The following is a 54,947-nucleotide window of genomic DNA, read 5'->3' as shown; positions in this document are numbered from 1 at the left end:
AGCAGCCTTCTTCTTCGGTGCGGCTTCTTCGCCTTCACCGGTGTCCGCTGCTTCGGCCTTGGCGGCAGCCTTCTTCTTCGGCGCGGCCTTCTTGGTCTCGGCCTTCGCTTCGCCTTCTTCCTCGGCGAGCAGCTCTTCCTTCGTCACCTTCTTGTCGGTGACATCGATTTCGGTCAGCAGGTGATCGATGACCTTCTCTTCGAAGATCGGTGCGCGGATCGAAGCGGCGGCACCCGGCTGGCTGCGGAAGAATTCGAGGATCTGCTTTTCCTGGCCCGGATACTGGCGCAGCTGATCGTAGATGGCGCGCTGCATTTCGTCTTCGCTGACTTCGACGCCGGCCTTTTCGCCGATTTCGGAGAGAACGAGGCCGAGGCGAACACGGCGCTCGGCGAGCGTCTTGTATTCCTCGCGAGCCTTCTCTTCGGTCGTGTCTTCGTCCTCGAAGGTCTTGCCGGACTGGGCGAGGTCGTTGTTCACCTGACTCCAGATGCCGTTATATTCGGCGTCGACGAGCGAGTTCGGGGTTTCGAACTTGTACATCTCGTCCAGCTGGTCGAGGATCTGGCGCTTCAGCTTCTGGCGGGTCAGCGAGCCGTACTGCGATTCGATCTGGCCACGGACGATTTCCTTCAGGCGATCGGCGGATTCGATGCCGAGCTTGGAAGCGAGTTCGTCGTTGATCTCGACATCGGCAGGTGCGGCGACTTCCTTGACTGTCACGTCGAAGGTCGCTTCCTTGCCGGCGAGGTTCTTGGCCGGATAGTCGGCCGGGAAGGTCACGGTGATGGTCTTCTCGTCGCCGGCCTTGGCGCCGACGAGCTGGTCTTCGAAGCCCGGAATGAAGCGGCCGGAGCCGAGCACCAGTTCGGCGCCCTGATCGGTGCCGCCTTCGAAGGCTTCGCCGTCGACCTTGCCGACATAATCCATGGTGATGCGGTCGCCATTCGCGGCCTTGCCGGTCTTGGTCTCGTAGGCGCGAGCGCTTTCGGCGACCTTCAGGACCTGCTCGTTGACTTCGTCGTCCGAGATGTCGATCACTTCGCGCGTGACCTTGATGCCCTTGACCGACTTCAGTTCGATCGGCGGCAGCACTTCATAGGAAAGCGTGAATTCGAAATCCTGCTCGGCAGCGAGGATCTTGTCGGCTTCGTCCTTGTCTTCCGTCATGGCGATTTCCGGCTGCGTGGCCGACTTCTCACCGCGGCTGGACAGGATGGCGGCCGGCTGCTCGCGGACGATCTCGTTGACGAGATCGGCCATGATCGACTTGCCGTAGACCTTCTTCAGGTGAGCGGCAGGGACCTTGCCCGGACGGAAGCCGTTGATGCGAACCTTGTCCTTCACATCGGCAAGACGCTCATTCATCTTGTCTTGCATGTCCTTGGCCGGGATAACGACCTTGATTTCGCGCTTCAGCCCTTCAGCGAGCGTTTCGATAACCTGCATGTCTTCCTACCTTCATTTCGTGGCGGCCGTGCCCAGACGCCGTTCGTTTCGATGAGCACGACGCCGGCGATCCTGCCGCGCGTGGCTTTTCCCAATTCCTGTATCATTCCGCCCAAAGGGGAACGGCACTCGCGGGCTATTCGGGACAACTCTCGGCTGCCCTAAGCCAACCGATTTCAGTCTCCCGCCTGCAAACAGCTTGGTGCGGGTAGAGAGACTTGAACTCCCACGCCTTGCGGCACCAGAACCTAAATCTGGCGTGTCTACCAATTTCACCATACCCGCGTTCACAAAACCGCATGCCTATGCCTGCGCATGAGGCCTTCCGGAGCGCGGCGTCTCTATATCACCCGATTTGGTCGAGGCAAAGGAAAAATGAACGGTAAATGACAGGGGATTTGCGGCCCTGGAGCCGCCCTGCCCCGAAGTGCGACGAGATCAGTAAAGCGGCTCGTCGTAAACCGGCTTGCCGTCAACGAGAAGGCTGCGAATCTGTGCGCTTCCATCAGGCGAGACACGCACTGCGATGGCGACGTTGCCGTCATTGCGGGCCTCCTCGATCGGCTTGCCCTCGCCTTCTGGAACGTAGTAGCGCTCGATGCCGTATTCGACACGCATGCTGTCGCCGGCGGCAAGTCCGCCACTATAAAATGGCTGGCTGCGCAGGATCACGGTCTCCGGCTGCGGAGGCAGTTCGTGAAAGGACGATTCGATCACCGTCCAGAAACCGTCTTCCTGCTTCTTCAACCGGACCCATAGCACGCGTTCGCCTGGCTCTGCCGGAATGCCGCCGGAGACCGTCTGCACCGGCACAGAGGAAATGTCGTAGTTCAAGACGACATAATCGCCGCGCAGGAAATCACGCGGATCGACGGGCGCCGTCTTCAGCAGCACTTCAGCGCCATCGCTGAGGATCGACGCCCGGCTCTGGATGATCGTGCCGAGGATCAGGGTCTGCAGACCGGCGACGATGATCGCCGAAAGCAGATAGCCCTTGCCGGATTGCAGCCTTGCCATGAACGAGTTCATGCGCCCTCCCCCTGTGCATTCGCCGAAAAACGCCGCTCGAGACGGATGACGATCCAGGCGACAAGTGCCACCACGAGACCGGAGAAAAGGAAGAGGCTCGACGTGCCGAGGATCGAGCCGACGGTGACGGAGGCAAGATAGAGCATCTCCGCGGCAAAAATCGTATAAGCGAGATAACGCACCGCGCCATTATCCCTGCCATGCAGGGCAATCGCCAGCACCGAAGCGGCAAGTGTCGCCACTCCGAGCACCACCAGCCGCCAGCCGTCCTCGATCTCGATATGCAGCAGCAGCAAGCCGATCCCGGCGACAAGGAAGCTGTAGAAGGCCGGGGCCGCGCCGGCGCTCCTGACCAGGGAGGCAATAGGCCGGAGCGGCAACGCCGTCAGCACGAAGGCCGCCATGCCGCCGATCGCGAAGGCAAGCGCCACGGCGATCTCCTCATAAAGAGTGTAGAGCCAGGCGAGCCAGCCGATCAGCAGCAGATAGGCGAGATGGCGGGCCCGCTCGGCGCCGGTATAACGCACCAACCCGATGACGATTGCCGCCATGAGAGGCGCCATCCAGGGATCGAACCCTATCCAATGCGTGTCGTGGTTCTCAAGATAGACGGCAAACGACGCCCAGGAGAGGAAGCCCGCGACGACGGCCACTGCGCCCGAACGGAACAGGATCGCCGAGATCGTCGCGATGGCGAACCAGAGATACATCACCGTCTGTTCATCGCCGGAGAGATGATACATCTGCCCGACCAGCGAGATGGCGCCGCCGAAGCTCATCGCGCCGATGACCAGCAACCCTCCTGCCGTCGCCGTCGCACCGCGGGCGAGCAGCCGGGCAGCGGCGATGTGCACGACCCAGATCAGGGCAAGGATGGCGCCGACGCGGACGAGGCGCGGGATGGCCTCCCAATTGGAGGCGACGACCAACAGAATGGCAGCGGCAAGCAGCACCGCCGCCAGCGCCATCAGCACCCGGCCGAGGCTGAAGCTTGCCGGGCGGCTGTCATATTCGGCGAGAAGCGCGCCCGCCGTTTCCTGCCTGAGCAGGCCTTTGCCTACCCAGAGCGAGAGATCCCGCTCCAATCTGCCGCGATACATGCCCTACCCCTTATTTCTGCAACGCCGACTGCGCCTGCGGCTCACGCCGTTATAGACGCAGGACCGGTGTCCGCAAACGCTCTGCAACAAACATACAAGTTCCTCACTGGTCTAAATAGTACCGAGTGTTAACCAGCCGCTAACGCCAGACGCGCTAATATAAGCTTATGGACGGAGAGATATGCGTATTTCGCATATCCGGCATGAATGTATTGCACTGCACAATATTCATTAGTCATACTATTGATCAACACATCAAAGCACGGGGATGGCGCCCCGGCCCGGCATCAGCCCGGACGCCCGCGGATGCATTGTCCGTGACGAGATTCGCAGCCGCGCACTCCTCCTCCCAGCGCGCTGCGATAGACTGGCAACACTCCTCCTCCCAGTTGTCAGTCACCATAACACGCCCGCCGGATCCTCCCCCGGCGGGCGTTTTTGTATAGCCAAAGCTTCATTAAGGCCTTGGCGGTGAGAGGATTTTCGTCGCAGGGCGCCGTCATGCCACATTGTCGTCACGCCGCACCACCAACCCCGCGAAGGGGTGGGCGACTTCCAATCCGAAGCGGAACGCCTCTTTGCAGCGGATGGACGAGCGGAATCACCGGAGGAAGCAGCGTTTTCTGCTATGGCACTTCATTCGCCTCTCCAAATCGAACTGCTTTCTCAAAAGTCATTCTGCCTATTCGTTGGCCAAAAAATGGTAAGTCTGCGTCAAATACCCTTTGAGCATTGCATATCTCGCATAGGTGATCTGAAAACTTGGCTGTTTTAGTCTTTCGCATCGCAACATATATTCCAGTCATCAAATAGAGGTCAGCGCCGATCGGTGGCTGCTGGCGAATGAAACCCTCGGAAAGGGGCTTAACATGAACTTCTCTCGCTCTTTCAATAACTGGCGCAAGTATCGTCAGACCGTCACGGAACTCGGCCGCATGACCAACCGCGAATTGCACGATCTCGGCATCGACCGTTCGGACATCCATCGCGTTGCCCGTGAGGCTTCTCACCGCTAATTCCAGGCGATCCGCTGCTCCTCCCAAGCAGGATTGTTCTCGATTGAAACGCCCGCTGTATCCGCAGCGGGCGTTTCTTTTGTCTGCACGTGGTGGCCGCGGTGGTTGCATGTTTTTCCGCTTGTTTAGCCCGCTCAAAAAATATCCTCTGCTTAATTGAAGAGCATCATAGTGCACAATTGCATGGCAGACGCCTTTTATTTGCACTGCACAATCGGACGGTTCTCGCCTATATAAACATCAACCGCAGAGAGACAGGCGATCCCGCCGTCCCGCGGACATAGGAAGAAGACAATGAACCCGATCCGCATTGCAAGAAGCTGGCTCAGCTACCGTCGCACGCTCAATGAACTCGGCGGCCTTTCGAACCAGACCCTGTCCGATATCGGCGTTAGCCGCTACGACATCCGGAATATCGCATCCCGCTCGTTCCGCTAATAGCGAGTACGATGCTTCCAAGACGGCGCCCAGGGCGCCGTTTTTGATTTCGGGGTGTTGGATCGCACCGGCCGACATGATATCAGCCCGGAATGAACACGATCTCCTATTCCCCTATCCACGTCGTCGGCGGTGGGCTTGCAGGTTCGGAAGCCGCCTGGCAGATCGCCAATTCCGGCGTTCCGGTCATCCTGCATGAAATGCGCGGGGTGCGCGGCACGGATGCGCACAAGACCGATGGTCTTGCCGAACTTGTCTGCTCCAATTCTTTCCGGTCCGATGATGCGACCAGCAATGCCGTCGGCGTCATCCATGCTGAGATGCGCATGGCGGGCTCGCTGATCATGGCCGCTGCCGATCGATGCCAGGTACCGGCCGGTGGTGCGCTCGCCGTCGATCGCGACGGTTTCTCCGAGGCAGTGACCAAAGCGGTCCATGACCACCCGCTGATCACCGTCGTGCGTGAAGAGGTCACCGGCCTGCCGCCGAAGGATTGGGATCTTGCCATCGTCGCCACCGGACCGTTGACGGCGCCGTCGCTCGCGAGTGCCATCCAGGCGGAAACCGGCGAGGATTCGCTCGCCTTTTTCGACGCCATCGCGCCGATCGTCTACCGCGAGAGCATCGACATGGATATCTGCTGGTATCAGTCGCGCTACGACAAGGTCGGGCCCGGCGGCACCGGCAAGGATTACATCAACTGCCCGATGGACGAGGCGCAGTACAATGCCTTCGTTGACGCGCTGATATCAGGCGACACGGTCGGCTTCAAGGAATGGGAGGGTACGCCTTATTTCGACGGCTGCCTGCCGATCGAGGTGATGGCCGAACGCGGCCGCGAGACACTGCGCCACGGACCGATGAAGCCGATGGGGCTGACGAACGCGCATAATCCGACGGTCAAGGCCTATGCCGTCGTGCAACTGCGGCAGGACAATGCACTCGGCACGCTCTACAATATGGTTGGCTTCCAGACGAAGCTGAAATATGGCGCGCAGGCGGACATCTTCCGGATGATCCCGGGTCTGGAAAATGCGGAATTTGCCCGTCTCGGCGGGCTGCACCGCAATACCTATATCAACTCGCCTACCCTGCTCGACCCGTCGCTGACGCTGAAATCGCGGCCCGGCCTGCGTTTCGCCGGCCAGATCACCGGCTGCGAGGGTTATGTGGAAAGTGCCAGCGTCGGGCTGTTGGCCGGGCGTTTCGCCGCCGCGGAACGCAAGGGCGAGGCGATCTCGCTGCCGCCGGCAACGACGGCGCTCGGCTCGCTGCTTAGTCATATCACCGGTGGGCACTTGGTCACCGACGAGGAGCCGGGCAAACGATCGTTCCAGCCGATGAACATCAATTTCGGGCTGTTTCCGGAACTCCAGCCGGGCTCGATCGTCAAGCCCGAAGGCGTCAAGCGATTCCGCGGCAAGGACAAGACGATCATGAAGCGGCAGATGATCGCACGCCGCGCCCTTGCCGACTGCGGCACCTGGCTCGGTCAAGAACCGAAGCTTGCCGAAAGCGCCTGACCGGCGTTTTCAAGCGCGTCGCACCGAACCGGTTCATGCGACCCGCTTGAAGTCTTTGCCTTTAGCATGTCGTCCTCCCAAAACCGCTGCACATTTTTGGGCGACATGCATTACTGCTTGTTCGCCGCCGAAATATTGCCGGTCGGCAGGTCCTTTTCCGGCTCGGCGATATAATTGCCGAGCAGCCAGAGCGAAACCTCCGAGGCTTCCTTGGCTGAAGCGAATTCGAAATCAGCGTTGTGATAGGGTGCATCGAGGAAGTCGATCACCAGTCCTCGGCCCGTTTCCGAGCCGACGACGCGCACCCGCCCCGGCTCGATCAGATGGCAGGCGAAATGGCGCGACATGTTGCGCATGAAGCCCGCCTTGTTGTCATGCAGGCGCACGAAGACCGCCTGACCGTTTTCCGTCGCCTGCAACTGACGGATCGCCTCGTTCGGAAAGGCGCGACCGAATTCGATGATGGCGAGGCCCGTGTCATGCAGGCCGTCTTCCTTGTTCTGCGCGGCCATGCGCGTTGCCACAAAAGCAATGAAAATGACGATGGCGAAAAGAACGCACCAGACGATAATGCCCACGCCGAGTCTCCGTTCAAAGGGTAGCGGTGGAAGCCTTGTAACGCGCGAGACTTGCGCGAATTTGACCGATATCAGATTTTCCGGCGGGTTGCTGCCAGTCCCATTCGCAGCTGGCGGCGCCATTGCGGCGGCTGCAGCGGTCGGTCGAACAGCAACGCGCCTCGCTTCTGCGCTTTGACGAGCACCGGTTCGGCAAGCGTCGCCGGCAGGAAGGCTGGAAAGACGGCCGGCGCAATCGGCCCCGCCGCCCTCGCCTTCACCAGATGTTCGCGACCAAGACCGGCGAACGCCTCGATGGCAGCAGAGATGCGCGGCCTGTCTTTTCCAGCAAGGAAGGCATCGCGATCGAGACCGGTGGCGGAAAGGATCTGCAGCGGAATATACACCTGGCCGCGGCGGCGATGCAGCGGCATCAGCAGCAGCAATCCGGCGACCGCCTGGGCGACGCCGGCATGGCCGGCGGCGTCGGCCGATCGTGCGGCTTCCTCCGGCGACAGCACGAGACTTGCGAGCTGGATCAGGGCCGATGCCGTTTCACCGGCATAGCCTTCAAGCGAAAGGCGTGTCTCCATCGGATCGTCATAGAGATCGAAGGTGCGGGCCTCGATCATGTCGATCAGCGTCTTGCGCGGCAGGCGGTGCGTTTCGATCGCGGTCAGAAGGGCTGCTGCGACGGGATTGGCTGCCGTCGAGCCGTGTGCGCTGCCTTCCAGCAGGTCGTGCCAATATTGTAGCCGCACCTCGCCGGGCAACGGCTCGTGCACGAGATCGCGGATGCGGGCAAGCTCGGCATTGAAGGCATAAAGAGCTGCAAGCGCGCCGCGCTTTTCCTCCGGCGACAGCAGACAGGCGAGATAGCGGTCGCGATCGCTGTCACGCAGCATCGCCAGGCAGATCTCCTGGTTCGTCGCAATATGCGCTTCAGTCATCGTCAGACCGCAATCAATGCCGCGGCGACGGCGCGTTGCTCGGCGAGCATGATATTGAAGGTGCGGACTGCAGCGCCGGTGCTCATCGGATCGGAGGAGATGCCGCGCGACTTCAGCGCCAGCCTCAATTCCTCTGGCAGACGGCGAAGCTCGGTTCCGGTGCCGACGAGCAGAACCTCGATATCGGCTCCCTCATCCAGCACTCGGCGGAAATTTTCAGGCGACAGCGGTTTCGACATATCCATGTCCCAGCCATGAATGCCGGAGGGTAGACAAAGGATCGAGCCGCGATGCGACATGTCGGCAAAGCGAAAGCCGCCATTGCCGTAAGCGTCGATCGGGGCGCGCCCGGGGAAATGCGCAGCGCGGATTTCTATGCCTTTTGCCATGTTTTCAAACCACCGTGCCGGATTTTACACCAGCATCCGTCTTGTTGCTCTCTTCCCCGTCGGGAGCCTCCGGCCGCAGCCGGAAGATGATCAAGACAGGAGCGGCGATATAGATCGAAGAGAAGGTGCCGAGAGCGACGCCGAAGAGCATCGCAAAGGTGAAGGAGCGGATGACTTCGCCCCCGAAGAGAAAGAGCGCGAGCAAGGCGATCAGCGTCGTCGCCGCGGTCAGAACGGTGCGTGACAGCGTCTGATTGATCGAGGCATCGATCAGGATCGGCAGCGGCATCTTCTTGTATCGCTTGAGATTTTCGCGCATTCGGTCGTAGACCACGACCGTATCGTTCAGGGAATAACCGACGATGGTCAGCACGGCGGCGATGCTCGTCAGGTTGAACTCGATGCCGGTGAGGACGAAGAGACCGAGCATGATGATGACATCGTGCAGCGTTGCGACGATGGCGCCGACGGCGAATTGCCATTCGAAGCGGATCCAGATGTAGATCAGGATCGCCGCAAGGGCTGCAAGCACACCGAGCGTCGCCATCATCGTCAATTCGCCCGAGATGGCGGGGCCGACGACGTCGACGCGGCGAAAATCATAATCTTCCTGGAGCTCACCGCGCACCAGCGTCGCCGCCGACTGCTCGGCATTCTCGCCGCCGCCCTGGGAAGCGATGCGGATTCGCGCATTCGCCGGCCCGCCCGTGCGCTCAACGCTGACATCGCCGAGATTGAGATCATTGAGGCGCGAGTGGAGATCGGCGATGTCGGCGTTGCCCTGCTTTGCCGTCACCTCGATGAGCGAGCCGCCGGAGAAATCGATGCCGAGATGCAGGCCGACGGTGGCAAAGGCGGCCATGGCGATCAGCGAGATGACCGCCGACGCCGTAAAGACATAGCGGCGGATTCCCATGAAGCGGATATTGGCGTGCTCGAAAAGATGAGTCAGGACGCTCTTCGGCAGATGCCGGGGATGGCGCGCGCTCAGCCAGACGGCAACGATCGAGCGCGTCAGCGTGAAAGCCGTGAAAACGGTCGTCAGGATGCCGACCGCCAGCGTCACCGCGAAACCGCGGATGGATTCGCTGCCAAGGAAAAAGAGGATGATGGCGGCGATGAAGATCGTCACATTGGCGTCGACGATCGTTGCAAATGCGCGCGAGAAACCGCGGCCGACGGCCTCGGCAAAGAAATGGGTGGTTTTTTCCTCTTCGCGGATGCGCTCGTAGATCAGTACGTTCGAATCGACCGCCATGCCGACGATCAGCACGATGCCGGCAATCCCGGGCAAGGTGAGCGTCGCACCGACAAGACTGAGCACCGCGACGATGAGGATCAGGTTGAGGAAGAGCGAGACGACGGCGATGATGCCGAGAATACGATAGAGGGCGATCATCAGTGCTGCGACCAGCACGACGGCGACAAGGCCGGCAACGAGACCGTTGAAGATGGAATCGGCGCCGAAGCTCGGGCTGACGCTGCGTTCCTCAACGCTCGTCAGCGTCGCCGGCAAGGCGCCGGCGCGCAGCATGATCGCAAGGTCGCGGACGCCGTCCTCGGAGAAGTTTGCCGAAATCCGGCCCTCGCCGCCAGTGATCGCCGCATCGATGACCGGTGACGACATCACCTGGTCGTCGAAGACGATGGCAAGGTGCTTGCCGATATTCCGCTCCGTCGCCTGTGCCAGCCGCTGTGTGCCTTCCGCATCGAGACGGTAGGCAATCGAGGTCTCCTGCGTCTGCGGATCGACGATGGGCTCGATATCGACCATGTTGCTGCCGGTGACGAAAGCCGTGCGATCGACGAGATAAGGTACCGGCGGATCATCAAGCGAATAGAGCACCTGCGAAGTCGCCGGCCAGCGGCCGTTCAGCGCCTCCTGCCCCGACATGCTTTCGTCGATCAGATGAAAGGAAAGCTTGGCGGGCTGGTTCAGGATGTTCTTCAGCCGCTCGGCGTCGACCGATCCCAGCACCTGCATGACGATGCGGTCGGCGCCATCGGGGCGAACGAGGAAATTTTCATAGCCGAATCCGGCGATGCGGCGGCCAACGATATCGAGCGAGCGGCTCCGGGCGGAAGCGACATCAGCCGTAATGCCCGCGTCGGAAATCTGCAGTGAGAGTTGCCCCTCCTCGCCCTGCCGAAGCGCGACCTCAGATCCGGAATGTCCACCAACCGTCGTCAACGGCTTCAGGAGATCGACCGCCGCCTGTGTCTGGGCCGGATCGGTGATGCGGACGGTGACGGTCTGGTCATTGCCGGTCAGCCCAGTATAGCGGATGCCGGCGCCGCGCAGCGCGTTACGCACATTGGCGACCAACTCCTCCAGGCGGTCCTTGACGACATCGGAACGCTCGACCTTCAGAACGATATGCGAGCCGCCCTGCAGGTCGAGACCGAGCGTCAAGCGGTCGTGCCCCAACCAGTCCGGCAGGAAGGATCGCTGCGCCTCAGTCAGCAGATTGGGCGCAGCGACGACGATGGCCGCAAACGCGACCAGCCAAATCAGAAGTGTTTTCCAGCGGGAAAAATGCAACATTCTCTCGACGATCTTCCGATCCGGCGGTCCTGCCGTTATCGCTTGTTACGCCGCGTCGGCCTTGACCGGTTCACCCTTGACGCGAATTTCGGAGATGCCGCTGCGGACGATGCGCACACGCACGCCATCAGCGATCTCGACTTCGACTTCCTTTTCGTCAACGACCTTGGTGACCTTTCCGACGAGACCGCCGCCGGTGACGACCTGGTCGCCGCGACGGATCGCCTTCAGGGTTTCCTCACGCTTTTTTGCCTGTGCGCGCTGCGGACGGATCAGCAGGAAGTACCAGACAACCATCAGCGGCACGAACAGGATGATCATTTCGAAACCGGAGCCGCCGAATCCCGTTGCGGTATCGGTCGCACTCTGGGCGAATGCCGGGGTGATGAACATGCTAAACTCCTCAGGCTTGGGCGGCGGAACTCCGCCTCTCTTTTCAGGTTGCCGGACTATAGTTACGGCTTCGATGAATGCAACAGAAACAGCCGGAAACAGTACCGATTCCGCTGCCTCATAACCTTTCCGCCGTCAAAACGCCATGCTAAAGCGCGTCGCATCGAACTTGATCGATGCGACGCGCTTTAGCTCTTTTGTTTTCAAGCATGTCGTTATCCGGAACCGCTCCGCACTTCCGGGCGACATGCATTAGCGGCATCGAAAGATCAAAGCGGATTGCCGCAGTGAGAAATCAGGAGGCCACCGATGACCGAGGAAATCAACACAGCCCTGCTCGCCGAACTGAGACGGCTCGCTGACGCCGTCGAACGTCTTGCCGGACCGGCACCTGCCCTCAACGATTGGGACGCTGCCGACTGTTTCGTCTGGGTGCCATTGCGCCAGCATCTGCAGCCGGTCAAGAAGCCGAACCGGGTGGCGTTGACGCTCATCCGCGGCGTCGATCATGTGCGCGACATCCTGCATGAAAATACGGTGCGTTTCGCCGAGGGGTATGCCGCCAACAATGTGCTGCTCTGGGGCGCGCGCGGCATGGGCAAATCCTCGCTGGTCAAGGCCGTCCACGAGGATGTCAGGCGCGAAAGCAGCATCTTGCTGAAGCTGGTCGAAGTCCATCGCGAGGATATCGCCAGCCTTCCCCATCTGCTCGACCTCCTGAAGGACACGCCCTACCGCGTGATCGTCTTCTGCGACGATCTTTCCTTCGATCACGACGACACCGCCTACAAGTCGCTGAAGGCGGCACTCGACGGCGGCGTCGAGGGGCGGCCGGACAATGTGCTCTTCTACGCCACCTCCAACCGGCGCCACCTCCTGCCGCGCCACATGATGGAAAACGAGCAGTCGACGGCGATCAATCCATCGGAGGCGGTCGAGGAAAAGGTTTCGCTTTCCGACCGCTTCGGCCTCTGGCTCGGCTTCCACAAATGCAGCCAGGAGGATTATCTCGGCATGATCGATGGCTATGCCGATCATTTCAAGCTCGGGCTCGAACGCGACAAGATGCATGCCGAGGCGCTGGAATGGGCAACGACCCGCGGCGCCCGCTCCGGCCGTGTCGCCTGGCAGTATATCCAGGACCTGGCCGGGCGCATGCGCGTTCACATCGACAGAGCCTGAAATAACAAAAGCCCGGCTGTTGGCCGGGCTTTTGCGCTTCCTGGTACGCAGTACCTATTCCAGGAAAGTCATCGGGTTGACCGGGGACGCGTCCTTGCGCACCTCGAAATGGACCTGCGGCTGCTTGACGTCGCCGCTCATGCCGGAGACGGCGACGGTCTGGCCGCGCTGGATCTTCTGGCCGCGGGTGACGCTCAGCGTATCGGCGTTGCCGTAGACGGTGACAGTGCCGTCGTCGTGACGGACGAGAACGGTGTTGCCGAGTTCCTTCAGGCCGTTGCCGGCATAAATGACGACGCCGTTTTCAGCGGCCTTGATCGGCGTGCCCTGCGGTACCGAGATGTCGATGCCGTCATTGCGGTTGCCGTTGACGTTGGCGCCGTATGAAGCAATGACCTGGCCGCGCACCGGCCAGCGGTATTTGCCGATGCCGGTCGATTCCGGTGCGGCGGAGCTGACGTCCGACTTCTTCTCGGCATCGTCGACGGTCTGGGTAGCGGCCGGCGCCTTATAGGGCGCGGGCTGAACGGACGCCGTCTGCTGGGCAGCCGCCGGCTGGGTCTGCTTCGAATCGACCTTCCCGGCCGGGATCGAGGCGGTCTTGATATTGTCGGCGGTGCCGTTCGGGATCTTCAGGGCCTGACCGATGCGGAGCGAGTTGGCCGACAGATTATTGGCGGCCTTGAGGTCGTCGACATTGCTGCCAGTCGCCTTGGCAATCTTCGCCAGGGAATCGCCTTGCTTGACGACATAGGTGCCGGCAGGCGCCTTCGGATCCTTGCCGGTGCCGGCGGGAATTTTGCCGGTGGTATCGGCACTCGCCAGCGTCTTGTCGCGGGCGGAATTGGCGCCTGGAATGACGGCAACGTTCTGCTCAGGCGTCTTCGGCGCCTCCGGCATCTTGGCGGGCTTGGAAAGGTCAGCCGCTTGCGATGCCGCCTTGGCGGCATTGCCGCCGTTGAAGGTCGGGATCAGGATCGCCTGGCCAGGCTGGGCGGCAGATGCCGTCCTCAGAGCATTGACGCGCAGAATTTCTTTTTCTGGGACGCCGAAACGCCTGGAGAGCGTGGCGATGCTTTCACCCGGACGCAGCGTCACGGAAGGCGCGTTGGTCGCGGACCAGCCGGAAACCTTCGGCGTCGTGCCGGTCGTCAGCGTATCGGGCGTCATCTTCGGCGCAGCCGGCGCGACCAATCGGGGCTTTTCAGCCTGCGGCGCAGACGGGAAAGGTTGGGCGAGCGCGACCTCCTTTTCCCGCTGCCGGGAGGGGGCAGCACCCGTCGGCGCGGCCAGCTCGGAACGCTGCACCGACACCGGTGCCGAAGCGAGACGCGCGCTCGAGTTCGACGTGCGGGTCGGATCGTAACCCTGGCGTGCGGGATAAGGCTGGTTCAGCGCGTCATTGCCGCCGCCGTAGCCCGACTGGCTGGCAACCGCCGAACCGCCGAGATCGGCTCGCGGCACCGGATCGCCCTGAGAACCGTTCATATTCCTGCGCGGAATGGAACTTGTGGTGATCTGATCCTGCCCGGAGGAGGAAAACAAGCCGCCAAACCGTGTCACATCGGAACTGCAGCCCGTTGCGGCACTTGCCAGCAGGCCAACAACCAGAAGATTACCGGCCGACTTCCCGAACTTTGGCGAAAGACTGAGACGCATGAACTCGACCCACTGAGAACGCAACCATTTGTGAGTCTATTAAAACGCGTTAGTATTACCACGCGGTTAAGATGCTGGAATCAGTGCGATATTTTTGAGAAGTTGATAACCATAGCTTACGGGTGAAAAATCGCAGTGTGCCGAGCATGATGTCAAAAAGCCTGAGCGGCTTTCGCACCACCCCATGCTCTGGTTTTTTGATGGTCGGATTTCAGGCCGATGCGGCCTGAAATCGTCCAAATCTACAGCAGTGAGGCAAGGCGCGGAACGATCGGCAGATATGGAGCGTCGAACAGTTCCTCGCGTTCGAAACGGCTGCCGGTTTTCGTCAGCCGCACCATGCGACACTCATTTTCGGAAATCATCAGCGGCGCGATCATCGAGCCGCCGGAAACGAGCTGGTCGGTATAAAAGCGCGGCATCGCGTTGAAGGCGGCCGTCACCAGGATACGGTCGAAGGTGCCCTCACCTTGCATGCCGGCGCTGCCGTCGGCGTGGCGGATGATGACGCTGCGCAGGCCAAGCGTTTCCATGCGCCGCTGCGCTGCCGTCGTCAGCGTCTTGTAGCGGTCGATGGACAGGACACGCTCGGCCACGCGGCCCATGACGGCGGCGGTAAAGCCGCTTCCGGTGCCGATCTCCAGGACGCGTTGGCCGGGCTTGAGCTTCAGGTGATGCAGGATGCGGACGGCAAAATCGATGCCTTCGAGAAAAGAGCCGCATTCGATCGGGATCGTCCGGCTCGAATAGGCGTCGTCGGCAAATTGCGGCGGCACGAACAGGGAGCGCTGCGTCTGCTCGACCGCCGTCAGCAGATCGAGGTCGGAGATGCCTTCGGCACGCAATCTAAGGACGAGCGCAGCAAAGCCCTCCTTCTCCGCCAGTCTTGCCGTCAAACTTGTGCTCCGTATCCCAAGGCCCGCGCCACGCGGTCCGTCACGGAATAATCGGTCAGATCCAGTTTCAAAGGCGTTACCGAAATCTTATTATGCTTCAGGGCGTGAATATCGGTGCCTTCGATGAAGGCGCCGGCGCGTTCGCCAAACTTCAGCCAGTAGTAAGGAAATCCCCGGCCGTCGGAGCGGGCGTCGACCTGCAGATTGAAGGCCAGCTTGCCTTGCATGGTTACCTCGGCGCCATCGACTTCGTCGGGACGGCAGTTCGGGAAGTTGAGATTGAGGAACGTACCCTCCGGCAGGTCCAGGACCATCAGCTTTTCCAGAAGAGCCGGCGCGTGCGTCTCGCAGACCTCCCAGGGCACGATGCGCGCACCGTCCTCATAGAGATAGGCCTGGCTCAGTGCGAAGGAGCGCACGCCCTGCATGGTTCCTTCGATGGCGCCGGCGATCGTGCCGGAATAGGTCACATCGTCGGCGACGTTCGAGCCTGAATTGACGCCTGACAGGACGAGATCCGGCTTGATGTCCATCACCTGTCTGATGCCCATGATGACGCAATCGGTCGGCGTGCCGCGCAGGGCGAAATGCTTCTCGGAAATCTTGCGAAGCCGCAGAGGTTCGGAGAGGCTCAGCGAATGGGCAAGACCGCTCTGGTCGGTCTCCGGCGCCACGATCCAGACATCGTCGGACAGCGTGCGCGCGATCCGCTCCAGCGCGGCAAGGCCTTCGGCATGAATGCCGTCGTCATTCGTAAGCAGGATGCGCATCGCCTCAGGTCGCCCGTTCGATCTTGGTCAATCCGCCCATATAAGGCAGCAAAACGTCCGGAATCGTGACGGAACCGTCCTCATTCAGATAATTTTCGAGGACGGCGATCAGGCAGCGGCCGACGGCCGTGCCGGAACCGTTCAGCGTGTGCACGAACCTGTTGCTCTTGTCTTCCTTGCCGCGATACCGCGCGTTCATTCGGCGGCCCTGAAAATCGCCGCAGACCGAGCAGGAGGAGATTTCACGGAAGGCATTCTGTCCCGGCAGCCACACTTCGAGATCGTAGGTCTTGCGTGAGCCGAAGCCCATGTCGCCGGTACAAAGCGTCATGGTGCGGAAATGCAGGCCGAGGCGTTTCAGCACTTCCTCGGCGCAGGCGGTCATGCGTTCATGCTCGGCAACGGCGCTCTCGGCATCGGTGATCGAGACGAGTTCGCACTTCCAGAACTGGTGCTGGCGCAGCATGCCGCGCGTATCACGGCCGGCAGAGCCTGCTTCCGAGCGGAAGGACGGCGTCAGCGCGGTGAAGCGCAACGGCAGCTTTTCCTGATCGAGGATTTCCTCGCGCACCAGATTGGTCAGCGTCACTTCGGCCGTCGGGATCAACCAGCGGCCGTCCGTTGTTCTGAAGAGATCGTCGGCGAATTTCGGCAGCTGGGCGGTGCCATAAACGGCCTCGTCGCGCACCATCAGTGGCGAGCTGACCTCGGTATAGCCGTGCTCGCTGGTGTGGAGATCGATCATGAACTGGCCGAGCGCGCGCTCGAGCTTGGCGAGCGGCCCGGTCAGAACCGTGAAGCGGGAGCCGGAGAGCTTGGCGGCGCGCTCGAAATCCATATAGCCGAGCGCCTCGCCGATTTCGAAGTGCTCCTTCGGCGTGTGGTTCCAGCGCGGCTTTTCGCCGACGGTGCGGGTGACGACATTGTCATGCTCGTCCTTGCCAACCGGAACGTCGTCGAAGGGGATGTTGGGGATGCGCGAGAGCGCGTCGTTGAGTTCGGCCGTCAGTTGCCGGTCTTCTTCCTCGACCGCCGGCAGCAGCGTCTTCAGTTCTGCGACCTCGGCCTTCAGCTTCTCGGCAAGTTCGCTATTCTTTTGAGCCATCGCCGCGCCAATCTCCTTGGAGGCGAGGTTGCGGCGGGACAGCAAGTCCTGCGCTTTCTGCACGGCGGAACGCCGCTTTTCATCGAGGGCAACGAGACTTTGGGCCAGAGGCTCCGCGCCGCGCTTGGCAAGGGCGGCATCGAGCGCTTCGGGATTCTCACGGATCCATTTGATATCGAGCATCGTCGTTCCAGGTCATTACAATAGAGATGACCCGGCCAAAGCCTGATCGGGCCTCGGCCGGATGTGAAACGGCGTTCACAAAGGAGGATTGGGATCGCCGCTCAGACGCTGTCCGTCTTGGCAACGTCCGCGGATCCGGTGTCCTTTTCGACCGCCTGCCGGGCACGCTGGCGCTCCACGAGTCGCGCCGCATAGATGGAAATCTCGTAGAGAAGGATCGTCGGGATCGCAAGGCCGATCTGGGACATCGGGTCCGGCGGCGTCAGCACGGCAGCGACGACAAAGGCGAGGACGATGGCAAACTTGCGCTTTTCGGCAAGCCATTGCGACGTCAGAAGACCGACACGGGCGAGCAGCGTGGTGATGACGGGAAGCTGGAAGACGAGACCGAAGGAGAAGACCAGCGTCATGATCAGGCTCAGATATTCCGAAACCTTCGGCATCAGCGAGATCGCTATCTCGTCATGACCCGGTGCCTGCTGCATCGACAGGAAGAACCACATGACCATCGGCGTGAAGAAGAAATAGACGAGCGCGCCGCCCATCAGGAACAGGACCGGTGAGGCGATCAGGAACGGCAAGAAAGCCTGGCGCTCGTTCTTGTAGAGACCGGGCGCCACGAACTTGTAGACCTGGGCGGCAATGATCGGGAACGCGACCACGAGGCCGCCGAACATCGCCACCTTGACCTGCGTGAAGAAGAATTCCTGCGGCGCGGTGTAGATGAGCTGGGCCTTCTCGACGTCGAGATGCGCCCACACGACGGCTGTCTTGTAGGGAATGACCAGATAGTTGAAGAGATGCTTGGCAAAAAAGAAGCATGCGATGAAGGCAACGAAAAACGCGCCGATCGACCATATCAGCCGCTTGCGCAGCTCCATCAAGTGCTCGATCAACGGCTGCGGCTTGTCTTCGATATCACCGCTCATGCCTCGTCCTTCTTCGTCTGCGCCGGCTTCTTCGGCGTTGCAGGCTTCCTGGCTGCCGTCGTGCGTTTCGGTTTTTCCACAGGCACGGCGATAGCGGCCGCAGCATCGACGCTGTCAGCAGCCTTGACGCGCGGCTTGCGCACGGGTTTCGGCTTGGCGGCAACTGTATCGGCCTGAACAATCGCTGCTGCGACGGGTTCCGACGGCGCAGGCGTCGCTACCAATGGCGGCGTTTCCGGCAGGCTCATCGACGGCGTCGGGGCTGCGACAGCACTTGGCGGCACCTCGGTCTTGTTTTCCGTGATCGTGGACGACTTCTGCAGGTCGGCCTTGATCTCGTTGCCCATCTGGCGAAGCGGGTTCATCGCCTCGCGCAGGCTGTTGACCGGGTTCAGTTTCTGGGCGTCGCTGATCGTCTGCCGGACGTCGTCAAGCTCGGCTTCGCGCAACGCTTCGTCGAACTGCGCACGAAATTCACCCGCCACCTTGCGGGCGCGTTGCGTCATCTTGCCGAAAGCGCGCAGCATCGGCGGCAAATCCTTGGGACCGACCACCACGATCAGTACGACCGCGATGACCAAAAGCTCGGTCCAGCCAATATCGAACATGCAAGGCTCCTGGACGGGAAGCGCGGGGGCTGCGCTTTTTCCCGGACTTGGTTACTTCGTTTCGTCGGCCTTGTGATCGACGGTCTTTGCCGTGTCCGGCGCGTCCTCGTCCGTCATGCCCTTCTTGAAGCTTTTGATGCCCTTGGCGACATCACCCATCAGTTCCGGAATCTTGCCGCGACCGAACAACAACAGCACGACCGCCAGAACGATCAGCCAGTGGTAGATGCCAAAAGAACCCATTACGCTTACTCCCTGTTGTGATGTTCCCTAATGTAAGAATTTCCCACACCGTTTCCAACATCAAGCCCTTTGAACTGTGCTTAATGTCACGGTATCGCCCTTTGTGACAAGCCACAGATCCGTCGAAAAATGGTGAGCACTATTGTTTTCGTCATGCGTGGCAAAAGCAAGATGAAGTCCTTCAATCTTCGGAGGTAGAACGCGGGGCCAGCAACCCCAGTTCTTCGAGATCCATCTGGGTGATCGGATCTTCGTCCTCGGTCAATTCGTCGTTCATCAACGGCGAGGGAATATTGAAGTTCGCCGGGATGCGGCCCGACAGCAGGCCCGCCCCCTTCAATTCTTCGAGACCAGGCAGATCGCGCAACTCTTCCAGGCCGAAATGGTCGAGAAAATCGCGCGTCGTGCCCAATGTCACCGGCCGGCCCGGCGTGCGCCGGCGGCCGCGAAACCGTACCCAGCCGGCTTCCATCAGCACGTCGAGCGTGCCGCGCGAGGTCTGAACGCCGCGGATATCCTCGATTTCGGCACGCGTCACCGGTTGGTGATAGGCGATGATCGCCAGCACTTCCAGTGCGGCGCGCGAAAGCTTCTTCACCTCATTGTCATCACGACGGATGACAAAGGACAGGTCGGCGGCGGTGCGAAAGGCCCAGGCGCCTTCGACCTGCACGAGATTGACGCCGCGCGGCGCATACTGCTCCTTCAGCCGCAGCATGATCGCGTGCACGTCGGTCTTCTCAGGCAGGCGCTCGGCGAGGAAGCCTTCGGAGACCGGTTGCGAGGAGGCGAAAACCAGAGCCTCGGCAATGCGCTCGGCCTCGATCTCGGCCTGCAGGTCGCGGCCCCGGTCTTCGAAATTGCCGTCGAATTCCTCTTCGCTCCTCGGATCGATCAAGCCGGCTGCTCCTGTTCGACCACCTGCAGTGTGGCATGTTTCGGACCGCGGCGCATGTATATCGGCTGAAAGGCGCCGTCCTGGCGGATTTCGAGCTTGCCCTCGCGCACCAGCTCCAGCGAGGCGGCAAAGGCGCTGGCGATTGCCGTGACGCGCTCTTCGGGCGCGGCGAGATAACGCAGCAGATAATGTTCCATCGCCGTCCAGTCGCCGATCTCGCCGATCATCTGGGTCAGCAGTTCGCGGGCATCGGTCAGCGACCAGACGGTGCGACGCTCGATCGTCACCTGGGTGACGGCATGGCGCTGGCGCAGCGCCGCATAGGCGGTCAAGAGATCGTAGAGGCTTGCCGCATAAGCGGATTGCTGCCGGTCGGGAATATGCTCGGGCGCGCCGCGCACGAAGATATCGCGGCCGAGGCGGTTGCGGTTGACGAGGCCGTCCGCCGCCTGTCGCATGGCTTCGAGACGTTTCAGACGGAAGGCGAGTGTTGCCGCCAGCTCCTCACCGGAAGGGCCGTCATCCTTGGCTTGCTGGGGAATGAGCAGCTTCGACTTGAGATAGGCAAGCCAGGCTGCCATGACGAGGTAATCGGCGGCAAGCTCGATGCGAATACGCCGGGCACTTTCGATGAACAGCAGATATTGCTCGGCGAGCGCCAGCACCGAAATGCGCGACAGATCGACCTTCTGGTTGCGGGCGAGATAGAGCAACAGGTCGAGCGGGCCTTCGAAGCCGGCGACGTCGATCACCAGCGCCGGCTCGTGGCTGGCGCGCTCGGCACCGTTATCCTGCCACAGCTTGTCCATTGGCGTTGCCGCCTGCAGACGTTCCGTGCCCTTGACCGTGTTCACCTAGCTGCTCCCTTACGATCAGACCGTCGCAAACATCGCCTCGAATTCCATCCTCAATTCCGCTTCATCTGAAGTATCCGGCGCCGCGAAGCCCGCTTCCACCGCTTTTGCGCGGGCAAGCGATATGCCGGCGAGCGGCGGAACATTTGCCACGACATCGAGCATCTCGTCCATATTGCCGTTGCAATGCAGCACGATATCGCATCCGCCTGCAATGATATTCGCCGCACGTTCACCGATCGTGCCGGAAAGTGCGTTCATCGAGCTGTCGTCGGAGAGCAGCAGACCGTTAAAGCCGATGTGTTCGCGGATGATGCCGTCGATCACCTTGCGCGAGGTCGTCGCTGGATTGTCCGGGTCAATCGCGGCGAAAACGACGTGACAGGTCATGGCCATCAACTCGTCCTTCATCGCAACAAAGGGTGGGAAATCATGGAACTCCAGCTCATGGCGCGAGACAGTGACGACAGGCAGCTCCAGATGTGAATCCGCAAAGCCGCGGCCGTGGCCGGGCATATGCTTCATGACAGGCAACAGGCCGCCGGCCTTCAGCCCTGCGGCAGCCGCTTTTCCCATCGCGATGACGGTTTCGGGATCGCCGCCATAGGCGCGGTCGCCGATGACGTTGCTGCTGCCCTCGACCGGCACATCGAGCACCGGCAGGCAATCGACATCGATGCCGAGGCTCGAAAGGTCGAAGGCGTGCAGCCGCGACATCAGCCAGGCGGCGCGCAGGCCGAGCGCGCGATCGCGGCGATAGAGATCGCCGAGCGCCTGCCCGGAAGGATAACGCGCCAGAACGGGCGGGCGGATGCGCTGGACGCGGCCGCCCTCCTGGTCGATCAGCACCGGCGCATGCCAGCCGACGCTGTCGCGCAATTCGGCGACGAGATCGGCGATCTGCGGTGCTTCGGAGATGTTGCGCCCGAAGAGGATGAAGCCCCAGGGTCGTTCGCCCCGGTAGAAGGCCTTCTCTTCGGATGTGAGGGCAAGGCCGCTACAGCCAAGGATCATCGCTTTTGATTCGGTCATGTAAGAATCATAGACGGCGCCCGGCCAAATGCGAGCAAGGTCGGGCGCGATGCACAAAAAAGAGCGGCGGACCGATCCGGCCCGCCGCTCTTATATTCTATCCAAAAAAACCGATCTACTTGGAGATCAGGCAGCTTCCGCCCGCTGCGCGATACTGTTCGCAGAGTGCTGCGGCCTCGTCCTTGGAACCGGCCGGAATGCGGACACGATAGAAAGTGCCCTTGCCGGCGATATCGGCCCTGCGGATCTCATGACTGCGGCCACTAAGCACGCTGGCGAATTTCTTCGACAGGTTGGCATAGGATTTGGTCGCCTCGTCTTCCGAAGGCAGCGAGGCGATCTGGATGCCGTAGCCGCCGGCGGATGCGGCCTGCTGCGGCTTTGCGGCGACTGGCGCTGCGGCCGCGACCTCAGTCGTCTTCGGCTGCTGCGCGGGCGGGCGGACATTGCCCTTCTCGGTCACGGTGCTGACAACGTTGACGGGCTGATCGGCTGGACGGGCGGTGGGGATCGGAGCGGTATCGGTGATCGCCGAGCTCTTGACCGGGCGCACCGGTGGAGCGACCGGGGCCGGGTTTGCGGCCTGCGCATCCGCACTGCCGGCGAGCGACGGCTGTACCGGCGCGGTTTCGATCGGGGCTGCAGAACGAGCATCGGCAGAAGCAACCTCGGCGCTTGCCGGGAAGCTCGCAGCCGTTCCACCGACCGGCGGCACGGGCGGGGTCGACTGAGCCGTCAACGGTGGCTGAGCCGGCGGCGTCGGCTGGGCAGACTGTGTCGCCTGGGCAGACTGCGTCGCCGGGGCAGACTGTGTCGCCCGGGCAGACGGCGCCGGCTGATCGACGGGCGCCGGTTCCTCGCGGGCGACCAGTGTACCGTCAGGCTTGACGATCATCGTGCGGACCTTGCGCGGAGAAACCGACGGCGTCTTGTCGGCGTCGCTTGCGAGAGCCTTGTCGGCGTTGTCCTGGTCCGGCAGCAGACGCGGATCCTCCGTCTCACCGACCGCAGTCGGCGTGACCTGATCGTCGGCGTTGGCGTTCTCGTCGTCCTCAGGCAGCGCTTCCGGTGTCAGCGTGCGCTGGACGACATCGACGGGCGCCTCGTCGGATGAAACGAGCGCCTTCTGCTTCGGCTCTTCGGCAGAACCCGCAACGCGGTCGTAAACGGCCTTATCCTGGTTCGGCACGGTCTTGCCGCCAGGATTTTCCGGAACGACCTTGACCGGCTCCTTGTCGGCGGTGATCACACGCGGCTCACCGGACGCGACAATGCCGAGCCCCTCGCCGTTCCAGACGGAGGAATAGACGCCATAACCGACGGCGGCAAAGACCACGAGCACGACGGCCCCGGCGAGCAGCCGACGCATCGACCGGGCGCGGCTGAAATCAGCGGCCTGGCTTGCCGATTCGATCCGAACTTCGGAGGTCTCACGGCGCTCGACCGGTTCACGCACGCTGCGGCGGAAATCCTCCTCCAGCGCCCGTTCGAAATCATCGAGGCCGTCGGCGATGGTAGGCTTGACAGGCTTTGCCGCGGCGGCAGCCGTATCCCGGGCAGGCGCCGGTGTTTCCCGCGGCTTGGCCGGTTCAAAGAAGCTGGCGATCTCTGCGTCGAGATCGAACTCGTAATCTGCGGTTTTGGCGACCGGGGCGGGCTGCTCCACTGGCGGCAGCGCCGGCACGTGCATGTCGTCGACGGTCTCGGGACGATCCTCCGGGTCAGAGATCATCGCCGGATCGAATGGCAGGTCTTCGGTTGAGTCGCCGGCGGACGCCCAATTGAAAGACGGAGCCGGTGCTGGAGCCTGCGGCTCGGGAACGTAGGCCGGAGCCGGACGCGAGGGGGCAGCATCCTGCTGGTAAGCCGGAGTTTGCGGCTCAGGAGCAAAAACGGGAGCGGACCGAGGCGGGACGGCCGCGGCCTGCTGGGGAGCAGGCGCCGGCACCTCAGGCTGCGGCGCGGGCTCGGACGGCTCGGAGAAATCGAGATCGGCGAGCTCCAGCTCGATGCCGGCAAGATCCAACTCAAAATCATGGCCGGCGAAGGGGTCTTCGGCTTCCGGTATCGGCAGCGGCGCCCGCGAATATGCCGTTGCAGCAGGCTCTGGCGCAACGACCTCTGCAAGCTGCGGCGCGACTGGCCGTGCGGCTTCAGCTGCATAGACCGGAGCAGGCCGGACGGACACTGCGGCGACTGGTGGGGGGGCGATCACCTCGGTCTGGACAGGTGCGTCTGCCACGGGGGCGGCAGGAATGGGCGCGGCCTCGATCGATGTGGGCGGCGGCGTGACGGGCGCCGGATTGGCACGTTGCGGCACCGGATAACGCGAGACGTCGGCAAGCAGATCGTCAAGATCGAAAGTGCCGGCGGTGTGCGGAACATCAGGCACGACCTCGGTCAGCGCGGCATCGGCCTGGATCTCGCCCTCGACGGCGGCGGCGATCAGATCGAAACCGGCATCGGACCCGAAATCCTCCGGTTCCTCCTCGACTTCGATGAATTCTTCGGCCTCCGCAGTCTCTTCCGGCGCGATCACCTCATCATGGCGGTCGAGTTCGGCGGGGAAGCCAAGCGACGGTGAAGCGGATTCGAATTCCTCGGAAGGCTCTATAGCGGCGACAGGCGCCGGCGGTTCGATGAAAAGTCCAGGCTTCAGGACAGGAAGATCGACAGACGGCACTTCAGCTGCCGGTGCTACGACCGTTTCGGCCACAAGCTCCGGCAAAACAACCGGTTCTTCGCGTTTCGGAGCATGGAAATTGGCAAGCGGTAGCCGGATGCTGGCAGCCGACCATTGCGGCGCCTTGGCGGGCTGCGCCAGCGAAGAGACGGGTGCGGCGCCGATCGACAGCTCAAGCTCCTCGATCAGATCGCGTGCACCGCCGAATGCTGATTGCAGCGATGCATCGGGCTCGGGGGAAAGCTGCTCCGCCCAGTCGGCTGCCGCAGGCACAGCTGCTTCTTCAGCCTCAACCGCGGCGACGGAAACCGGCTCAGGAACCTCCGCATTTTCGGCAGCCGGAGAAGTATCGAGAACCGGCTCGACGTAATCTTCAGGCATATCATCAGAGATCGGCTCGGCGGGCCGGTCGAGCTCTGCGAGCGGACGGGGCGAATCGTAACGATCGAACTCACGCCCCAGCTCGTCCTCGAGATCAAGGGCGGGCTCGCGGCGTTCGGCCTCGGTCACCGTATTCGCTGCAACACGCGGCTCGAAGCCGACGATACGGGCAAGTTCAGCCAACGGATCATCGTCGCCAAACAGATCGTTTTTTCCGCGCGTATCATACGCAAGTTGTTTATCAGCCATGCCTATCCCACTCGCAAACGCCAACGCTCAAATGCCAGCGCATTGTGGGGAAATGGTGACGTTATCGCATTTCGTCCGGTGCGGCAGTGCCTGTAATGGCGAGTCCCGACTTCAAAACCGACGCGACAGCGTACACCAGCCCAAGTCTGGCAATACTTGATACTCGGTTTTTATCATTAACAAATCGTAATTCCGTCTGATCTTTACCTTTGTTCCAGTGCGCGTGGAAGGAACTGGCGACGTCGTAGAGATAAAAAGCGATGCGATGCGGCTCCTGCGACTGGGCCGCTGCCTCGACGACACGCGGGAATTCAGCAAGCTTGGCGACGAGCTGCAATTCGGCCGGATCGCCAATGCCTGCAACAGTTTTCGCGAGTTTCTCGGGCGAGACATCGAGGTCGGGAAAAGCCTCCCTCGCCTGCCGGAAGACCGACATGCAGCGAGCATGCGCATATTGCACGTAGAAGACTGGATTATCTTTCGATTGTTCCGTCACTTTGGCGAAATCGAAGTCGAGCGGTTCGGAATTCTTGCGGTAAAGCATCATGAACCGGACCGAATCACGGCCGACTTCTTCGACGACGTCCCGAAGCGTGACGAAATCGCCCGAACGCTTCGACATCTTCACCGGTTCGCCGTTGCGATAGAGCTTGACGAGCTGACAGAGCAGCACAGTCAGCTTCGCCTTGCCGTCCGAAACGCCACGTGCAACCGCTTCCAGGCGTTTGACGTAACCGCCATGGTCAGCGCCAAGCACATAGATCATCTCGTCGAAACCACGGTCGAACTTGTTCTTGAAGTAGGCGACGTCGGCGGCGAAATAGGTGTAGGAGCCATCCGACTTGATCAGCGGCCGGTCGATATCGTCGCCCACCTCGGTCGAACGGAACAGGGTCTGTTCGCGATCCTCCCAGTCCTCGGGAAGCTGGCCCTTCGGCGGCGGCAGCGTGCCCTTGTAGACATAGCCCTTGAAGGTCAGGTCGTTGATCGCGGTGCGGATCGCGGCCGCGCCATTGGCATGCAGGGTGCGTTCGGAGAAGAAGACGTCGTGATGGACGTTCAGCGCCGCCAGATCGTCCCGGATCATCACCATCATCGCATCGATCGTGCGGTCCTTGACGATCGGCATCCATTGGTCTTCCGGCATGTTGTGCAGCCGCACGCCGTAATCGGCGGCAAGCGACTGGCCGACGGGCACGAGATAGTCGCCGGGATAGAGACCCGAGGGGATTTCGCCGATCTTTTCGCCGAGCGCTTCGCGATAGCGCAGGAAGACGGAGCGGGCGAGCACATCGATCTGCGAGCCGGCGTCGTTGATGTAATATTCCTTCTCGACACCGTAACCGGCAAAAGCGAGCAGGTTGGCAAGCGCGTCGCCGACGACGGCACCCCTGCAATGGCCGACATGCATCGGGCCGGTCGGGTTGGCCGAGACATATTCGACGTTGACCTTCCTGCCGTTTCCAAGCGTCGAGCGACCGTAATCGGTACCGGCACCGATCATCGAGGCGAGCAGCCGCTGCCAGTAGCCGACGGCGAGACGGATGTTGATGAAGCCCGGACCCGCGACCGAGACATCGGCGACGTCGGAATCCTCTTTCAGCTTGGCGATGATGACATCGGCCAGCGCGCGCGGGTTGGTTCCGAGCGGTTTTGCCAGCACCATCGCGGCATTGGTCGCGACATCGCCATGGCTCGCGTCACGCGGCGGCTCGACGGTGATGCGGCCGAAATCGAGCTCGGATCGCTTTTCCCTGACCAGATCGATCTGTTCAAGGGCGGTTTTGATCCTGGCTTCGAAGTCGGTAAAAAGGTTCATCGCACTCTTCCATGCATAGGCTGTGCCAAAGGCTCAAATCGGCCCTCGGCGTGGGCGACCGCTGCCTATCGCAAATCAGGAGTGTGGTCAAACAACCGCCTGTGGGCGCTGATCGCATAGGTGTCGGTCATGCCGGCGAGATAATCGCCGACATGGCGGGCCTTCGGCGCATCGGATAGGCCGGCGATATGATCGACCCAGTAGTGGCTTTGCATCTCTTTCGGATTGGCCATGTAGGCGGCAAAGAGATCGGTGACGATCTGGGCAGCACCGGCACGGATGCGCATGATATCGGGATTGCGGTAGATGCGTTTGAAGAGCATCGCCTTGATCTGCCTGTCGGTCTCGGCCATCCTCTCGGAAAAGGTGGCGATAACCTGGCCGGCGCCGCGAATATCGTCTGCACTCTCAGGGCGCAAGAGGGACAGGCGCTGCTGCGCGACGCCGATCACGTCTTCGACCATGCGGGTGATCTGGCGGCGCATGATCTCATGGGTGAAGCGGCTCGGCTCCAGGTGCGGATATCGCTCCCTCACCTCGGCCATTAGCCCGGCAAGAAACGGGATTTCCTCCAGCATGTCGAAAGTCAGGTAGCCGGAACGCAGGCCATCGTCGATATCATGGGTATTATAGGCGATGTCGTCGGCGATCGCCGCGACCTGGGCTTCGAGGCTGGCATAGCTTGCAAGCTCGAGATCGTGCAGCTCGCAATAATCGAGGATCGGCTGCGGAACGGGACCGTGCGTACCCACTCCATCAGGCGTCAGAAGCGGACCATTGTGCTTGACGAGACCTTCCAGGCTTTCCCATGTCAGATTGATGCCGTCAAATTCGGCATAACGCCTCTCCAGCTTGGTCACGATGCGTAGCGATTGTGCATTATGGTCGAAGCCGCCATAGGGCAGCAGCACCTCGTGCAGCGCATCCTCGCCGGTATGGCCGAACGGCGTGTGGCCGAAATCGTGCACGAGCGCCACACCTTCGGCCAGATCCTCGTCGAGCTTCAGCGCGCGGGCAAGAGCGCGGGCGATCTGCGCCACTTCGATCGTATGCGTCAGCCGGGTGCGGTAATGATCGCCGTCCTGGGCGATGAAGACCTGGGTCTTGTGCTTCAGCCGGCGGAAGGCGGTGGTGTGGACGATGCGGTCGCGGTCACGCTGGAAATCGGAGCGCGTCGGGCTTCCGTCCTCCTGATAGAGCCGTCCGCGCGTCGTCCAGGGGTCGGCCGCATAAACCGCCCTTTCACTGCTGCCGAAACCCAAAGCACGCGTATCGATCGTCATTCTTCACCGTCATCCTGCATGTTGCCGCTTCCGCCCATTGACGCCGCTTTGTGCTCTTCATACCTATAGGTCGATGAAACGGCAAAGAGGCTCTTTCCTAATCGCTTCGGCGCATCATCGCCTTTTCGCGAAGATCATGGTAAGTTTCTTTGATATCAGGCATTTGAACATTCAAGTGCCCAAACCCATTCTCTCCGGATCTTGACCCCGGCAGGAGGAAATATGACGGATACAAGTGTAACCCTTTCAGATGCCGCGGCAAAGCGTATCGCAGCCATCGTCGGCGCCGAAGCCGGCAAGAGCGCCTTGCGCGTTTCCGTCGAAGGCGGCGGCTGTTCGGGCTTTTCCTACAAGTTCGATCTTGCCGACAGCGCAGCGGACGACGACATCATCGTCGAGAAGAACAATGCCAAGGTGCTGATCGACAGCCTGTCGATCGTCTACATGGCGGGCTCAGAGATCGACTTCGTCGACAATCTGCTTGGCCAATCCTTCCAGATCAAGAACCCGAATGCAGTGGCAAGCTGCGGCTGCGGCACCAGTTTCTCGATCTGAACGTCTAAACGCACGGACTCCTCATCAAACCGGCCGAAGAATTCCTTCCGGCCGGTTTATCGTCTTGTCCGCCGGTGAAAGACCGCGATAAAAGAAGCGCACTAAAGTGCGCTGCATCGACGCTGCTTCATGCGGTGCGCTTTAGCCCTTTGTTTTTATGCCTGTCGTTATCCCAGAACCGCTGCACACTTCTGGGCGACATGCAGTATGCGGAACGGGACAGAGCCATGAAGATCGCGACCTGGAATATCAACGGCGTCAAGGCGCGCATCGACAATCTCACGCAATGGCTGAAGGATTCCGATCCGGATATCGTCTGCCTGCAGGAGATCAAGACGGTCGACGAAGCTTTCCCGCGACTGGAGATCGAGGCGCTCGGCTATCATGTCGAGACGCACGGCCAGAAAGGCTTCAACGGCGTGGCGATCCTCTCCAAGAGTTCACCTTTCGAAGTGAATCGCGGCCTGCCCGGCGATCCGCTGGACGAACAGGCGCGTTTCCTCGAAGCGGCGTTCACGCTGTCCGATACGCGCATCCTGCGCGTCTGCTGCATCTACCTACCAAACGGCAATCCTGTCGAAACGGAGAAATATCCCTACAAGCTCGCCTGGATGGAGCGTCTAAGGACGTTCGCTGCTGAACGGCTGGCCTATGAGGAGATGCTGGTTCTTGCCGGCGATTACAATGTCATCCCGGAACCGCACGACTGCTTCGATCCCAAGGTCTGGGAAAACGACGCACTGTTTCTGCCACAGACCCGGGAGGCGTTCCGCAGGCTCGAAAATCTCGGGCTGACGGATGCGGTGCGCGCGACGACGGATGCGACGCAGTTCTATTCCTTCTGGGATTATCAGGCCGGCGCCTGGCCGAAAAACAACGGCATCCGCATCGATCATCTGCTGCTATCGCCGGAAGCTGCCGACCGAATGACATCGGCTGCGATCGAAAAACACGTGCGGGCCTGGGAAAAGCCGTCCGACCACGTGCCTGTCATCGCCTATTTCGATTTGGCGGGCTGAGCGTCCGATCGGCGCTTAGAGCGGTTCAGCTTTTACGGGCGCAGGACCGCTCTAGCCTTTTGTCTTTACGCAATTCCGGACGGAAAATCGCTTCGCACTTTTCCTGGAATTGCTCTAGTCGTCGGTCCCGCTCGCGATGGTGTGCGACAGTGATACCGCCGTGCGTCGGTCGGATTCGTTGGCAACCGAGAAGGCTTGCTCCTGCAGCGCTTCCATCCAGCCGCAGTCCTTGGGTTTGCAGCGGTCGAGTGCTGCCGTCATCAGCGCCAGGCCGCGAGCCGTCTGGCCTTCGTCGAACAGAATATTGCCGAAGACTGCCATGGCGCCAGGATGGCCACTCTTGCGGGCCTGGTTTAGCCATTTCTTGGCTTGCTGCGGGCTGGCATTGCCGCCCTCGCCGGCCAGCATCATCTGCGCCAGTTGGAACTGCGCCTCGGGCACGCCAAAGGTGGAGGCCACCTGAAAATAAAGCTGGCGCGCCTGGCTGAGGTCGATCCTGACCGGGCTGCCGGCAATGCCATGCTTGTAATAGCTGGCGAGCGAGAGCAGCGCGTTGACGAAGAAACCCGTATCTTCCGAACCAGGTTCGACGCCCTGCTGGGCGATCTCGCTATAGATCTTGAAGGCTTCAAAATCATCCTGCGTGACACCGTCGCCGTCGGCATACATGTTGGCGAGCGCCCAGCGCGAGCCGGTGTGCCCCTTTTCGGCGGCGTATTTATAAGCTTCGACCGCCTCTTCCTTCTGGCCGTTCTTATAGGCCTTGAAGCCGAACTTGAAGAGATCGAAGGGTCCGGATTCCTTGCTGACGCCGCCTTTGATGTCGAATGCGCGGCACGGACCGGACAGCGCCAGCGCTATAGACATGCCCACCAGCATGAATTTGAACAGTTTGAACTCGGACGTCACCATTTCAACCGATTTCTTTCGCTCATCTCAGGCAGGCGGCAACGGCGCTCATGCCGTGCATCCCGCGGATGTATTCCTTCGAGGCGAGCGATCCCGCGGCGAGCTCCATGGCTCCTTTGCCCGCGTCGCATCCAGCCCACTGGCCTTTTCCCAAAGGCGGTATTCTCAGCGCATCTTCCAGAACCACCCGGCTCCCGGCATGGCCCGACTGCAATCTCCGTGGCACTCTTTCGGCAGGCGCGGCATCCCGCCTTCCCGCCTTTATCGCATTCGTAAACGGCAAATGTGACGAAACCGGTATCGACCTTTCGGCAAAGCCGGGCCGCTCAGCTGAGCGGGTCGAAAATAACGACAATGAATGGATCGACGACTTCGTCGCGAGGCCGGATTGGCGGCTGGAACAGCCTTGTTCGAAAAGCGAAACGACCGCAATCAAACGATTGTTGCCAATCGCGCCGCACGATCTGATGTACCCGGAAAAAAATCGACCCATGCTACTATTTACACGCACCGTATGCCTGCCATTTCCTCACTCGCAAATATCGCTGCGCCCTCTTTGTGGCGGGAAATGGACAAATTCGCCCCGCCACCACCATACGCCAAACGTCGTAAAAATGTGTTGCTGAATCGTCACAAATTGGAACGTCGATTTGTCTTGCCGCCGCCCAGAGAAAAGCGCGGCAAACTGCCGGGCTCTAAGACTTCTACTTGGGTCGCAGGATCAGAACTTGATCTTTACGCTGGTGGAAAGGGCAGCCACCAGATCGTCGCCGAAGGAATCAGAGACGTCGTTGCCGTAAGTCCGGCCATTATAGACAAAGGTGCCGGATTCACCGGCGGTCATAATGCCGAGCGCGCCGGCCAGGCGCCATTCGACATTTTCGACCGGAGTGTAGGCAACGCCTGCACCAAGCGTCCAAGTGTCGGTCTGGGCGCCATATCCCTGGCTCGTGCCGCGATCCCAGGTCAGGCTGAGGGCGCCCGCCCATTGGTCGTTGAACTTGTGGCCGACGCCACCGCTGATCGTCCAGCCGTCGCGGTAGAAGAGATCGAGCGAGGTGAGTTGGCTGCTGGCGGTGCAGGCGACGACGCCCTTGGTAGCCTTCGGGCAGAAGGAAATCGACTGCAGCACGCTCCAGTTAGTCCACTTGACCGAACCGAAGGCGAGCCAGTCAGGCGCGATGCCGCTCTGCAGCTTGAGTTCGACGGAATCGGGCGCCTCGGCCGAGCCGTATACCGGGGTCACGACGCCGAGGTAGGGATTGGTGGGACTGACGGCCTTCGGCACCTCTGTCAGGTCGACCGTGCCTGTGAGATCGTCGTACTTGACCTTGCTGTTGTAGACCAGGCTGGCGCGGAAGGCATATTCCTCGATTTCGTAGGCGATGCCCGCCCGCCATCCCATGGCTTGGTCGGCAAGATCCAGACGGCCGGTGCCATCATAGACCAGTGCCGCCGCCCCTGTGATCGGCGCGACGAGGCGTGTCTTGAAACCATCGACCGTCTGATAGAAGCCGCCACCGATCAGGCGAAGCTGGCCGGGGCCCATATCGAAACGATAGGAGCAGGTAGCGCCGTAGTTGCGGGTGCTGATCTTGGTTTCGATGTTGTCGTTGACGCCCAGCCAGTCGGCGCCGGGATTGGTGTGTGCGCCGAAGGGTGTCGAAAAATCGCCCATACAGTCGATGGCATCGCCGAAACCGACCTTCACCCCCAGATAGGGGATCCAATAATCCTCCGTATCATCCGCCGTGGTCGAACCACCGCCAATGCCGTTCGTGCCGAGGCCATCGGTGGGATCAGTGTCCTTCACGTTCTTCAGCTTGCGCTGCGGCATGACGTAGGTCGCGCCGGACTGGACGGCGAACCTCGAATTGTCGAAGAGAAGGTCAATGTTGTATCCGCCACGCTCCAGCCCCCCGGCGAAGGACGGCGAGGCAAGCGACGAAAGAAGAACGAGCGATGTTATGCCCTTGGAAAACCTACGAGATGCCATTGTGTCTCCCCCACTCCAGCAATTGATGTGACCCCACTCTAGTAAGTGTTCGCGTGATATGGCAACGCGCCTACGGCAGCGCTCCCGGGCATTGCAACGACCAACTTACGTAAAGAAATTGACGGACACGTCAAAAAACCTGGTTAATAAAATTTTATTCCAGACTTGCCTAATTTCAGGTGGGCTTTTGGGTTTTCATTCCAAATATTGCCGAAGCTGTATCAATCCCACAACAGTGGCAGTTTTCGCCATCTGGACGCCCGTTCAGCCTCAATCCACAGGCTCAGCGCCCGAAATTAGCCGAATTCACGACCGAATCGCGTGTGCCCAGAACGACAAAAAGACGCGCCGGCAGAGGGCGCGTCCTTGAAATAACTTACCAAAATGGGTTGGTGAAACTTACCCGGCTTCGCTCACCCTGGAAAGAGCGATCCTCAAGCTTGCGATCTGACCCTTCAGTTCCTCGAGACGATCGCGTTCGGCATCGACCACGTCGGGATTGGCGTTGGCGACGAACTTCTCATTGGAGAGCTTGCCGCCGATGCGGGAGATCTCGCCTTCCATCTTGGCAATCGCCTTTTCCAAGCGAGCCTTTTCGGCGGAAAGGTCGATCAGTTTGCCGAGCGGCAGGCAGATGGTAGCTTCGGCGACGACGATCTGAGCGGCACCCTTGGGCGCATCCTCAGCCAGCGATATCGCCTCGACGCGCGCAAGCCGCTTGATGGCGGCGTCGTGGCGGAACAGCCTTTCGCGTGTCAGGTTATTGGCCTTGACGACGACGAGCGGCGCTGTCGCCGACGGCGGCACATTCATTTCGGCGCGCACCGAGCGGATGCCGGAAACGAGGTCGATCAGCCAGTTGATCTCGTCGGCCGCTCCGTCGTCGGCATAGGACGGCGCCGGCCATTCGGCATGGCAGACCAATGTGTCGCGCTCTTTACCTTCGCCTGCCGTATGCGCCCAGAGCTCCTCGGTCATGAAGGGCATGAAGGGATGCAGCAGCTTGTAAATCTCTTCGAGAACATAAGCGCTACAAGCCTGGGCCTCAGCCTTGGCGCCCTCGTCTTCGCCATTGAAGACCGGCTTCAAGAGCTCGAGATACCAGTCGCAGACCTCGTTCCAGACGAAGCGATAGAGCGCGCCGGCGGCATCGTTGAAGCGGAACGCTTCGAGCGCTTCCGTAACGTCACGTTCCGTACGGGCAAGTTCCGTCAGGATCCAGCGGTTGATGGTGAGTTCGGCGGCCTCCGGCACGAAGTGCGGGTCGCTCTTCGCACCATTCATCTCAGCGAAGCGCGTGGCGTTCCAGAGCTTGGTGCCGAAATTGCGGTAGCCGGCGATGCGGGCCGGATCGAGCTTTACGTCGCGGCCCTGCGCCGCCATGATTGCCAAGGTAAACCGCAGCGCGTCGGCGCCGTATTCATCGATCAGTTCCAGGGGATCGATGACGTTGCCCTTCGATTTCGACATCTTCTGCCCATTCTTGTCGCGCACCAGCGCGTGGACATAGACGGTCTGGAAGGGCTCGACGGGTTCGCCGTCCTCGTCCTTCATGAAGTGCAGGCCCATCATCATCATGCGGGCAACCCAGAAGAAGATGATGTCGAAGCCGGTAACGAGAACATTGGTCGGGTAATAACGCGCCAGCTCCGGCGTCTCGTCCGGCCAGCCGAGCGTCGAGAAGGGCCAGAGTGCTGAGGAGAACCAAGTGTCGAGCACGTCCTCGTCACGCGTCAGGATCTCGCCCGGCTTGAAGTTTTCGAGCAGGTCCTCGACATAGGCCTTCATCGGCCCCTCGTGTGAGAGGTAATGCTGGATCGCCGCCTGCAGCGCCTCTTCCTCGGTCTTTTCAACGAAAACCTGGCCGTCCGGGCCGTACCAGGCGGGAATCTGGTGACCCCACCAGAGCTGGCGGGAGACGCACCAGGGCTGGATATTCTCCATCCATTCGTAATAGGTCTTGTCCCAGCTCTTCGGCACCATCCTGGTGCGGCCTTCGCGCACCGAAGCGATCGCCGGTTCGGCGAGTGTCTTGGCATCGACATACCATTGTTCGGTCAGCCGCGGCTCGATCGGCACGCCGCCGCGGTCGCCGTGCGGGACCATATGCTTGTGCGGTTCGATCTTGTCGACCAGGCCCGCCTCTTCGAAAATCTCGACAATGACCTTGCGCGCATAGAAACGGTCCTGCCCTTCCAGGCGATCCCAAGCGCCATGCAGCGCCGCCGCATTGTCGAGACCTTCGAGAAAGTCCTCATTGTCCTTGATGGTGATCGTGCCGTCGCCATTCATGATATTGATGACACGAAGACCTGCGCGCTTGCCGACGTCGAAGTCGTTGAAATCGTGCGCGGGCGTTATCTTCACCGCGCCGGTGCCGGCAGCCGGATCGGCATAATCGTCGGCAACGATCGGAATCCTGCGGCCGACGATCGGCAGAATGACATGCTTGCCGACAATGCCCTGATAGCGTTCATCCTTCGGATTGACAGCCACACCGGTATCGCCCAGCATGGTCTCCGGTCGTGTCGTTGCGACGACTACATAATCGCGCGTCTCGAATTCGGTCGGCTTGCCTTCTTCATCGAAAGCGATCGGGTACTGGTAGGTTACGCCCTTTTCCAGCGGATAGCGCAGGTGCCAGAGATTGCCCTTGACCTCGTGCTGCTCGACTTCGATATCGGAAATCGCCGTCAAGAGCTTCGGGTCCCAATTGACCAGGCGCTTGTCGCGATAGATCAGGCCCTGCTTGTAGAGCGTGACGAAAACCTCGAGAACGGCCTTCGACAGGCCCTCGTCCATGGTGAAACGTTCGCGCGACCAGTCGCACGACGCACCCAGGCGTTTCAGCTGGTTGAAGATCAGGCCGCCCGATTCAGCCTTCCATTCCCAGATCTTGTCGATGAAGGCTTCGCGGCCCATGTCGCGGCGTCCCGGCAGCTGCTGTTCCATCAGCTTGCGCTCGACGACCATCTGCGTGGCGATGCCGGCGTGGTCCATGCCCGGCTGCCAGAGCACGTCCTTGCCGCGCATGCGCTCGAAGCGCACCAGGATGTCCTGCAGCGTGTTGTTCAGCGCATGGCCCATGTGCAGCGAACCGGTGACATTCGGCGGCGGGATCACGATGGTGAAGGTCTCGGCCCCGGCTTTGGCGTTCGCGCCGGCGCGGAAAGCGTCCGCCTCATCCCATATCGCGGCGATTTTCGGTTCGACGGCGGCGGAATCATAGGTCTTGTCGAGCATTTTCTGACCAATTTCGAGGTTCGAGGATGGGCGTTTGTAAATAGGATGGTCTCGGCCAAGTCAATAAAAAAGCCGCCCCGGAGACCGGAGCGGCTTTTCAGGAAAAAGCAATCCGATCAGCGGCGCGGGCCGCGGGCCACGCGCTCGATTTCCTCGCGCACCAACCGCTCGACCAGTGTCGGCAGATTATCATCCAGCCACTCGCGCAGCATCGGGCGCAGCATGTCCTCCGCGATCTCGTCCAGCGAGCGGCGCTCGGCACCGTCGATCGCGGCGGCGAGCTCCTCGAAAGAGCGGCTGATCTGCAGGCCGGCATCCTCCGAAAGCAGCGTCGGCTGGACCTCGTCCATAACGCTCGGCAGGAAACGGTCAGTCGACGATTGAGCGGGCGCCATGGCCGGCGGCGCTGTTTCGATAGCAGGCGCTGGCTCGGCGACGGCCACCTCAGGCGTTTCCATAACAACCGGCTCGGCCGGCTGCTGGATTGCAACAGGCTGAACGGGCGCTGCGGCAGCCGCGAAAACAGGCTGCGACTGCTGCGGCTGTGGTGCCGCGGCGCGCGGCGGTTCCGGCGTCACGGCCGGCTGCGGTTCGGGCTGGCGGAAACCGCTCGGAATTTCGCGCAACGCCTGACCGGCTTGCACGGCGCTGCGCTCGGAGGCAGCGCGCACGCGGGCGGCGACATCGGCAAGCGACAGCGCGCGGGCCGGCACTTCGGCTTCGGGAGCGGTGCCTGCCGAATTGGCGGCGACGAAACGCGGATCGGAGGAGCGCATGACCGGTTCGGGGAACTCCACGCCGGCATAGGTGTCGTCGACCGTCAGATGAATTTCGGAGCTGTTGTCATCCTCGTCGGCGCCGTAGACCGGTGGCAGGGAGGCGGAAATCGCCTTGCCGGCGCCAGGCTCATTGCTTTCGATGATCTGACGGATGGACGCCAGAATTTCTTCCATGGACGGTTCACGCGCTACACTTGGCTGAGCCATTTCTATCCCCGTTATTCCAAAACAACGACCGGATGGTGTGGAGCGTTCATCCGAATCACCACGACCTTAGAATACCCCAGGCGTGAAAAAAATCATCGCGAATCAAATGAATGCGGCCATGCACAGTTTTGTTACCTGATCTTTGCCACCCGCAAAGCCTGTTGCAATTTTGCGGCGGCGACATCCGATGAAAAAGAATTTGAAGCGCATAACATCCGTCCGATCGGCTGTGGCGGCGTCAGGGTAGATGATGTTTGTGAAGGCTTTCCAGCGGCGCTGATAAAAAACGGGCGCCGATGGCGCCCGTCGCTGAACGTCATCGACAAGAACGATGTCAGAAAACGAATTCGCGCGCCTTGGCGAAGCCCGGCAACGGCTTGACCGAGGCATTGAAGAAGACGTTTTCCGAAATGGCGCCGCGCTCGGCGACGAAGACCTTGGCGCGGGCGGCATTGCCGTAACCTTCGACGGTGACCAGACGGCCACCATCGCGCAATTGCCCGAGAAGGGCGGCCGGAACCTCTTCGACTGCGCCGTTGATGAAGATCAGATCATAGGGAGCGCCGGCAGCGTAGCCCTGTTCGAGCGGCCCGGTCACGACCTCGACTTTGGCGTAGCCAGCCAGTTGCGCCTTTGCTTCAGTGGCTAGGGTCTCGTCACATTCAAGCGCGATGACGGAGCCGGCAATGATCGATAGCAGCGCCGATGTGTAACCGGTGCCGCAACCGACTTCGAGCACGAAATCATTCTTGGTGATCGCGGCCAGCTGCAGCAGCTTGGCGAGCGGCGACGCTTCCATCAGGAAGCGGGCCGGCTTTCCCGGTGCGGCGGCGGAGATCTCGATATCGTTGTCGATATAAGCCAGCAGTTTCGCCTTCTCCGGCACAAAAGCCTCACGCGGCACCGTGAGAAACGCCGTCAGCACGGAATGCGAGGTAACGTCCGTCGTGCGAACCTGGGTATCGACCATCTTTGCGCGCGCTGCTTCGAAATCCATCATGTCCTCTCGCTCTTAAAAAGCGGTTCCTGTCCCTCGTCTCTTAATCTCCGCCACGGATGCTTTCAAGGCTTGGCAGCCGCCGGCGAAAAGAATCCGGCCGGCGCCTCATCCGCGCCACAGGGGCAGGATGGACGCTGCAACCCCAGCGTGGAACCTTCCGCCCCTTCATGTTATGATCTGCATCGGAGGAAATAGGAGGAGCAGGCCATGTCTGCGATTTTCGAATATTTCACGCTGTTCGATTTCTTCATCGTCGCAGCGCTCGTCGGCATATTCTGCTGCGGGTTGCTAGACGGCGAAACGACCTGGAGACGATAGGGCACCGAAGCGAGCTCGGATATCTCCTGCGTGGCGCCTGCGGCAATCTCATGCCGGCGGGCGCAGGCCTGATATGCGTCTGTTTCATTTGAAATCCAGCACCAACAGCCGCATGCGCATTAACGTTACGTCAACCATTTTGTTGCGCCGCCCTCGCCTTCCGCTATGGGTGTGCGCATGCAAACCTTCCTGATCCAATCGCGCTACATAGAAGCGCTTCACTACAACGCCGATGCCCGCCTGCTGCTGATCAAATACAGCAGCGGCGACATTCGCAGCTTCACTTGCGTTTCGCCGCAGGGCATGCGGCGGCTGCTTGGCGCCGGCCCCGAAATCGATGACGGGCCTGAATTGAGCGATCTGGAATATCAAGCTGAAATTCGCAAGGGCGGCCTGAAGGCGCTCTACCGCCTCGCGGGAATTAATCCGTCACAGTTCGATTTTTCGCCGAGCCAGCGGGTTTGGTAGCTTAGCAAACGGCGATGCTGCACCGTTGAGCCGGCAGCGTTTCACATAGATTCTGTCATGTGGAGATGTTTGAGGTCCAGAAATTCGCAAGCGGGCGGCGTCAAATGGTTAGCGAGTTTTCGGCCACACCTTAGCTGAAATATTTCCCTTGAGAAATCAAAGGCGGCTGCCACACCCTGCCACACCTCAGAGGAATGCAAAACTCGCCAAGATGCCGTCTGAAAGCAGCACCGTCCCCCGCCGGTGCATATCATCTCCTAAACCCTGTTGAATAACCGCGCACTTGGTAACCACGTCACAAAAGTCCAGAAATAGTGCTTGTGCAAATTACTCGCGTGGGCTGAAGCTAATTACTTGGGTGGGGAGAATCAATGAACATAATTAATCACGCAGGCATGTCCTCTGCGGCTGCCATAGCGTCACTGGACGAAGATGTTATTCAGCTTCTGTATATGACAGCGAAGGAAGTCGATCTCTGCTGTCTCATGACTGATGGGGAATGGGAAGATTACGACAAAACGGTTGTAAATCGTGCATGTGATCTTGGCCTCGTCACCATTCATAGTCCTGGTGGCGGATGGAGTTACGTCACCGGCTGGCGGCTCACAAAGCTCGGCAAAGAAACAATAGGAATCCCGGTCAAGCTTGGCATCCTATCGCGCCTTCTCGCACTCTTCACCCGCCTCAAACTCTATTCGACCTCATAAAACGCCGCATTGTCCTGCCACGTCGACCACACTCGAGGTCTTGCGCGATAGCAAGAAGGAAACGCCCTTCGCAGCCGGCGAACGCCTGACGGTGCCGCGCAATTGTTCGACACTAGGAAGGACGGCAAGGCAATCGCTCCGAACATCGCCCGCCTCGTCGAGCCCGTCGCCGTCCATACAGACGGCCACGCGACCGCGACGCCCGAGGAGCTGGCCGAAGTGCATCGAAACCATGGGATGCGCTCCAAGTCCCTCCTGTGTGTCGCTATCATGATGTTCCGAGTGTCAGATGTCTCGCAGCTCGGCCCGCAGCATCGCCGCAGGGACATGTTCAAGCTTCGCCTATTCAAGATCTGCAACCGCAATCCACACGACATCGAGATCCCCATCCACCCCATCACCGAGGCGGTGCTCGCCATGAACAAGGTGACGGACCTCACCTACATCGCCACCGAATTCGGCAGGCCGTTCTTCATCAAAAGTCTCGGAAACAGAATCTCGGATTGGTTCTGTCGGGCCGGCCTCGGCCACCTCACCGCCCATTCAGTCCGCAAGGGACTGGCGGCCGACGTTGCCCACAACCGATAGCATGCTCGAGGCGACGTTCGCCTGGCGCGATGGAAAGACCTCAAAATTTATACGAAAAATGCCGATCACGCCCGCCTGGCCGGCAGACGGTCGCACGAATCAACTGGGACGGCGTCGGCACGAAACTGCTGGCGCTGACTGACGAAAGCGACGTGGCGAACGGATAAACCGGGAGCACACTGCCACACCTGGCTTTTGGTGTGGTGGAACGGTTCAAGTTCGAACTGCCACACCGCGGATATTACCAAAGTTTTACAAACACTTATCGATGCGGTGAAAAGATATTGGAGGCCTCGCCCGGAATTGAACCGGGGTACAAGGATTTGCAGTCCTCTGCGTCACCACTCCGCCACGAGGCCTCACGGGCTCGTTATCCGAGCCGTGGCGAGCGTTTAGAATGATCGTAAGGAAATCGCAAGAGGGCATTTCGGAAAAACGCCATTCCGCTGCTGCCGAAACGACCATTTTTGTCATCCCGAAATGGCACGCGCGCGGGCCGGAATTTCCATGGCCATGACGATGCCCCATTTCCTGCCAATGATGGCATTTGAAACAAATTCTTGACTTGACTTCGATCCTCCTCCGGGACTCAATTATTTTCGGGAGGGTATAGGAGCTTGCGATGGATTGGGCTGCCCTCAAATCGAAGCACGTACATGCGGCATACGACGCCGAAACCCGGGATCTCTATGTAAAGTTCCCCGGTTCTCCGCCTTTGAAGCATGCGGATATTCCGTTGCACGTCTACCATAACCTGCTGGAAACCGATGATCCGCACTTCTATTACAAATATTATGTAGCGCCGTGTCGCGTATCACCGGGCCGTCGACAACCGGTCTCCGTGGCGTCCTATGCAGTCAAGCTCGTCCTCCTCCTTGCCGCCTGCAGCTTGTTGCTGGCGACAGGTCTTGATCCGGACCATGGCGGGACTTTCGAGGAAAGCGAACTCAGATCGAACTAGATGTGCATAGGCTGCACGCCCAGCTCAATCACAGGGCTTGCGACACCGCGGCTAGTTCCCGCGCTGAAATTGTCACTTCTGTTCTGAGAACGATAGCGGCGGTCGTTCCGCTCGCGGTCGTTCCTCCCATCACGCTCGTTCCGACCGTTAAAATTGCGATAGTTGCGAGGTCCGTTGTAGCTGCCGCCTTGACCTTGGTCGACCACGCAGCCTTCGGGACGGCGACAGATGCCACGAGCGTCAAAGCCGCGGCTGTCTACTTGGGCCTCGGCGGAAATGCCTGAGAGGACAGCTGCCGACAGGACGAAAACAAAAAATGCCTTCATTTCCTCACCTGCATCATTGTGGCGCGTTTTCGCATTTTACGTTCCATAAACCACGAATGCGAAAGGCGATCCACTGTTCCACAAGACCCGTTCTGGGGTGGCCGTCAATCAGCGGGTCTCCGGCGTCTGTGCCACCAGACCGCCACACGCCGTCGCAGCCGGCGCGCGAACGGCAGATCGTGTGAGAGCACGAGGAAACCGAGCGGCAGCATCCAGAAGCCCAGGATGGGCAGGAAACCCAGTAATCCGCAGAAAATGAGGGCCACGCCGAGCGCCATCCGCGCGATGCGCGAGCGCGGCATGCCGATGCTGAAGGAGCCGAGCACAAGCTTGCCGCTTGCATGATCGATGCCGAAGCGCCCTGCCCGCGCCTTGCGCTTTTCGCCGCTGTTTGTCTCACCACGATCATTCACGTTTGTCATTCCCCTGAGATGGGCGCAGGCAACTCAAATACAAGTTCATTTCATTTTTTTGAAAAAACCGCTTGGCAAATCGGGAAAGCATTTGTATTAGCGCATTCACACCGCGCCAAGCAGTGATCCCTGGTAGCTCAGCGGTAGAGCATTCGACTGTTAATCGACAGGTCGCCGGTTCGAATCCGGCCCGGGGAGCCATTTTTGGAAATAAGTGCCTGTTTTTGTTGAGAAATCCGAAAGCAGGTACTTGCTTCCCCACTTTCCCTCCCCGCTTTTGGAACGTCTTTTCCACGGTTGCTCCACAGGAAGATCGTATGCTGCCGAATTGCTGTTTCGAAAAACAGGTTTAGCTTCGGGTTGCCAATCCGAGTCGTTAGGAGCAGTTGGTGGAGGGCGAACAAGAAAAAACAACGAGCGACGTCGGCCGCTGCTCTCAGTGCGGCAAGCCACCTGTATGGCAGATTGGCGCATTGCCGCTTTGCGTGGATTGCTATCACAAATTCACAGTTTCCAGGACCCTCGACTTTCGCATTGCGGCTATTGGAATGAATTTTGCCGCCGAGGAGATGGACCACTTGGTGCCATTCGGAGGCCAGTCGCCAAGAATCCAAGTTCCAGACATTCCAAGAGGACCTACGATCTTGAACAATATCAAAGTCGACAACAGCGTGGTGGGATCGATCAACACCGGCAACGTTGAATCGATCGACGTAAACATCTCATATTTAAGAAAGGCCGGAGGCGACGAGGTGAGCGCAGCACTCGTTGAGCTCACAGAGGTGATTGCCCGCGCGACGGACATCGACGATGGCCAGAAGCAAGCACTTCTGGACCAAGTGGAATTCGTAAGCGAGCAGGCGGTCAAGGGTGCGGACGGAAGACGACCAGGCATGATCTCAGCCGCTCTTTCCGCATTGGATTCAACCTCCAAAGCTACGGCATCGCTGTCGGCGATCTGGAGTAGCGTGCACCCAATCCTGCGGCATTTCTTTGGAATGAGCTAATCAGATGACAGATCAACCGGAAGGACAGAGATTTTCACAAGTTTATCTGAGGCGTGCTGATTTGTTGCCTGATAGCCCACGGATGCGAAACCGCGTCGCACTGGTCATTGGAGCACTTGGCGATAGGGACGAGCTCCGAAGCTTCGGACAGCTTATTGAAAGCGAACAGGGCATCCTCGTCGGCCAGACCGTTCACGGGTTCCAATGGCCGCCAATCATCCAAGGGATGGAGCTTCGCGACGTTCTTGATTCGATTACAACCATCTATAACGCGATTTCACACTACGATAACGCAAGGCAAGAACACAAACGAAAGCTGTTCCTCGACAACTGCCGCAGGGTTTTCAAAGAAGAACAGGTCCGCTATCGCATCGACGATAGGGGCGGCGTTCATTTCACGATCGATGAAGAGTTCGAAGCTGTGCGCATCTCCACCATTTCAGGGCTGGGCGCCTCCCGCTACAATGGCGTGCGGTCGCTCTATGAGGATGCCTTTGCGGCCTTGGACAACACGCCGCCAGACGGAAAAGCTGCGCTGCGATCTGCTTTCTTCGCCGCGGAGAGCCTGTTTCGCCTGATGTTTTCCTCCGCTCACCAACTGAGTTCGAGTGAAGTGCAGAAGCATCTGGAACCACTCGTCAGCAAGATTTACGCAAACCAAAAGCCCGCAATCAACTTGGCGCAAAAGCTCGTTGCATCGCTAAGGGATTGGATCGACGGAGCGCATTTCTACAGACATGAGCCAGGTGAGGAGGAGCCGGCGCAGCCACCGCTCGAGTTAGCTATCTATATGGTGAGCGAGGCCGGAGGTCATTTGCGCTGGCTTGCAAAGCTCGATGCTATGGCCGCCGGTTCATAGAACGACGAGCAGCCGGCCGGCGCGCCGCTGGTGTAGTCGCGGGTGGTGATCGCGCCGGCCTATGGTGTTGGTCCCGCCGCCGATGCGGCTCGGCAGCGGGCTAGCGAAGGTCTATGACCCGCGCCTATGCGCGCAGGGCGGCGCACATTCGATTAATTCCCAGAACTCTCCGCGGCGGTAGGTCTTGAACATCAGCCAATCCATTCCGGACCCGCGCATTCCATTGCACTCGCGGCAAGCAGCCGCCATGTTGTCGCGGCGCGTCCATCCCTTGCGGCGATTGGTCGTCAGATGTTCGAGCGTTGCCGCGTCTGGCCGGTTCTGACCCCGACCGCGTGGCACGATGACGATGGGTCGATCACAATAGCAACAACGCCCGCCTTGCTTCTCGAATATCCGCCACCGACATTCCGCTGCTGCTGAAGGAAGAAACCAAGGCCGACAAACGCCAGCAGCGGGAGGACAAAACGGCAGAGTTCCAGGAGAAAAGGAACTTAGCCGCGCTCCGAAAGGCCCGCCCGGCGAGGAACAAGGTCAAGGGTGAATGACCGACAATACCCCTCGCCTCATTGGCCGCAAGGATGCCGCTGCTTACTGCGGCATCGCCGAATCGACGTTCTCGCTCTGGGTGGCCACTTACAAGATGCCGCCATGCATCCCTGGCACTCGCAAATGGGACCGAAGGGCGATCGACGCCAAGCTTGACGAGATCAGCGGTCTCGGCGTGAATGACAATGAAGATCCCTATGAAAAGTGGATGCGAGAAAATGCGGGTTAAGCTCAAAGGGGTGGCATCTCCACCGTCTCGATGCCGGCCAACAACACATTACATCGCTTATCTTCACCAAATCGGGCGTGTGGAGGAGATATAGGCGGTTTTTATCATTAGCCCCGCCATCTCGGCGGGGCTGTGATGTGCAGGTTTAGCCGACAGTTCTTAGAACTTTACCCCAATCCCGAACTTGAGTTCGTTCTGATCGAGATCGACGTCAACACCGAGAATGTCCTTCTTGCCAAAGTCATTGTAGCGATATTCACCACGGGCGAAGATATTGTTGGTGATGGCGAAGTCGACGCCGGCTCCGACGGTGTAGCCGTTGAAGGTCTCCGTTTCCTTGTCGAAACCAGGCAGGTCGACGTAACCACGCGTCGCAGTCCAGCCGGCTGCGCCATAAATCAGCGCCTTATCGAAGGCATAGCCGACACGACCACGAACAGCGCCAGCCCAATCGGTCCCGATGTCTGCCCCTAGCGCGTCCTCTTCATTCCAGTTGTATTCGAGGTTGCCCTCGATACCGACGACAATGTTATCAAACTGGAAATTGTACCCTGCGAATCCGCCGAAGATGCCGCCGTTGAAATCCTCAGAAGCGCTGGCACCGCCGGCGCTGAAGTCACCGTTAAGCCATCCGGCGCCACCATCGATACCGAAGTAGGGACCGGACCACGTGAAAGTAGGAGCGGCCGCAGCGTCCTGGACGACATCGGCGGCAAGGGCGGTGGTTGCGACAAGTGCGAGTAACGTTGTGGCGATAGTCAACTTCATTTCTGTACCCCATTGCGTAATAATACAACCGAAGGATAATCACCAGATCAACAAAAAGCTGTAGCAACTAGGACACACTCCCGAGATTGTACGGGTAGTGCAAGTTGCGCGCGGTGGAGGGCCGGCGATCTTCGCGCCGACATGACATTCGCCATTCCAGCGCTGGCAAAACCGAGAGCGGCCGTCTTCCGTTTAACCGAGCAATAGATCCAATGAAGCGCCGGCGTCTTCTCGACTTTAGATGGCGATTCTGATTTTCTCTTTGCACGCTGTGTTTGGAGAAAGTGATAGAAGAAGCCTTCTACAACAAACTTGGAAACGATCGCATAACAAGCTGATGACCACACCCGACACCGCCACCCTTCTAGAAGACGCCGCCGATCGGATCGCAGATATCTCACGCGCCGATCTGCAGATCATGCTTCGTCGGGCAGCGCTGCGGCTGCGCAACGCTGGCGGCGTCTCGATGGAGGATGATATCGAAGAGGCATTGCGGAATCTCGCCGGCGAGTTCGGCATGACGCGGAATGACACGATCAGGTTCATCGTCCGGGAGTGGATGGAGAAGAACACTTATCTGCCCGTGCATGCCCTGGACGAAGATGGAGATGTGGACGGGAATGGTTGACGGGCGTTATGCTTGACAGACTCCGCCCACTCCCACTAAGACGCGCCCCGCCCCTTCGATTGGGTTTTTCAGGCATAGTTCGGGGCAAAGGCTGGACGTAAATGATTTTTAAAAGTTTAGCCGGGGTTGATCTTTTCTTTCGCCTTCAAAATCAGAACTTTATCAAACGATATGAGAGCCATATTAGCAGCCCGCCCCTCGATATGGCTGTTTTGTCTATGGCGATCTTGTTTCTTTGGCTGACCAGAGGAGGCGTACTGGATTACATCGCCCCGCACCTAAGATACTTGTTGGTTATTCTACCGAAATACCACTATGAACTGCCATGGCTGGCGGAGAACCATCCAGAACAGGTCGCCCTTTACACATGTCTTTCGTTTTCTCTGATCACATTTACGGTCGTGAAGACACTATTGTTTTCGATTTATATCGTTTCCTCCCGTTTGAGCCGAGAAATTATAGTTGCCGATCTAAAAAGAGTTGTGAAAGCGGACTTGGCATCCGTGCTCACCTTCGTTTCGTTAATTTTTCTCATTCCTTTGCCGATCTACGGTGCAGGCGCTTCGACAACAGTTGTCGGAAATGCGTATTCCCTCACCTTTTTCAATATACTTTTTCTAAAGATGCTGAGCGGTGGGATCTCGTCGACGGTTTTGCTGGCCAAGAGAATCAAAAGGCCGAACAGAAGGGATCAAGGGGAAGTTACTAGCAAAGACTGAGGGTGGCTGTTTGCCGATCGACGAGGCTGGCCGGTGTTGAACCTTAGCGTATGTCGTCCAACTCATAAACCGGCAGTTGATCAGCGGCTTCGCGAAGCCCCTTATAAGAGGCATGCCGCAGCTTTCCGTCATGCGTCCAGGCTCGATATTCAATCTCCGCAACAAGTTCCGGCCGGACGAAGACCGCATTCCGCTTCCGTCCGGTGTCGACGGCGGGCTTGCCGATGATCAGCTTGTCCATGTGCTCCCGGAGCTCGGCGGCGGATCGTTCGTTGAAGCCCGTTCCCACTCCCCCGACATAGACGAGCTCGTCTCCTTTGCGCGCGGCGAGCAGCAGCCGGCCAATCCCCCCAAATGATGCTGTCGATTTCTCGTATCCAACGATCAGGAAGCCGTCGCTTTGGAAGCATTTGATCTTCAGCCAGTCGCCAAGACGGCCGGAGCGATAAGGCGAGTCACGGCGCTTAGCTACGATGCCTTCGAGGTCGTGCTCACAGGCGATGCGCAACAGCACTTCACCATCAGCCTCGATCTCCTCGGATAGCCGGATAGCTTCTTCGCCGCCGGCAGGTACCAAGCCCTCGAGGAGATGGCGCCGCGCACCAAGCTCGGTCTGCCTCATGTCCCGGCCGTCAAAATAAAGCAGATCGAACGCCATAAGGACCGCTTCGCGTGACATTCTTTTTCCGCCGCGGCCGCCAAGCGATTGCTGAAGCCTGCCGAAATCCGACCTGCCACGCTCGTCGAATACAACGGCCTCGCCGTCCAGAATGGCCGTGGCGACAGGAAGACGCCTCGCCTCGGCGGCGATCGCCGGGAAACGTTCGGTCCAGTCATGGCCGCCGCGCGTCAGGATCCGCACGCCCGATGGCTCGATGTGGATGGCCAGGCGGTAGCCGTCCCACTTCACCTCAAAGGCCCATTGAGGGCCTTTCGGCGGCTTCGGCTTTAGGAGAGCAAGACACGGCTCAATGCGATCGGGCATAGGATCGAGGGGAAGGTTCGGCTGCGCGGGATTTCGCGGCTTGCGCGGCCGGGATCGAACCGGCTTGTCAGCATCCTGCAGGAGCGGCTTTGGTTTCGGCGGCTTTGTCATGCCTCCATCCCATCAGCAACGCCTTAAAAAGCAATTGACCCAGATTGATTATTGACTCGCATTCGCAAGCGAACATAATAAGAACATCGGCGCTGCGGCCGCCAATCTGAAATTGAAGCATGGAGCGCGGATATGCGAGAGCAGCCGATCGGCGAAGCCGTGGAAAACGATGAGCGTGACAAGGTGATTGCCTACCACAGAGGCGATACCCACGCAGCTATAGACACCCTGCTGGAGGATATTCGCCACCTTCGCCGGCAATTGACGTTGGCAGAAGGTGCCATGAGCCGAGGCATGACCCGCGGATGGCGGCCGCGCTACGATCGAGACTGACAATGCCGGAAATGAACAATGCCAAGAAGTTGCGTGGGTGGAGTCTGCGCGACGCAGCCGAGGCGGGTCAGTTGCTGGAGGTCACATGCCAATTCTGCAGAACGACTTATCGCTTTTTTCCGAGCGACCTGCTGAAGCTGACGACTAACGTCAGCCTTGATCGGCTGGCAAGTCGCTTCCGCTGCGAGCGTTGCGACCGAGGAGACTACATGAGCCTAAAAGTGCTTCAAATCTGGGGCTCGGAATTCGGCAAGCTTCCAGTGCGCCGCCTGGTCAGGTTTACCACGGTCAAAAAGCCAATATGGGAAGACGGAGTTTTGTGAATGGCGTCCCGTCGAGACAATCCCCTTGCCCGCTGGCGCCTGGACCGCGAGCTTCCTCATCATGTCATCATCTGGTGGGGCAACTATCAGAGCGGCGAATCTGCTTACACCCCTCGCGAAAGGGGTGACGTTCTCACGTCTGCGATTGCACTCGATCAAGCTTCGAAGTCCTATTTTGCTTCGATCGAATGGGATCAATATCTTGTCTTTTGCTTCAGCAGCCGCGAAGCTGCGCAGCAATTCAGGGATCGGTGGAACGGTCAATTTGTCGACACGGACGAAGTCAGCCGAAAAGGTACGTGGACGCCAAGGGAGGGCGATGTGTGCAATCTCTATCGCATGGACGCGAAGGATTGGGTCAACAAGTGGGCACAAGACGTTGAGAGTTTGATCAACTTAATGCCAGCCTACCAGATGAACCCTGACCAGGCGGGGCCAATTCTCCGCAACACTGCTGACGGCCGCAAGCAGCTTGCTCATGCGAGATGGGGGCTGCCGTCGCCGTTTTTCGTGATCAAGCAGGCGGCTGACGCCCGTGCGGAGAAATTGCGGCAGAAGGGCAAGCCCGTCGACATGGACATGCTCATCCGGATGGAGCCGGACAAGGGCGTTACCAACATCCGGAACTTCAATGTTCCCCACTGGAAGAAATGGTTCGGTGTGCAGAGCCGTTGCATCGTGCCGGTGACCAGCTTTGCCGAACCCGACCCCGCCAGCAAGGAAGAGGGTGGCAATACGCCGAACGCCTGGTTCGCCCGCGACGAAAGCAAACCACTGATGTTCTTTGCCGGCGTGCACGTTCCGCAGTGGCAAAGCGTCCGGAAAGTCAAAGATGGCCTGACCACAGACGACCTCTACGCCTTCTTGACGACCGATCCGAACGACGTCGTCAAGCCGATCCACGGGAAGGCAATGCCGGTCTTGCTGCTGACGCAAGAGGAAGTCGACGTGTGGATGCGCGCGCCTTGGGACGAGGCAAAGGCTCTCGCCCGCCCGCTGCCGAACGACGCAATTATGGTGATATCGCGCGAGGCCTATGGCTCGAGCATCATCGACACGGCCGGTGAGCCGGCGCAAACAACGCTGCTTTAACGTCGACTCTTTCATCTCGCATCTGAAACGAGAAGGCCGCCTCTGAGGGCGGCCGTATTTTGCGGGATCTATGAGCGCTTCGTTCAGCCGGCAGCCTTGATGCTCGTGTTGCAGAGGCTCCAATAGCCGCCACCCTTCTGGATCCACTTCAGATCGCCGAGCGTGCCGGAATCCTTGGCAGCATGATAGGAGTCGACGCAAGTGTGCAAGCGGGCCTTGCCAGGCGTCTCGCTCGAATATTTCTTGTCGATCGCCTTCGGGAACTTGACGCTTTTCGGGGCCGCGGTCGTCGGCTTTGCCGGTTCCTTCTCGCTCGTGGCTGTGACGTCCGCTTCGTCAGCCTTATCGGCTGCAGCAGCATCGGCGCCACAGAATTTTGCGCGGAAATCATTCCACTTCACGTCTTTGGCGGAGCCGTCGGCCTTAGCGGCTTGGTACTTGGTGCTGCACTCTTTCATCGTCAACGCATGCGCTGGCGACGACATGAGGAAAGCGGCAACCACCGAACCCGCGGCGGAGAGAAGCAGTTTGTGCGTGGTGCTATATGACTTGGTCGATGCAACGAAACTCATGACACTCTCCCTGGTTTTTAATTTGCAGGGCGAACGGTGCCACCCACCGAATGAACCAAGGATGAACAAGTGCCACTCCCGCTTCTGGTGACCCTGCGAAGTGCGTCAGAGTGCGGTAAAACGATTGGCGTGATTCCAAGCCCTAAGCGCCTCAACGCGGAGGGCCGCTCCGTCGCGCCACCCGGGTGTATTGTCCGAAGTAGGTTGCGGAGAATTCCTTTATTTGTGATCATCAGTAGTTCGATTCACGGACCGCGCCGTCGGCTTCATGAATGTCTACTAATTTGCGGGGGATCATTGTGGGGCAAATTGGTTTGGGCGCCGATGCGGGAGGGTTGACCTTCTACGTGGACGGTAGCCAAGTAGGGCGGTTCTTGTATCCGCCGCCACCTCAACGTTGCATTCTCTCGCCTGTCTCGGAGATCAGCGACCGATTTGAAGAGCCAAGAGCGCTAATTGCGGAGGCTCTGCACAACTTGGACCGGTTTGAAGAGGCACTGGCGGCCTTCGAAGAGACAGCACCATTTGAGTTGATTAGTGAATTCGAGGCTGCGAGTAATTGCACTAGGTTTCGATTCGTCACGAAGAAGCGCTTTCCAAAACCGCTTGAGGTAATCGCGAAGTCCGTCGTTCATAACCTTCGAGTAGCTCTTGATCTCACGATCGCGACGCTTGTTCGCGACTCCGGTGCAACGGTCTCAAAGGAGACGAAGTTCCCGATCTTACAATCACGGCAGAGCTTTGAGAAAAAGTTTTCCAAGAATCTTTTGAATGTGCCAGATCAGGTCGTGCAGTACATCTGCCGACTTAAACCGTACGATGGTGGGAACCAAGCGCTCTGGGCCCTCGCACAACTCGACAACCTAGGGAAGCATAACGCACTCCCCCCTGTCGCCGTGGCGCAGGTTACCACAGGTGTGAGAGCGGGATCGCCTGTAGGTTTCTTGTCCCCCCAAGGCACACTTTCCTTTCATGGAGGGCCACCGGGATCAGTTCCCTTTGGTTATGAGCATGGATTTCTAGTGCCGGAAGGAACAAAACCCGTCCGCATGGAGGGGGCTGATGTTGAAATACTGAGTCTCGACGCCGCGCTGAACGCGTTTGTTACCGACATAAGTGTCAATGCCCTTATTACGATCGGACCGTCTGCACTCACTCGCAACCTTCCAATTATAGATATCTTTGAGTACTTTGCCAATGTTGTACAGCGGATCATAAACACCATCGAACGCAAGTGCCTCTAACGAGGTTCCGGTGATGGGCGGTCGGCCATCTCGAAAACTAGAAACGAAAAAACGCCCTCCCCGGTTAAGGAGAGGGCGCTATGGTGGGCGGCTAGACCAGACCCAGCTCCACCATGAACCTTGCGCGGGCTCTGTGGCCTACACCGTACATGTCCGAAGGCTGGTAGGCTCCGAAGAACTCGATGGCATGGGCCCTGGAGGCAAATGCGGTGGAGTTCTTGTGGAAGGTCAGGTTGCCGTTCGGGGATATTTCACCAGCGGGCACAGTCAGGTTCGTTGTGTTGGCCCCGGAGCCATCCCTGATGAAGGACCCAACGTTGCCTGTACGCCTGACACCAATTTCCCCTAGGGCGGTGGTGGAGGCTGCCGTTATAGCTGTGGAGTTGCAGGCTCGGGCGTTTCGCGTATCGGTAGCACTTCTAGCCTGGGCTCGGAGAGATGCGAGGGAGCCACACCCCATATCGTAGCCAGCAGACTGGCCTTCGGTCAGGAGCCATGCCCCCATGGTGAGATCCAGGGCATCCAGTTGGCCCCCGCTGGTGGTGGGATTGTAGCCGGTGTCCGTGTATCCTGAGATGCCATCAGGCTTGGGTCCATTGACGCCATCCAGGGCGATTGTCCCAAAGGCGGTCTGGTGGAAGGTGTTGGACTTGAGGTTCTTGAGGGCGTCCGCCAGGGTTGGCGCGTAGGCCCCGATGTAGAGAGCATCCAGCAGGTCGAAGACGCTGCACCCCTTGAGGGTACGGACCAAGGCGTTGATGGCCTTGCGCAGCCCAGTCGGCGGGAGGGGCTGATAGTCTGCCTATCCAGGCGGTTACCTCGGCTTCATCACCCCAGTCCTTCTTGAGCACCCCGGAGTCCCCATAAGCAAAGCTGCGAAGGTTGCCTCCTAGCTTGTACTGGGTGTCAGAGGCGCGCTCGGCATACATCCAGCGAATGGACGGATGGGCATTGAAGACGTAGTTGGCCGGAACTCGTTTTTCGCTTTGTCTGCGAAACCTTCGACCCGTTGTTGTTGATGATTTTGATCTCAACGTTGTCGTTGCCGTACCGAGGTGAAATACTGGTATGCCGCGCCGCCTGCTGCAATAAGGCCGATCGTGACGAGAGAAACAGGGCTGACCAAAGACGAAAATGCGGCGCCGAGTGCGCCGATGACGCTTTGCCCCTTGCCAAGGGTTTGAAAGACCGAAGCTAGCTGCGTTCCCTGCTGCAGGGCGATAGTCAGCGGCATGCTGCCGCCTTGCAACTGAACAGCGATGTCCTGAAACTGGGCCGCGATATTCGCGGTCTGGAACGCGCCAACGCCGCCGGCAGCACGCTGCGCGGGGGTGGCCTCCAAAGCCGCGTTGCGTCCCTTGATGGCCGCCGTCGATGCTAGCGCGGCCTGCCGTTCCCTGCTGATGGCCGTGGCCATCTCATTCGCGGAAATTGCGCCGACCGCGTGCGCCTGCTTTATCTCGGCAACAGCGGTCTTGTAATTGTTGATCGTCGCAAACAGCGGCGAATAGCGAGCACGAAGCCTGTCCAGTTCCTTGCCCTGATCAGCGAGCGCGCCGGTCCATTCCTTGGACGCCGCCTTGCCGATACCAACCATGCCGTTGATGCGATTTTGCAACGTCGAAGAAACGGAGTTGTCGATCGACTTGCCGACGGCCGAGAATTGCTTTTGGACACTGCCTGCAAGCGTGCCGAGATCCTGCTCAATGCGCTTAATGCTGCGCCGAAGCGTGGCCTGATCGGTGCTGATCGAAATAATCAGGTCGTCAGTGTTGTCAGACATGCTGCGCGCATCCTAGAATTGAAAAAGCCCGCATAGTCGCGGGCCTTGGGGGATTGAATGCAAACCTGCAAAGAGTGTGGCCAAGAAAAACCTAACAACGAGATTCAACTCGGTATCTGCGACAAATGCTTCAATTACGGAGCTCAGTCGCATGGATCGCAGAGTTCGAGCTATGGACGCAGTAACCGCGAGTCGGATGTGATCCTGACCACGTCGATTGACGTTCCGAATCGACAGGTCGAGCGAGTGATCTCGATAATCGCCTCTGAGGCTGCTCTCGGAATGAATATCTTCCGAGATATTGCAAACAGCTTTCGTGACTTCGTTGGCGGCCGAGCCAATTCATCGCAGAAGTCGCTGCGAGAGGCGCGGTTAGCATGCCTGGACGGATTGAAAAGAGAAGCGGAAGCGATTGGAGCCGATGCTGTTATTGCAGTCGACTTAGACTACAATGAATTGTCAACCTCTGGTGGAGGCGGAAGCATCCTTTTCGTAGCGGCAAGCGGCACCGCAGTTAAGCTGACGCCACTCTAGCCATACTTAGCAACCAGAGCCGCCACTTCGTCTACACTCGGAGCCGCCGTCGGCTCTTCGCCGCCCTGTGCCTCGTTGTGGCCGTTGTCCCACCATAAGTGTAGACGTGCCGACCGCACGGTTTTTCGATTTCAGGCAGATCGTAGTCGCGGGACACGCTGACATGCACCAGCTTCGGCTGAAATGGGAGCTTGTCAGGATCGATGTCGTTTTCTACGAGCCATCCCCTCGCTTCGCTGACGCCGTCCGACGCTTCGAACTTGGCCTTCGATTCTGCGATCGGCTCGCGGTATTGCTCCTCGAAACTTTCCCAGTATAGGAAATGTGGATCTTCCCAAAGTGCGGAAACTGACAGAGTCGCGGGCATGGTCTCTCCTCTCGCCGGCGGCGCCGGTCGGCAAACTGATTGGTGGTGGTGGCTGGGGCTATGTCGGCAGTTCGATCCGGATTGTCCAGAAAACAGGCTATGCAGCGCGGGCGGCGATCTTGGCCTGTACCCAATCGGTGACTTCCGTGCGTACGAAGGCGACCCGCCGGTCGCCAAGCTCGACCGCGACGGGGAACCGACCTTCGGCGCGATATCTGTTCAACATCGTGCGCGACATGCTCGTGAGACGGCACGCATCATTTAAGCTGATCAACATTGGAAGGTTGTCATTCACAGGTTGCATAGACATCTCCTCTCGCCGGACAGAGTCCAAGGCTTGAAAGGGTGAAATTTTTAAAGGTGAAAGCCGGTCCGGCCGGGCTGGTGGTGCATGCGTGGCGCCGAAGCGCTGGGCGGCGAGACTGTGTGGTCTCGAAGGTTATGCTCTGAATGTGACGTAAACTTACAGAAAAGTCAAAATGGATATTTATCGTAGGTTGCAATAAACTTCTTGACGCGTTTGTAAATTAACACGCGTTTACAGGGGTGGAGTGTCACCGGGCAATCCTCAGTGACAGAAAAGATACTAGCTTTCTTCGTGATCTATTCTGAGGCGTCGGTGAACTCTTCATTGGGTCATAGATCAAACCATCGAAAGCATCGAAAAGCACCCAGTGCCAGTTTTCACCCACGCGGCTTACGGCAACTAGTGCGACACCCTCAATGCTATCCCAAGATGACACCCGTTTCGGCCGTCCTCGGCACTCAATCCCGAGCTTTTCGAGGCCACGTCTCATGTGCGACCACTGGGTTCTCTGATCTTGAGGTTTTGCCTCACCGAAGAGAGCGGAGGCCGCCTCATCCAAGGTTCGACTTGCGATCATGGCGAGACATGCAGCGCCACAACCAGTTGGGCTGCTTTGGGCAATGTGAGTGAAGCGCATCGGGGAGCCTTGTGTTGTTCAGGGGACCGTGTACGAACGGCAGCCCGATGGCCAGCTAAATCGTGCGCGGTCTTCGGGGCTTCATCCATTGATCCCATAAACATAAGCCGACCATTCCTGCATGAGGGCACGGCGCCTTTCGAGCGCATCAGACCGAGCGTAAGATCGCTCGACCGCATCACCAACCACGTGGGCCAGTGCGGCTTCTGCGATCTCTCGCGGAGCATGAGCAACCTCTGTCGCCCAAT

59 protein-coding genes and 3 tRNA genes (2 of these 62 only partly in view) are annotated in these 54,947 nt (G+C 59.6%); 21 read left to right on the top strand and 41 right to left on the bottom strand.

All coding sequences use genetic code 11. The features are described 5' to 3' along the window. From tig to ACIPSK_RS02710, 4 genes are all read right to left on the bottom strand, one after another. Positions 1 to 1,449: the 5' portion of a trigger factor gene (gene tig / locus ACIPSK_RS02725; protein ID WP_162118715.1), read on the bottom strand. The gene continues 36 nt to the left of window position 1, outside the view; 1,449 of the gene's 1,485 nt are visible here — the first part of the coding sequence; its start codon is at positions 1,447 to 1,449; the stop codon falls past the left edge of the window. 200 nt (positions 1,450 to 1,649) lie between these two features. Beyond that, positions 1,650 to 1,734, bottom strand: a tRNA-Leu gene (locus ACIPSK_RS02720). A 153-nt stretch (positions 1,735 to 1,887) separates the two neighbouring features. Beyond that, positions 1,888 to 2,478: a GDYXXLXY domain-containing protein gene (locus tag ACIPSK_RS02715; protein WP_130700126.1), complete on the bottom strand. Its 591-nt coding sequence runs from the start codon at positions 2,476 to 2,478 to the stop codon at positions 1,888 to 1,890. After that, complete coding sequence (locus tag ACIPSK_RS02710; protein WP_162118716.1) at positions 2,475 to 3,578, bottom strand: DUF2157 domain-containing protein; 1,104 nt, start codon at positions 3,576 to 3,578, stop codon at positions 2,475 to 2,477. The genes ACIPSK_RS02715 and ACIPSK_RS02710 overlap by 4 nt, the downstream gene beginning before the upstream one ends. Positions 3,579 to 4,447: 869 nt before the next feature. On the opposite strand from ACIPSK_RS02710, the gene ACIPSK_RS02705 reads away from it, so the two are divergent. The 3 genes from ACIPSK_RS02705 to trmFO all read left to right on the top strand — a co-directional run bounded on the left by ACIPSK_RS02705 (position 4,448) and on the right by trmFO (position 6,555). Then, complete coding sequence (locus ACIPSK_RS02705) at positions 4,448 to 4,594, top strand: DUF1127 domain-containing protein (RefSeq protein ID WP_003539019.1); 147 nt, start codon at positions 4,448 to 4,450, stop codon at positions 4,592 to 4,594. Positions 4,595 to 4,888: 294 nt separating this feature from the next. Further along, positions 4,889 to 5,032: a DUF1127 domain-containing protein gene (locus tag ACIPSK_RS02700; protein ID WP_003539017.1), complete on the top strand. Its 144-nt coding sequence runs from the start codon at positions 4,889 to 4,891 to the stop codon at positions 5,030 to 5,032. 92 nt (positions 5,033 to 5,124) lie between these two features. Continuing rightward, positions 5,125 to 6,555, top strand: coding sequence for a methylenetetrahydrofolate--tRNA-(uracil(54)-C(5))-methyltransferase (FADH(2)-oxidizing) TrmFO (trmFO, locus tag ACIPSK_RS02695; RefSeq protein WP_162118717.1), 1,431 nt, complete (start codon positions 5,125 to 5,127; stop codon positions 6,553 to 6,555). Positions 6,556 to 6,665: 110 nt separating this feature from the next. Here the strand turns inward: trmFO and ACIPSK_RS02690 are convergent, their stop codons facing one another. The 5 genes from ACIPSK_RS02690 to yajC all read right to left on the bottom strand — a co-directional run bounded on the left by ACIPSK_RS02690 (position 6,666) and on the right by yajC (position 11,389). Further along, positions 6,666 to 7,133, bottom strand: coding sequence for a hypothetical protein (locus ACIPSK_RS02690; protein ID WP_162118718.1), 468 nt, complete (start codon positions 7,131 to 7,133; stop codon positions 6,666 to 6,668). Between the two features lie 71 nt (positions 7,134 to 7,204). Next, positions 7,205 to 8,062, bottom strand: coding sequence for a phytoene/squalene synthase family protein (locus tag ACIPSK_RS02685; RefSeq protein ID WP_162118719.1), 858 nt, complete (start codon positions 8,060 to 8,062; stop codon positions 7,205 to 7,207). A 2-nt stretch (positions 8,063 to 8,064) separates the two neighbouring features. Then, positions 8,065 to 8,451, bottom strand: a complete 387-nt coding sequence (locus ACIPSK_RS02680) for an Mth938-like domain-containing protein (RefSeq protein ID WP_162118720.1) — start codon at positions 8,449 to 8,451, stop codon at positions 8,065 to 8,067. A gap of 4 nt (positions 8,452 to 8,455) precedes the next feature. After that, positions 8,456 to 10,996: a protein translocase subunit SecDF gene (gene secDF, locus ACIPSK_RS02675; RefSeq protein WP_162118721.1), complete on the bottom strand. Its 2,541-nt coding sequence runs from the start codon at positions 10,994 to 10,996 to the stop codon at positions 8,456 to 8,458. Between the two features lie 45 nt (positions 10,997 to 11,041). Continuing rightward, on the bottom strand, positions 11,042 to 11,389 hold the full coding sequence (yajC, locus tag ACIPSK_RS02670; RefSeq protein ID WP_003558894.1) for a preprotein translocase subunit YajC: 348 nt from the start codon (positions 11,387 to 11,389) through the stop codon (positions 11,042 to 11,044). A 309-nt stretch (positions 11,390 to 11,698) separates the two neighbouring features. On the opposite strand from yajC, the gene ACIPSK_RS02665 reads away from it, so the two are divergent. Next, positions 11,699 to 12,571 carry an ATP-binding protein gene (locus tag ACIPSK_RS02665; protein WP_017964061.1) on the top strand — a complete coding sequence of 291 codons (873 nt, stop codon included), beginning with the start codon at positions 11,699 to 11,701 and terminating at the stop codon, positions 12,569 to 12,571. A gap of 54 nt (positions 12,572 to 12,625) precedes the next feature. Here ACIPSK_RS02665 and ACIPSK_RS02660 read toward each other — a convergent pair whose 3' ends face one another. From ACIPSK_RS02660 to ACIPSK_RS02600, 13 genes are all read right to left on the bottom strand, one after another. Continuing rightward, entirely contained in the window at positions 12,626 to 14,230 is a 1,605-nt protein-coding gene (locus ACIPSK_RS02660) for a peptidoglycan DD-metalloendopeptidase family protein (RefSeq protein ID WP_162118722.1), read from the bottom strand. Positions 14,231 to 14,472: 242 nt separating this feature from the next. Further along, the gene (locus tag ACIPSK_RS02655; protein ID WP_162118723.1) at positions 14,473 to 15,126 is read right to left on the bottom strand and encodes a protein-L-isoaspartate(D-aspartate) O-methyltransferase; all 654 of its coding nucleotides are present in this window, start codon (positions 15,124 to 15,126) and stop codon (positions 14,473 to 14,475) included. Beyond that, positions 15,123 to 15,896, bottom strand: coding sequence for a 5'/3'-nucleotidase SurE (surE, locus tag ACIPSK_RS02650; RefSeq protein WP_018481196.1), 774 nt, complete (start codon positions 15,894 to 15,896; stop codon positions 15,123 to 15,125). The genes ACIPSK_RS02655 and surE overlap by 4 nt, the downstream gene beginning before the upstream one ends. Before the next feature lie 4 nt (positions 15,897 to 15,900). Beyond that, positions 15,901 to 17,184 (bottom strand): serine--tRNA ligase, encoded by a 1,284-nt coding sequence (gene serS / locus ACIPSK_RS02645; protein WP_162118724.1) that lies wholly within the window; start codon positions 17,182 to 17,184, stop codon positions 15,901 to 15,903. 101 nt (positions 17,185 to 17,285) lie between these two features. Beyond that, entirely contained in the window at positions 17,286 to 18,113 is an 828-nt protein-coding gene (tatC, locus tag ACIPSK_RS02640) for a twin-arginine translocase subunit TatC (RefSeq protein ID WP_017964056.1), read from the bottom strand. Continuing rightward, positions 18,110 to 18,721: a Sec-independent protein translocase protein TatB gene (gene tatB / locus ACIPSK_RS02635; protein ID WP_162118725.1), complete on the bottom strand. Its 612-nt coding sequence runs from the start codon at positions 18,719 to 18,721 to the stop codon at positions 18,110 to 18,112. Before tatB ends, tatC begins: the two co-directional genes overlap by 4 nt. 51 nt (positions 18,722 to 18,772) lie before the next feature. Continuing rightward, complete coding sequence (locus ACIPSK_RS02630; RefSeq protein WP_018073376.1) at positions 18,773 to 18,964, bottom strand: twin-arginine translocase TatA/TatE family subunit; 192 nt, start codon at positions 18,962 to 18,964, stop codon at positions 18,773 to 18,775. A gap of 181 nt (positions 18,965 to 19,145) precedes the next feature. Continuing rightward, the gene (gene scpB / locus ACIPSK_RS02625; protein ID WP_017964053.1) at positions 19,146 to 19,862 is read right to left on the bottom strand and encodes an SMC-Scp complex subunit ScpB; all 717 of its coding nucleotides are present in this window, start codon (positions 19,860 to 19,862) and stop codon (positions 19,146 to 19,148) included. Beyond that, the gene (locus ACIPSK_RS02620) at positions 19,859 to 20,716 is read right to left on the bottom strand and encodes a segregation/condensation protein A (protein WP_162118726.1); all 858 of its coding nucleotides are present in this window, start codon (positions 20,714 to 20,716) and stop codon (positions 19,859 to 19,861) included. Before ACIPSK_RS02620 ends, scpB begins: the two co-directional genes overlap by 4 nt. An 18-nt stretch (positions 20,717 to 20,734) precedes the next feature. After that, complete coding sequence (gene nagZ / locus ACIPSK_RS02615) at positions 20,735 to 21,748, bottom strand: beta-N-acetylhexosaminidase (RefSeq protein WP_162118727.1); 1,014 nt, start codon at positions 21,746 to 21,748, stop codon at positions 20,735 to 20,737. Between the two features lie 115 nt (positions 21,749 to 21,863). Next, complete coding sequence (locus tag ACIPSK_RS02610) at positions 21,864 to 25,061, bottom strand: SPOR domain-containing protein (RefSeq protein WP_162118728.1); 3,198 nt, start codon at positions 25,059 to 25,061, stop codon at positions 21,864 to 21,866. Positions 25,062 to 25,122: 61 nt separating this feature from the next. Further along, positions 25,123 to 26,880, bottom strand: a complete 1,758-nt coding sequence (gene argS, locus ACIPSK_RS02605; protein WP_162118729.1) for an arginine--tRNA ligase — start codon at positions 26,878 to 26,880, stop codon at positions 25,123 to 25,125. A 65-nt stretch (positions 26,881 to 26,945) separates the two neighbouring features. After that, entirely contained in the window at positions 26,946 to 28,163 is a 1,218-nt protein-coding gene (locus ACIPSK_RS02600; RefSeq protein ID WP_162118730.1) for a deoxyguanosinetriphosphate triphosphohydrolase, read from the bottom strand. 222 nt (positions 28,164 to 28,385) lie between these two features. Here ACIPSK_RS02600 and erpA point away from each other — a divergent pair, with 222 nt between their 5' ends. Next, positions 28,386 to 28,718 (top strand): iron-sulfur cluster insertion protein ErpA, encoded by a 333-nt coding sequence (gene erpA, locus ACIPSK_RS02595; RefSeq protein ID WP_017964047.1) that lies wholly within the window; start codon positions 28,386 to 28,388, stop codon positions 28,716 to 28,718. Between the two features lie 227 nt (positions 28,719 to 28,945). Further along, positions 28,946 to 29,737: an exodeoxyribonuclease III gene (gene xth / locus ACIPSK_RS02590; protein ID WP_017964046.1), complete on the top strand. Its 792-nt coding sequence runs from the start codon at positions 28,946 to 28,948 to the stop codon at positions 29,735 to 29,737. A gap of 114 nt (positions 29,738 to 29,851) precedes the next feature. On the opposite strand, the gene exoR is transcribed toward xth, so the two are convergent. The 6 genes from exoR to ACIPSK_RS02560 all read right to left on the bottom strand — a co-directional run bounded on the left by exoR (position 29,852) and on the right by ACIPSK_RS02560 (position 37,871). Beyond that, the gene (gene exoR / locus ACIPSK_RS02585) at positions 29,852 to 30,649 is read right to left on the bottom strand and encodes an exopolysaccharide production regulator ExoR (RefSeq protein ID WP_162118731.1); all 798 of its coding nucleotides are present in this window, start codon (positions 30,647 to 30,649) and stop codon (positions 29,852 to 29,854) included. Between the two features lie 19 nt (positions 30,650 to 30,668). Continuing rightward, the gene (locus tag ACIPSK_RS02580; protein ID WP_246709903.1) at positions 30,669 to 31,139 is read right to left on the bottom strand and encodes a hypothetical protein; all 471 of its coding nucleotides are present in this window, start codon (positions 31,137 to 31,139) and stop codon (positions 30,669 to 30,671) included. A 228-nt stretch (positions 31,140 to 31,367) separates the two neighbouring features. Then, complete coding sequence (locus ACIPSK_RS02575; protein ID WP_162118732.1) at positions 31,368 to 32,642, bottom strand: OmpP1/FadL family transporter; 1,275 nt, start codon at positions 32,640 to 32,642, stop codon at positions 31,368 to 31,370. 399 nt (positions 32,643 to 33,041) lie between these two features. Beyond that, positions 33,042 to 35,885 (bottom strand): valine--tRNA ligase, encoded by a 2,844-nt coding sequence (locus tag ACIPSK_RS02570; RefSeq protein ID WP_162118733.1) that lies wholly within the window; start codon positions 35,883 to 35,885, stop codon positions 33,042 to 33,044. 116 nt (positions 35,886 to 36,001) lie between these two features. Next, a complete protein-coding gene (locus ACIPSK_RS02565) occupies positions 36,002 to 36,871 on the bottom strand; it encodes a DUF2497 domain-containing protein (RefSeq protein ID WP_017964042.1) in 870 nt (289 codons plus the stop codon). Between the two features lie 334 nt (positions 36,872 to 37,205). Beyond that, entirely contained in the window at positions 37,206 to 37,871 is a 666-nt protein-coding gene (locus ACIPSK_RS02560; RefSeq protein ID WP_170280553.1) for a protein-L-isoaspartate O-methyltransferase family protein, read from the bottom strand. Between the two features lie 483 nt (positions 37,872 to 38,354). Between ACIPSK_RS02560 and ACIPSK_RS02555 the strand changes: the two genes are divergently transcribed. From ACIPSK_RS02555 to ACIPSK_RS02545, 3 genes are all read left to right on the top strand, one after another. After that, positions 38,355 to 38,657, top strand: coding sequence for a hypothetical protein (locus tag ACIPSK_RS02555; RefSeq protein WP_162118735.1), 303 nt, complete (start codon positions 38,355 to 38,357; stop codon positions 38,655 to 38,657). 371 nt (positions 38,658 to 39,028) lie between these two features. Then, a complete protein-coding gene (locus ACIPSK_RS02550; protein WP_017964039.1) occupies positions 39,029 to 39,364 on the top strand; it encodes a hypothetical protein in 336 nt (111 codons plus the stop codon). A 102-nt stretch (positions 39,365 to 39,466) separates the two neighbouring features. Further along, entirely contained in the window at positions 39,467 to 39,952 is a 486-nt protein-coding gene (locus ACIPSK_RS02545) for a hypothetical protein (protein ID WP_162118736.1), read from the top strand. A gap of 285 nt (positions 39,953 to 40,237) precedes the next feature. Here the strand turns inward: ACIPSK_RS02545 and ACIPSK_RS02540 are convergent. Further along, positions 40,238 to 40,311: transfer RNA gene (locus ACIPSK_RS02540), tRNA-Cys, on the bottom strand. A gap of 263 nt (positions 40,312 to 40,574) precedes the next feature. On the opposite strand from ACIPSK_RS02540, the gene ACIPSK_RS02535 reads away from it, so the two are divergent. Further along, complete coding sequence (locus tag ACIPSK_RS02535; RefSeq protein ID WP_017964037.1) at positions 40,575 to 40,913, top strand: KTSC domain-containing protein; 339 nt, start codon at positions 40,575 to 40,577, stop codon at positions 40,911 to 40,913. On the opposite strand, the gene ACIPSK_RS02530 is transcribed toward ACIPSK_RS02535, so the two are convergent. Together ACIPSK_RS02530 and ACIPSK_RS02525 are read right to left on the bottom strand one after the other, a co-directional pair. Further along, a complete protein-coding gene (locus ACIPSK_RS02530; RefSeq protein ID WP_162118737.1) occupies positions 40,910 to 41,239 on the bottom strand; it encodes a hypothetical protein in 330 nt (109 codons plus the stop codon). The two genes, ACIPSK_RS02535 and ACIPSK_RS02530, sit on opposite strands and share 4 nt — an antisense overlap. 104 nt (positions 41,240 to 41,343) lie before the next feature. Beyond that, positions 41,344 to 41,661 carry a hypothetical protein gene (locus ACIPSK_RS02525; protein WP_162118738.1) on the bottom strand — a complete coding sequence of 106 codons (318 nt, stop codon included), beginning with the start codon at positions 41,659 to 41,661 and terminating at the stop codon, positions 41,344 to 41,346. Between the two features lie 117 nt (positions 41,662 to 41,778). Here ACIPSK_RS02525 and ACIPSK_RS02520 point away from each other — a divergent pair. The 3 genes from ACIPSK_RS02520 to ACIPSK_RS02510 all read left to right on the top strand — a co-directional run bounded on the left by ACIPSK_RS02520 (position 41,779) and on the right by ACIPSK_RS02510 (position 43,518). Further along, positions 41,779 to 41,853: transfer RNA gene (locus ACIPSK_RS02520), tRNA-Asn, on the top strand. Between the two features lie 188 nt (positions 41,854 to 42,041). After that, a complete protein-coding gene (locus tag ACIPSK_RS02515) occupies positions 42,042 to 42,659 on the top strand; it encodes a hypothetical protein (RefSeq protein ID WP_162118739.1) in 618 nt (205 codons plus the stop codon). 4 nt (positions 42,660 to 42,663) lie between these two features. After that, on the top strand, positions 42,664 to 43,518 hold the full coding sequence (locus tag ACIPSK_RS02510) for a hypothetical protein (protein ID WP_162118740.1): 855 nt from the start codon (positions 42,664 to 42,666) through the stop codon (positions 43,516 to 43,518). Between the two features lie 111 nt (positions 43,519 to 43,629). On the opposite strand, the gene ACIPSK_RS02505 is transcribed toward ACIPSK_RS02510, so the two are convergent. Then, positions 43,630 to 43,914 carry an HNH endonuclease gene (locus ACIPSK_RS02505; protein ID WP_409518594.1) on the bottom strand — a complete coding sequence of 95 codons (285 nt, stop codon included), beginning with the start codon at positions 43,912 to 43,914 and terminating at the stop codon, positions 43,630 to 43,632. A 148-nt stretch (positions 43,915 to 44,062) separates the two neighbouring features. Here ACIPSK_RS02505 and ACIPSK_RS02500 point away from each other — a divergent pair, with 148 nt between their 5' ends. Further along, on the top strand, positions 44,063 to 44,296 hold the full coding sequence (locus ACIPSK_RS02500; protein ID WP_162118742.1) for a helix-turn-helix transcriptional regulator: 234 nt from the start codon (positions 44,063 to 44,065) through the stop codon (positions 44,294 to 44,296). Positions 44,297 to 44,455: 159 nt separating this feature from the next. Here ACIPSK_RS02500 and ACIPSK_RS02495 read toward each other — a convergent pair whose 3' ends face one another. Further along, complete coding sequence (locus ACIPSK_RS02495; RefSeq protein ID WP_162118743.1) at positions 44,456 to 45,064, bottom strand: outer membrane protein; 609 nt, start codon at positions 45,062 to 45,064, stop codon at positions 44,456 to 44,458. 337 nt (positions 45,065 to 45,401) lie between these two features. On the opposite strand from ACIPSK_RS02495, the gene ACIPSK_RS02490 reads away from it, so the two are divergent. Further along, positions 45,402 to 45,692, top strand: a complete 291-nt coding sequence (locus ACIPSK_RS02490) for a CopG family transcriptional regulator (RefSeq protein WP_162118750.1) — start codon at positions 45,402 to 45,404, stop codon at positions 45,690 to 45,692. Positions 45,693 to 45,793: 101 nt separating this feature from the next. Next, a complete protein-coding gene (locus ACIPSK_RS02485) occupies positions 45,794 to 46,411 on the top strand; it encodes a hypothetical protein (protein WP_170261365.1) in 618 nt (205 codons plus the stop codon). A 43-nt stretch (positions 46,412 to 46,454) separates the two neighbouring features. On the opposite strand, the gene ligD is transcribed toward ACIPSK_RS02485, so the two are convergent. After that, positions 46,455 to 47,507, bottom strand: a complete 1,053-nt coding sequence (gene ligD / locus ACIPSK_RS02480; RefSeq protein ID WP_162118744.1) for a non-homologous end-joining DNA ligase — start codon at positions 47,505 to 47,507, stop codon at positions 46,455 to 46,457. A 132-nt stretch (positions 47,508 to 47,639) separates the two neighbouring features. Here ligD and ACIPSK_RS02475 point away from each other — a divergent pair, with 132 nt between their 5' ends. The 3 genes from ACIPSK_RS02475 (at position 47,640) to ACIPSK_RS02465 (ending at position 49,255) form a co-directional block, all read left to right on the top strand. Continuing rightward, positions 47,640 to 47,840 carry a hypothetical protein gene (locus ACIPSK_RS02475; RefSeq protein WP_162118745.1) on the top strand — a complete coding sequence of 67 codons (201 nt, stop codon included), beginning with the start codon at positions 47,640 to 47,642 and terminating at the stop codon, positions 47,838 to 47,840. A 2-nt stretch (positions 47,841 to 47,842) separates the two neighbouring features. Then, the gene (locus ACIPSK_RS02470) at positions 47,843 to 48,163 is read left to right on the top strand and encodes a hypothetical protein (protein WP_162118746.1); all 321 of its coding nucleotides are present in this window, start codon (positions 47,843 to 47,845) and stop codon (positions 48,161 to 48,163) included. 321 nt (positions 48,164 to 48,484) lie between these two features. Continuing rightward, positions 48,485 to 49,255, top strand: a complete 771-nt coding sequence (locus tag ACIPSK_RS02465) for an SOS response-associated peptidase (RefSeq protein WP_170261410.1) — start codon at positions 48,485 to 48,487, stop codon at positions 49,253 to 49,255. An 83-nt stretch (positions 49,256 to 49,338) separates the two neighbouring features. Here the strand turns inward: ACIPSK_RS02465 and ACIPSK_RS02460 are convergent, their stop codons facing one another. Beyond that, a complete protein-coding gene (locus ACIPSK_RS02460; RefSeq protein WP_409518593.1) occupies positions 49,339 to 49,740 on the bottom strand; it encodes a hypothetical protein in 402 nt (133 codons plus the stop codon). Between the two features lie 359 nt (positions 49,741 to 50,099). Between ACIPSK_RS02460 and ACIPSK_RS02455 the strand changes: the two genes are divergently transcribed. Next, positions 50,100 to 51,071, top strand: coding sequence for a hypothetical protein (locus tag ACIPSK_RS02455; protein ID WP_162118462.1), 972 nt, complete (start codon positions 50,100 to 50,102; stop codon positions 51,069 to 51,071). Positions 51,072 to 51,162: 91 nt separating this feature from the next. Here ACIPSK_RS02455 and ACIPSK_RS02450 read toward each other — a convergent pair whose 3' ends face one another. Together ACIPSK_RS02450 and ACIPSK_RS02445 are read right to left on the bottom strand one after the other, a co-directional pair. Continuing rightward, positions 51,163 to 51,822 carry a hypothetical protein gene (locus ACIPSK_RS02450; protein WP_162118461.1) on the bottom strand — a complete coding sequence of 220 codons (660 nt, stop codon included), beginning with the start codon at positions 51,820 to 51,822 and terminating at the stop codon, positions 51,163 to 51,165. A 279-nt stretch (positions 51,823 to 52,101) separates the two neighbouring features. Further along, entirely contained in the window at positions 52,102 to 52,854 is a 753-nt protein-coding gene (locus tag ACIPSK_RS02445; protein WP_246709861.1) for a phage tail length tape measure family protein, read from the bottom strand. Positions 52,855 to 52,911: 57 nt separating this feature from the next. Between ACIPSK_RS02445 and ACIPSK_RS02440 the strand changes: the two genes are divergently transcribed. Beyond that, positions 52,912 to 53,388, top strand: coding sequence for a YbjQ family protein (locus tag ACIPSK_RS02440; RefSeq protein WP_162118460.1), 477 nt, complete (start codon positions 52,912 to 52,914; stop codon positions 53,386 to 53,388). A 31-nt stretch (positions 53,389 to 53,419) separates the two neighbouring features. Here the strand turns inward: ACIPSK_RS02440 and ACIPSK_RS02435 are convergent, their stop codons facing one another. The 4 genes from ACIPSK_RS02435 to ACIPSK_RS02420 form a co-directional block, all read right to left on the bottom strand. Further along, positions 53,420 to 53,755: a hypothetical protein gene (locus tag ACIPSK_RS02435; protein ID WP_162118459.1), complete on the bottom strand. Its 336-nt coding sequence runs from the start codon at positions 53,753 to 53,755 to the stop codon at positions 53,420 to 53,422. Between the two features lie 97 nt (positions 53,756 to 53,852). Beyond that, entirely contained in the window at positions 53,853 to 54,032 is a 180-nt protein-coding gene (locus ACIPSK_RS02430) for a helix-turn-helix transcriptional regulator (RefSeq protein WP_261335144.1), read from the bottom strand. 277 nt (positions 54,033 to 54,309) lie between these two features. After that, on the bottom strand, positions 54,310 to 54,699 hold the full coding sequence (locus ACIPSK_RS02425; protein WP_162118458.1) for a cysteine peptidase family C39 domain-containing protein: 390 nt from the start codon (positions 54,697 to 54,699) through the stop codon (positions 54,310 to 54,312). An 81-nt stretch (positions 54,700 to 54,780) separates the two neighbouring features. Next, positions 54,781 to 54,947, bottom strand: partial view of a tyrosine-type recombinase/integrase gene (locus ACIPSK_RS02420; protein WP_162118457.1) — the 3' portion only. 1,021 nt of this gene lie beyond the right edge of the window; only the last 167 of its 1,188 coding nucleotides appear in the window; its start codon lies off the right edge, out of view; its stop codon occupies positions 54,781 to 54,783.

The organism is Rhizobium sp. LARHSG275, from assembly GCF_052871115.1.
This window is presented reverse-complemented; position numbering and strand designations above follow the sequence as displayed.

Coding starts and splice junctions, on each gene's coding strand:
- tatB (WP_162118725.1), bottom strand. CDS start 18,721: ATGTTCGATATTGGCTGGACCGAGCTTTTGGTCATCGCGGTCGTACTG.
- ACIPSK_RS02705 (WP_003539019.1), top strand. CDS start 4,448: ATGAACTTCTCTCGCTCTTTCAATAACTGGCGCAAGTATCGTCAGACC.
- ACIPSK_RS02560 (WP_170280553.1), bottom strand. CDS start 37,871: ATGATGGATTTCGAAGCAGCGCGCGCAAAGATGGTCGATACCCAGGTT.
- argS (WP_162118729.1), bottom strand. CDS start 26,880: ATGAACCTTTTTACCGACTTCGAAGCCAGGATCAAAACCGCCCTTGAA.
- tatC (WP_017964056.1), bottom strand. CDS start 18,113: ATGAGCGGTGATATCGAAGACAAGCCGCAGCCGTTGATCGAGCACTTG.
- ACIPSK_RS02580 (WP_246709903.1), bottom strand. CDS start 31,139: ATGGGTCGATTTTTTTCCGGGTACATCAGATCGTGCGGCGCGATTGGC.
- ACIPSK_RS02565 (WP_017964042.1), bottom strand. CDS start 36,871: ATGGCTCAGCCAAGTGTAGCGCGTGAACCGTCCATGGAAGAAATTCTG.
- ACIPSK_RS02630 (WP_018073376.1), bottom strand. CDS start 18,964: ATGGGTTCTTTTGGCATCTACCACTGGCTGATCGTTCTGGCGGTCGTG.
- ACIPSK_RS02710 (WP_162118716.1), bottom strand. CDS start 3,578: ATGTATCGCGGCAGATTGGAGCGGGATCTCTCGCTCTGGGTAGGCAAA.
- xth (WP_017964046.1), top strand. CDS start 28,946: ATGAAGATCGCGACCTGGAATATCAACGGCGTCAAGGCGCGCATCGAC.
- ACIPSK_RS02425 (WP_162118458.1), bottom strand. CDS start 54,699: ATGCGCTTCACTCACATTGCCCAAAGCAGCCCAACTGGTTGTGGCGCT.
- ACIPSK_RS02700 (WP_003539017.1), top strand. CDS start 4,889: ATGAACCCGATCCGCATTGCAAGAAGCTGGCTCAGCTACCGTCGCACG.
- trmFO (WP_162118717.1), top strand. CDS start 5,125: ATGAACACGATCTCCTATTCCCCTATCCACGTCGTCGGCGGTGGGCTT.
- ACIPSK_RS02600 (WP_162118730.1), bottom strand. CDS start 28,163: ATGACGATCGATACGCGTGCTTTGGGTTTCGGCAGCAGTGAAAGGGCG.
- serS (WP_162118724.1), bottom strand. CDS start 17,184: ATGCTCGATATCAAATGGATCCGTGAGAATCCCGAAGCGCTCGATGCC.
- ACIPSK_RS02510 (WP_162118740.1), top strand. CDS start 42,664: ATGACAGATCAACCGGAAGGACAGAGATTTTCACAAGTTTATCTGAGG.
- yajC (WP_003558894.1), bottom strand. CDS start 11,389: ATGTTCATCACCCCGGCATTCGCCCAGAGTGCGACCGATACCGCAACG.
- erpA (WP_017964047.1), top strand. CDS start 28,386: ATGACGGATACAAGTGTAACCCTTTCAGATGCCGCGGCAAAGCGTATC.
- ACIPSK_RS02485 (WP_170261365.1), top strand. CDS start 45,794: ATGATTTTTAAAAGTTTAGCCGGGGTTGATCTTTTCTTTCGCCTTCAA.
- ACIPSK_RS02530 (WP_162118737.1), bottom strand. CDS start 41,239: ATGAAGGCATTTTTTGTTTTCGTCCTGTCGGCAGCTGTCCTCTCAGGC.
- ACIPSK_RS02475 (WP_162118745.1), top strand. CDS start 47,640: ATGCGAGAGCAGCCGATCGGCGAAGCCGTGGAAAACGATGAGCGTGAC.
- ACIPSK_RS02555 (WP_162118735.1), top strand. CDS start 38,355: ATGGGTGTGCGCATGCAAACCTTCCTGATCCAATCGCGCTACATAGAA.
- nagZ (WP_162118727.1), bottom strand. CDS start 21,748: ATGACCGAATCAAAAGCGATGATCCTTGGCTGTAGCGGCCTTGCCCTC.
- ACIPSK_RS02535 (WP_017964037.1), top strand. CDS start 40,575: ATGGATTGGGCTGCCCTCAAATCGAAGCACGTACATGCGGCATACGAC.
- ACIPSK_RS02610 (WP_162118728.1), bottom strand. CDS start 25,061: ATGGCTGATAAACAACTTGCGTATGATACGCGCGGAAAAAACGATCTG.
- ACIPSK_RS02665 (WP_017964061.1), top strand. CDS start 11,699: ATGACCGAGGAAATCAACACAGCCCTGCTCGCCGAACTGAGACGGCTC.
- exoR (WP_162118731.1), bottom strand. CDS start 30,649: ATGGTGACGTCCGAGTTCAAACTGTTCAAATTCATGCTGGTGGGCATG.
- ACIPSK_RS02495 (WP_162118743.1), bottom strand. CDS start 45,064: ATGAAGTTGACTATCGCCACAACGTTACTCGCACTTGTCGCAACCACC.
- ACIPSK_RS02440 (WP_162118460.1), top strand. CDS start 52,912: ATGCAAACCTGCAAAGAGTGTGGCCAAGAAAAACCTAACAACGAGATT.
- ACIPSK_RS02550 (WP_017964039.1), top strand. CDS start 39,029: ATGAACATAATTAATCACGCAGGCATGTCCTCTGCGGCTGCCATAGCG.
- ACIPSK_RS02575 (WP_162118732.1), bottom strand. CDS start 32,642: ATGGCATCTCGTAGGTTTTCCAAGGGCATAACATCGCTCGTTCTTCTT.
- ACIPSK_RS02460 (WP_409518593.1), bottom strand. CDS start 49,740: ATGTCGTCGCCAGCGCATGCGTTGACGATGAAAGAGTGCAGCACCAAG.
- ACIPSK_RS02660 (WP_162118722.1), bottom strand. CDS start 14,230: ATGCGTCTCAGTCTTTCGCCAAAGTTCGGGAAGTCGGCCGGTAATCTT.
- ACIPSK_RS02445 (WP_246709861.1), bottom strand. CDS start 52,854: ATGTCTGACAACACTGACGACCTGATTATTTCGATCAGCACCGATCAG.
- secDF (WP_162118721.1), bottom strand. CDS start 10,996: ATGTTGCATTTTTCCCGCTGGAAAACACTTCTGATTTGGCTGGTCGCG.
- ACIPSK_RS02715 (WP_130700126.1), bottom strand. CDS start 2,478: ATGAACTCGTTCATGGCAAGGCTGCAATCCGGCAAGGGCTATCTGCTT.
- ACIPSK_RS02525 (WP_162118738.1), bottom strand. CDS start 41,661: ATGACAAACGTGAATGATCGTGGTGAGACAAACAGCGGCGAAAAGCGC.
- ACIPSK_RS02470 (WP_162118746.1), top strand. CDS start 47,843: ATGCCGGAAATGAACAATGCCAAGAAGTTGCGTGGGTGGAGTCTGCGC.
- ACIPSK_RS02570 (WP_162118733.1), bottom strand. CDS start 35,885: ATGCTCGACAAGACCTATGATTCCGCCGCCGTCGAACCGAAAATCGCC.
- ACIPSK_RS02490 (WP_162118750.1), top strand. CDS start 45,402: ATGACCACACCCGACACCGCCACCCTTCTAGAAGACGCCGCCGATCGG.
- ACIPSK_RS02680 (WP_162118720.1), bottom strand. CDS start 8,451: ATGGCAAAAGGCATAGAAATCCGCGCTGCGCATTTCCCCGGGCGCGCC.
- ACIPSK_RS02500 (WP_162118742.1), top strand. CDS start 44,063: ATGACCGACAATACCCCTCGCCTCATTGGCCGCAAGGATGCCGCTGCT.
- ACIPSK_RS02430 (WP_261335144.1), bottom strand. CDS start 54,032: ATGTTGATCAGCTTAAATGATGCGTGCCGTCTCACGAGCATGTCGCGC.
- ACIPSK_RS02435 (WP_162118459.1), bottom strand. CDS start 53,755: ATGCCCGCGACTCTGTCAGTTTCCGCACTTTGGGAAGATCCACATTTC.
- ligD (WP_162118744.1), bottom strand. CDS start 47,507: ATGACAAAGCCGCCGAAACCAAAGCCGCTCCTGCAGGATGCTGACAAG.
- ACIPSK_RS02685 (WP_162118719.1), bottom strand. CDS start 8,062: ATGACTGAAGCGCATATTGCGACGAACCAGGAGATCTGCCTGGCGATG.
- ACIPSK_RS02455 (WP_162118462.1), top strand. CDS start 50,100: ATGTCTACTAATTTGCGGGGGATCATTGTGGGGCAAATTGGTTTGGGC.
- surE (WP_018481196.1), bottom strand. CDS start 15,896: ATGCGCATCCTGCTTACGAATGACGACGGCATTCATGCCGAAGGCCTT.